Origin of the sequence: Pseudoalteromonas neustonica (assembly GCF_001653135.1) — a bacterium.
GTDB lineage: Bacteria > Pseudomonadota > Gammaproteobacteria > Enterobacterales > Alteromonadaceae > Pseudoalteromonas > Pseudoalteromonas neustonica.
The window spans coordinates 1-57,671 of the sequence record NZ_BDDS01000003.1 but is presented as its reverse complement, the minus strand read 5'-3'; the positions used below and the strand labels follow the sequence as shown (position 1 = coordinate 57,671).

Sequence of the window (57,671 nt, the reverse complement as noted above, 5' to 3'; positions counted from 1 at the left end):
TTCATGCAAAAACAGTGGTTGAACTCATGCAACAAGTGGGGTGCTCTGAGGTTGATCAACAGCGCGTGTATGAAGCGGTGGCTAAAAAGCAAATCAAACGTAATCCTGATAGCCAATTAGTGGAAGATATTGCCAGTCTGGTGTTTATTGAGCACTACATGTTGGCATTTGCACAAACAAAGCCAGATTACGACGAGCAAAAATGGATAGGTATTTTGCAGCGTACATGGCAAAAAATGTCTATAGAAGCACATGAATTTGTACTCGGGGGGCATGTGATTTTACCTCAACCTTTAGTGCCATTGATTGAAAAAGCATTGTCAGGAAAATAATATTCTTATGAGTGAAAAAGCAACTTAGTCTTCGCTAAGTTGCTTTTTTTCAGTATGTAGTTTGGCTACAGTTAGTTTATTAACAGCCAGCGGTAGGGTCAATTCCATATTTTCCAGTGTTTCTTTAATTTGATTTTTCAGTTCAATAGTTGTCTGTTTTTGTAGAGCGTTTAATACTTGCGTTGTTTGCAGGTTTACTTGTTCATTTAATTGAGCTTCATTTGGACTTAATAGCATTAGTGTAAGTAGTAGCGTATTCATTTTCACCTCCTTATTTAAACTACCGCTAAGATAAGGAAATTTGATGACAGCAGCGTGTGGCTTATATTGCTGCTTTGTTAAACTTTAATGGTGTTTTGATGAACGTCCTAAAGCTGCACTAAACAGATCAAAGTGCCTTCAGTTGCACGCACGTAAGCATAATGGAGAGATTCTTTTTGACAGGGTGGACAAAGTGGTTCAGCCCCAGCTAATACTGCTTTATCATAGCTTTCACTTAAATTATTACATGTAAAACGCAGCTCAAACCCCAATGCGGGCTGCTTTGGGTGCGCGCGAATATAGCCTTGTTTAAAATGAGCTTGCGCATAGGGGTGATTAGCAAATGCTATTTTTACATTGCCGGTATCAAGTTCACCGTACTCAGCGTTATCACTTAATGAAAAAGTAATAAAACCAAACGCTTGATAATAAAAATCTAATGTTTCTTCCACGTTATCAACATAGATAACGTTAGTCATAAATTGCATATTATTCCTAAAATCACCTTCATACATTAAACATAGCCTATTGACGCTATTTTAATAAATTATTTGAGCGCAAATAAAAAATTAGAATTAATACTCAAATTGCTATTGAAAATGATAATGAGTTGCATTAGGATCTGCGTCAAATTGACAGGGGATTGACATGAAATTAAAATTTTTATCTATAGCAATAAGCACAATACTTCTAAGTGGGTGTGGCGGCTCAGGTTCTGAGTCAAACTCCGCACCACAATTTTCTCAGGCGACGTATTCTTCATCATTAAATGAAGATTCAAACGTGACATTAACGGTAAATGGAACAGACGTAGACAATGATCAACTTAGTTACTCTTTAGCGAATGCTGCGAGTAATGGTAGCGTGAATGTTAATACCAGCACCGGCGAGGTGACGTATTTACCGGATAGCAACTTTAACGGCGCTGACTCGTTTCAAGTGATGGTGTCTGATGGCAAAGGCTCTGCAACAACAACAGTATCAATCGACGTGTTAGCAGTGAATGATACCCCTGTTATTAGTATAGATAAAGTTCAGGTTAGTGGCGGCGAGACAAAAGTTGGAACGGTAACCGCTACAGATATCGATGCAGATACACTTAAATATACAATTTCAAAACAAGCCGTTAATGGTGAGCTTACGCTTAATTCAGACACGGGTGAAATTACCTATACGCCGACTGCTTTGACCAATGCAGTTGATAACTTTGAACTAACTGTTGATGATGGAAACGGTGGTATTGTAAGTAAAACACTCGAAATATCGGCTAATTTATCGACTAATTCAGATCGTGCTTATTATTATTACGCGTCAGAACAATCACATTTAAAGCGCTCAGAGCAGCTTACTACTACGTTACAAAATGACATTAATATTGGTGAAGTAAACTCAGCTTTGGCAATAGGGTACGCAGAAGCTGGTTTAGAGAACGAGGCAGAGCGTTTAATTACACAAGACAGCATTATTCGTGATGAAATACGCGCTTTAGCACTTGTTAATGTTGCTAATCAATACACTTTATTAGGTAAACTTGAAAGAGCGAATGAGCTTAGATTAGAGGCAAGTAACTTATACTCTGCCTATATTGCGACCAAAGGCATTTCTGCATTTACAGCAGACGACCAAGACTTTTTCTACTCTTTAGCTGAGTCATACCTAAACGCGGGTGAGCCAACACTTGCACTACAAAGCTATAATATTCTAGATATTTTATTAAGCTCAGCCCTTGATGAAGAACAGACTACTCAAGCGCTGCGATTATTTTTTGGATTTAGAGATACGGTTGAAGATGTAATAAATATTTGGCTTGAAACCCGTACTGAGCAAGATTTTCAGTATGCTAAAAATATGGCGGATAGACTATATACATTTGCCAATAAAATAGGTTACAGCTATGTGTCGAACGACAGAAATGGCAATGAAGGGGAAAAATATTACAGTATACGCCTTGTAGCATTAACTAATGTTGTAGAAAACTACATAACATTAAATGAAATAAATGACGCAAAAAATGCAATAGCGGACGCATTAGCCTTAAATGGCGTTGTTGATTACGATAATACATACCTTCGAGAAGCAGATGAATATGCGCAAGTTACCCTTACCGAGTACCCTTTTGGACTAGTAGACTACGCCAAGCATTTGGTGACACTTTATCCCGAAATAGATATTGAAACAGTACTATTAAGTAAGTTTGACAAAGATAGTTTTCACTATAATTGGGCTAAAGAAGATGCAGAGGAAGCACGTTTATTTGCATATGTGCGCAGCATTGAAGATGCAGATGAAAGTTTAGCGCTAATTCTTGCACAAAAAGATGAGAGTGATTTAAGAAATTTATTTACAACAATTACGTCTTTTAATAGTTCTAACCCTGGTGGTTCTGCAATTTTGATTGAGCAAGGACGTTACGCCGATGCAGCAAAATACATCGCAGAGGGTTTAAGCGTTTTAAGTTCTGAAAAATATTTAGCGCAAAATATAGCAAAACAACCATTTGTTACTGGTGTCACGGGGTGTCAGCTTATACTGAATCAGCTATCAACAATAATCAACTTTACGGATGAGCAAAAGTACATCGATCAAGCCGTATCAACCTTAACGGTGTGCCGCGAAATTTCATTGCAAAAATATGGGCAAGTCAGTGGTACAGATGTAACCGCTAACCACATTGTTGATTCAAGTATTGATTTGATTAAATACCATTATTTATTAGGACAAGCTGAACTAGTAAGCCCACTAGTTGAAAAAGCACAAAGCTTTATTACAGCATACGATGACAGTCAAATTACGCAAAAATTAAGAGACACAGGTAAACTAGCTGCTGCTTTTGCCTACGGCGGTGACTTTGCTACAGCGCTGACTCATTACACTGAATATGTAGAACTAATTAAAGAAATAGAGTCGTTGGTAAGCAGTGAATATCAGTTTTCAGTGACACAAGACTATTTTGAAGCAACCACTACAAAAGATGATTACCGCTTTGAATCCTACTATAGGTTATTGCTTAGACAAGCTGGGAGAATTGATAATTATCAGCAGCTTCGTGAAGAGTCGGCAACTTTATGGGCAGATTTAGTGAAATGGAATATCACTCGTTTAGATGAAGCCTCACTACAAACGCAGTTACAATATTATCCACAGTTTGCTGAGCAATACTTGGCAATTGGGCAATTTGATAGTGCAATTGAGCTAAAAGACAAAGATTCACTTGGGGTGGTTGAGCACGACTCTATTTTGACTTCTGTGATTGAATCCCTAAGCCAGTTTGATGCGTTTACGGGGGATAACATTGCCACCGTAGATACAGATAACGATGGTAAAGCAAACTTCTTCTTACCGTATGCAAGTGAGCAAATGATTGAAGAGTCTACAATTGAACTTGATTTAGATAGTGATAACGATGGTGTTGATGATCTAACTGATGCTTACCCATTAGATAAGACACGTCAGTAATGAGTTTTATAAACTTTACTCTAGGTGTTGTTAGCCTTGCGCTAACGACGCCTATTTATGCACAGCAAAGCGCAAGTGATGAGAAAGAGATTACCGATAGTCGTTATGAAACATGCGATGGTCAAGATTCTCATTGTGTTAAAAATATTGAAGTTATAGAGGTTAAGGGAGAAAAGTTAAATCCTATCTCCATGGGGAGTCAGGGTGTATATACGTTAGATCGTAAGTTAATTAAAGATTATCGTTTTGGCAATGGTAATTTAAATGATCTTTTAGGTGTTTTACCCGGCGTGCAATATGGAGAGTCTGCTTACACGGCTGAACAAGTAAGCAATATTAAACCCGCTGAAGTGTCTATTTCAGGCGCTAATGGTCGTGCTACTGCTTACCTCATTGATGGTGTTTCGAATAATTCAAACTTAAACAATGTAGCAGGGAACACCGATAGAAATTTACTCCAAGATGTTGCAGGTCATAGCCAAGAAGTGTTTTTGAACCTTGACCTAATTGAAAGTATAGAGGTTTACGATAGTAATATTCCTGCCAAATACGGCAATTTTAACGGTGGTTTAGTACAAGCACAAACTCGTAAAGCGCTTGATAAGTTATCGTTTGGGGTAAGCTATCGGCAAACGGCTGATGACTGGGTCGAGTATCATAATTATTACTCACCTGATTTTGATGGCTCAGACATCTTAGACAATGCGGTGTTTCAAAAACGCGATTTTAGTACTTATATTTCAGCACCAGTTACCGATAAGCTCGGTGTTGTGGCACAGTTTCAATACCTAGAATCGCAAGAAAGCTTAGAGCAATTAGGTGCGTTAAGCTTGCAAGAACAAATTAACCACAATGGTTTTATTAAATTTGATTATGCCTTAACTGCAAATGATGATATTTCACTGAGCTATTTATTCGCGCCTTATAAGGGAAATTACTTTGATGTTAATGCGCGTAATAGCGATTATACCATTGAAGGTGGGGGCACAAATGCGGCACTTACTTGGCAAGCAGATAGAAGCTGGGGCTATATTAACTCTCAATTAAGCTGGCGCAGCAGTGAAAACTCAAAAAACGCGAATTCAGCATGGTACACCTGGTTAAATACCGCAGGTAAAAGTTGGGGTGAATATGATGGGTCTATAAACAGTCTGGAAGGTGGCTTTGGCGATATCAAGAAAACTCAACAAACACTTAGCGCTAAACAGGATTTTGAAATCCCTTTAGCAAAAGTATTGGACGGTGATTATAGGCTTTCAATAGGTTATTCACTAGAGCAGCAAACATCTGTATTTGATCGTTTAGAAGATGCCATAGTGTATAACGGGTCAATTATTTCCCCGATGGTTGATTGTGCAGGGTATCAGCTTGATTGCGTAGAAACACAGCTTTACAGATCTATCGCTGATCTAGAAAAAGAGCTAGGACGTCCACTTGATCTGCAAAACAATGACGATTTTTTACTGTATCAAAGTAATATTCAACAAACAGGGCAATATTTTCAAAGTCGCCAAGTAACGCCAAAAGCTAAAGCAGAAGCGCAAGTAAATGTGTTTTCAGCCTATCTTGAGAATCAACTTGAGTGGCAAAACTACTCATTAACATTGGGCTTTAGGTACGATTACAATGACTTTTTTACTAATCATAATTTAGCACCTCGTCTACGCGGCACTGTTTCGCTGTTTGAAGGAGATGGCAAAATTGTACTTGGTGCAAATCGCTATTACGCAAGTGATGCAATTAATTATAAATTAAATGAAGCGATGCTCCCAACCCACAGTGAAGTGAGGGCTATTTATCAGCATCGGCCTCAGCAATGGCAAGCTTCACTTACGAACAGTGGTTATCGCTATGTTTATAATGATTTAGAAACCCCGTTTAGTGATGAACTCACAGCCGCTTATCGACATCAACTGTTCGGTGGAACGCTCGAGTTAAAGTGGCTGTATCGTGATCAACAAGACAGTATAAATCGCGTTAGAGGAACCAATGACCTAGGTGAGGCAATATTATATGGGGCTAACTCAGGCAGTAGCGAGTATCAACGTTATAGCCTTTCGTGGATGGCAACATACGATAATCAACATATTGAGTTTAATGTATCACATGCAAGTAATACCACAAGCGCTGATCAATTCGATGGCGAAACGCGCACTTATATTAACAGCAACGATTATTTCCTAAATTTTTCGTATGACGATAATGAACTGGTTTATTTAAGATCTGATAATTATGAATTGAGTAGTCGAAGTGTGAACGATACTTATCATTTAATTACTCGTCATGATATGGAGCTTGAAAAACAAGATTTTAACCGTCCAATAATCGCTAATTTAAGTTGGGGTGGCGATTTTGGTAATTGGCAGCTGTCTGCCTATGCGCGCTTTAATGGTGCGCAGGATGTGGTTTACGCAACAGGCACCACAAAATCAGTCAATGAAGCTACCTCCATCTGCGATGGCTGTGCACCAAACAGAAAAGAATACCCCGTGTATCGAATAGAAAAACGGCCAAGTTTTTGGTTACTCAGCGGTAGCGTTAAATACTCGTTAGTAGTAGCACGTGATTACACGATGACTTTAAGTTTTGAAGGTGAAAATATTTTAAACAAACGCACGCATCAAGTTAGCCCTTATACAACAGGTGTCGAACTTGGACGACGCTTTTGGTTAGGCATTAATTTAGATTATTAAGAGGAAACTATTATGACATCACTACTTGTATTAACCCTTACGGCTACGCAGCTGTGCTATAACGCAGACGCTGACACGCACGCGATTAAAATCGAGCGGTTTATTTCTGAACCTGCAGCGCTACTGTCGGCAAGAAAAAAACGCGAAGATATGTGTATTGATATAAATGAATTACACATTGATGAAGTAAAAAAGCTTGTTGCAGCTGATGGTAAAACCTTCTCATTAGAAAAAAATAAGTAATGTTTAAACCCGCTTATTTATTTTTAGTTGTGTTAATAAGCGGGGCATTTAATTTAAGTGCTCAGCCTATTAACTTTGAATCTCTACGTGAGCAATACCTTCAACCTAGCGATAAGTGGCCAAAGCCTTTTTTAGACCCTGGTATTGCGCATCATGAGATTGGTTTATTACCAGCGATCATATTTCCTGAATCAAACCCTTTTTCAGTGGTTAAAATGCGACTAGGGGAAGCGCTATTTCACGATCCTATTTTATCTTCATCTAAGCATATAGCCTGTGCGAGTTGTCACGATAGAGATTTAGGTTGGGCAGATGGTCGTGAAGTGTCGTTTGGTCATAGTCGTCGTTTTGGTAAACGTAATGCGCCCAGTATTGAAAATGCAGCGCTTTGGGAAACCTTATTTTGGGATGGCAGAGCAAACTCATTAGAGCAACAAGCGTTAATGCCAATACAAGATAGCAACGAAATGAATTTTCGGCTGTTTGAGTTAGGGCTAAGGTTAAATATTAACGCGTACTATAAAAGTAAGTTCAATGAGGTGTTTGGCAAAAACATAATTGAAGTGAGTGATGTCGCAAAAGCGTTGGCGACTTTTCAACGGACTATTCGTTCACGTAATGCAGACTTTGATTATTTTATGCATGCAATTACGCAAGAGGACCCCAAAAAGAAGGACTTTTACGCTAAAAAATTAAGCGATCAAGCGTTGTGGGGGATGCACTTATTTAGAACCAAAGCGCGATGTATGAACTGTCATTCTGGCGCACTTTTTTCAGATAACAAATTTCACAATATCGGTCTTACTTACTATAAAAGGGAGTACGAAGACCTTGGATTATTTAACATCACCGGTATGCCTGATGATGTAGGTAAATTTAAAACGCCTAGTCTTCGTGGGGTGATGAACACTAAACCTTGGATGCACAATGGTTTATTTGCAAGCATGGAAGGTATTATCAATATTTATAATGCAGGAGGCGTACGGATCCCTAAGGACAAAAATGATGTGTTTTTCCCTGAAACATCACCCATTTTGCAGCCTTTATTACTGACCACAGAAGAAATGAAAGCGCTAGAGGCGTTTTTAAATGCCATTACAGCTCACCCAGCAAGAGGCCCGCATTTTTCATTCTTATCGCGATCAAAATGAAATGGTAAGTAAAAATTATAGTGAGCCATAAAAAAAACCTTGTAGAGACGCACTCTACAAGGTTTAATTTTACAGCTTACAGCTTACAGCTTACAGCTTACAGCTTACAGCTTACAGCTTACAGCTTACTATTTATTGCGGTTTTCTTTACTAAACGCGCGGATCTTACGTTTTTGCGAAAGCGTTACTTTATTAGTACGTCCTGCAAATGGGTTTTCGCCTTCTCTAAATTCAATTTTGATTGGCGTGCCCATAATTTTTAGTGCTTTACGGTAGTAGTTCATCAGGTAGCGTTTATAGCTATCAGGTAAATCATGTACTTGGTTACCGTGGATCACAATACGTGGCGGATTATAACCACCTGCATGGGCATATTTAAGCTTCACACGACGACCACGAACAAGCGGTGGCTGGTGATCGGCTTGTGCCATATCCATGATACGACGTAGCATAGCGGTGCTGATACGTTTAGTTGCTGAGGCATAAGCTTCGTCAATTGACTCAAATAAATGGCCAACCCCCGTACCATGCAAAGCAGAGATAAAGTGTAAGCGTGCGAAGTCAATAAAGCCTAAACGACGATCAAGCTCAGATTTGATACGGTCTTTGACGTAGTCATCCAGACCATCCCATTTATTCACGGCAATAACCAGTGAACGACCAGAGTTTAAAGCAAAGCCAAGTAAGCTTAAATCTTGATCAGAAATACCGTCACGCGCATCAACAACCAATAACACGACGTTACAATCTTCGATTGCTTGTAGTGTTTTGATCACTGAGAACTTTTCAACGACATCACTTACTTTTTTACGTTTACGAACACCAGCGGTATCGATTAATACGTACTCTTTTTCATTACGCGTCATTGGAATGTAAATAGAGTCGCGTGTTGTGCCTGGCATATCATAAACAATAACCCGCTCTTCACCCAATATACGGTTAGTTAGCGTTGACTTACCAACATTAGGGCGACCAATGATAGCCAATTTCACTGGCTTATCAGCAAACGCTTCTTGCTCAATCTCTTCGCCATCTTCAGCGTATAAATCTACAAGTTCTTCGTCATCACCAGTGCCATCATCATTTAATGCTGATAACTCAGCGATCACGGGCTGCAAAGTTTGCTCAAGTAACAAAGTGATACCGCGGCCATGTGCTGCAGCAATATGGTGTACTTCGCCTAACGATAATTGATAAAACTCAGCGCAGTTTGAATCGGCATCAATACCATCGGTTTTGTTGGCAACAACAAAGCTTTTCTTCTCTTGTTTGCGTAAATGGTTTGCAATGGCTTGATCAGCCACCGTCATACCTACGCGCGCATCAACTAAGAATAATACGATGTCAGCTTCTTCAATCGCGAGTAGCGATTGATCAGCCATCTCGATTTCAATGCCTTTTTCTGAGCCATCGATACCACCCGTGTCTACCACGATAAATTCATAGCCATCGTAATTAGCTTGGCCATATTTTCTATCTCGTGTAAGGCCCGGGAAATCGGCAACGAGTGCGTCACGAGTACGTGTTAAACGGTTAAATAATGTGGATTTGCCCACATTGGGTCGCCCGACTAGAGCGATCACGGGAAGCATAAACTACCTCTTAAAAAAACAACAAAGGCTTCGCAGTGCGAAGCCTTAAAAAAATACATTTAGTATTAGTAAGTTAGTTCGGAATTTTTACCGCACTTACTTCACCATCTCGGGTGTATAAAATCAGTTTGTCGTCCGCAACAACTGGCTCAACAAAGAAACCTGAACTGTCGAAGTCTTCACGCGATACAAGCTCGCCTGACTCTTTATTTAGCCAATGTAAGTAACCTTCTTGGTCGCCTAATGCTAAATAATTTCCTGCTACCGCAGGCCCTGTTAAATACCAACCACGAAGGGCCGGTTGACTCCAGCGTTCAATGCCAGAGCTTTTATCAAGTGCATATACAACGCCGTCACTATCTACTACATAGATAGTTTGTCCATCCATAGACATCTCACGGTAACTACTGTACTCGCGTTTCCATACAACGTTACCTGAGCGAATATCAACAGCGGCTAAATTACCATTATAGGCAATAGCATACGCGTAAGGTCCGCTGATCAGTGGTTGCGTGTCAACATCAACTAGGCGTTCAAACTCTGATGAGCCTTTTGCTGTTGCTATTTCAGAACTCCATGCTGAGTAACCGCTTTCAGAAATAAATACACTTAGTTTGCCTGTTTCAAGGCCAACTAATACACCACCGTTAGCAACGGTTGGTGAGCTTTGCCCACGTAATGTTAGTGCTGGTACTTCTTGCTCATGACTCCAGCGCTCTTCGCCAGTATCAGGGTGTAGGGCAAGTAATTTACCAGAACCTAAATTAACAAAAATAAGGCCATCGCCTGCCGCTGGTTTAGATAATACTTCACCAGGGACTGTTTTACGCCAAACAATTTCACCTGTTTCACGGTCAAGCGCTGTTAAATAGCCGTGCTCAGAGCCGATAAATATTTTGCCATAAGCTTGTAAAATACCACCAGAGAGTTTTGCACTGACGTCACTTTCCCATGGCCAAAATGTTGTATTTTCACGTACGTCAGTTTGCCAAATAGTATCACCATTAACCAGTGATAGAGCTTCGACTTCACCTTCACGGTTTGCTACAAAAACACGATCATTGTAAACGGCTGGCGTAAGACGAGAAAAATAATGTTCTACACCATCGCCAATACTTTCTTGCCACACTACGTCGGTTTCAAATTGATTAACGATTTCAGGTAATATGAGTTCTTCTTCGTCATCGCTAGATGAGCAACCCATTAGGGTAGCCATACATAAAGCGATACTTGCTGCTGTTAATTTTTTCATGGTAACCCCTTATGCCGCTGGGCTAGTTACTGCCAAGTCATCAAGTTTGATTTGCAATAATGGGTTATTCTCAAGGCCACCTGCATCTGCGGCACTTTGATACGCCGTACGAGCTTGCTCTTGTTTACCTTGAGCTGTGTAAACATCACCTTGTAACTCAGCCACTGCAGCTGCAAATGCAGGCGATAGCGTGGTATTTAATGTTGTTAATGCTTGGTCATATTGCTGTTGTGCAATTTGAACTCGTGCTAAACGTGTCGTCGCAGTTGCTTTTAAGTCGCTATTAGCAACGTTGCTGATAATCCAGTTTAATTTTTCGCTGGCAACATCTAATTTATCTTGTTCAACGGCTTCTTTTGCAGCAACAAAAGCGGCAAGTACGCTGTAGTTAGTATCTTTATTATCAGCGATAAACTGATCAGCAGCACCAAGAACTTCGCCACCTTCAACTAGTTGAGTGTAGGCATCTGATGCGGATTCAGCCGTGGTTAGTTGATTCTGGTTATAGGCTTTCCAGCCATACAAACCACCTAAACCAACAATTACGCCAAGCGCAAGTGATAGGCCATTTTCACGGAAAAAGCGCTTAATTGCTTCAGCTTGTTGTTCTTCTGTTGAATAAATATCCATTCTTACCTCTTATACTATTTAGCTTTGCACAAGCTCAGCTAACAGCGTTTTAATTTGTTCTAATTCTAATGTGACTTGCTCTTTACGTTCTCGTAAATATTTAACAGTCACAACGCCTTGTTCTAATTCGTCATCGCCAATGATCAGTGCAACCACTGCATCACTTTTATCGGCACGTTTTAATTGCTTTTTAAAGTTACCACCACCTGCGTGAACCATAACTCGCAGGCCAGGTACTTCAGCACGTAATTTAGCCGCAATAAGTGGCGCTTGAATACTTGCTTTATCGCCCATTGCCGCCAAATATACATCAGCATTACGGCGAATGTCACCAACACATTCTAAAGCTTGTAACAATAGTACTAAACGCTCAAGTCCCATAGCAAAGCCCACAGCAGGAGTGGCTTTACCGCCAAGCTGTTCAACTAAACCATCGTAACGCCCACCGGCACATACAGTACCTTGTGCACCTAGGCTGTCTGTTACCCACTCAAAAACAGTGCGGTTATAGTAATCAAGGCCGCGTACGAGCTTTTCATTAACCGTGTATATGACGCCAGCTGCGTCTAAACGTTCACATAAATTTTCAAAATGTGCTTTTGATTCAGCATCTAAGTGCTCAGACAGTTTAGGCGCATCAGTTAAGATGGCTTGTACGTCTGGGTTTTTACTATCAAGTACACGCAAAGGGTTTGAATGCATACGACGTTTTGAGTCTTCATCGAGTACATCAATATGTTGCTCTAAATAAGCAACTAATGCATCACGGTAATCAGCGCGCGCTTCATTCGAACCTAAAGAATTAAGCTCTAAACGAACGTGTTCATTAATACCAAATGCTTGCCATAATTGTGCAGTTAGTAATATCACTTCTGCATCAATATCAGCACTGGCAATACCAAACGTTTCTAAACCAAACTGATGAAATTGACGATAACGGCCTTTTTGCGGACGCTCATGACGAAACATTGGGCCCATATACCAAAGGCGTTGCTCTTGGTTATACAGTAAACCGTTTTGGTTACCTGCACGAACACACACTGCAGTACCTTCAGGGCGCAAGGTTAGTAAGTCGCCATTACGATCTGCAAAGGTATACATTTCTTTTTCTACAATATCGGTTACTTCACCAATAGAGCGCTTAAAAAGATCGGTTGATTCTACAATTGGAAAACGAATTTCTTGATAACCGAACGATGCTACCGTCTCGCGTAAAATGTTTTCTACTTTCTGCCAAACTTGTGTATCGCCTGGCAGACAATCGTTCATACCGCGAACTGCCTGAATTTGTTTTGCCACTGATAAATCCTAAAAACTGTTTTTGTGTAATAAATAAAAGACTACACAACAAGAATGCTAAAAATTGACCCGCCATTATAGCTGGCATGCGTGCGGCAAACCACCCAGTTTGCCGACTATATTGACTTTATTCGACGATTTTTATGTCAATTGGGGTCTGTTTTTCTTTTTCGGCGATAAAGTCACGTACATAACCTTCGAGCTGATCAACAATATTGTTGTTATCAATGCGGGCTTTTTGGCGCTCACCATTGATATAAAGGCCTGAACGGCGGTTTGCACCGGCTAAACCAATGTCACTGACAAGTGCTTCACCTGGGCCATTTACTACGCAACCAATGACCGACACCGACACCGGCTCGATGATATCTTCCAAGCGTTCTTCAAGTGCATTCATGGTGCTAACCACATCAAACTCTTGGCGAGAACAGCTTGGGCACGCAATAAAATTAATCCCACGAGAACGAATTCGTAATGATTTTAGAATATCAAAACCGACTTTGATTTCTTGCACAGGATCAGCCGCCAAGGAGACACGTAAAGTATCGCCAATGCCCTCGGCAAGTAACATACCTAAGCCAACTGCAGACTTAACTGAGCCAGAACGCATGCCGCCAGCTTCTGTAATGCCAAGATGTAAAGGTTGGTCAATTTCTTTCGCGAGCAGGCGGTATGCGCCAACCGCTAAAAATACGTCAGAGGCCTTTACTGATATTTTAAATTGGTCGAAATCGAGGCGGCGCAAAATATTCACATGGCGCATGGCTGATTCAAGCAAAGCCTCTGGTGTAGGCTCGCCATATTTTTCTTGCAAATCGCGCTCTAACGAGCCGCCATTAACACCAATACGAATGGGAATATTGTGCTCACGAGCAGAGTCAACGACCGCACGAATACGTTCTTCGCTGCCGATATTGCCCGGATTAATACGCAGGCAATCTACACCATATTTCGCTACTTTGAGCGCAATACGGTAGTCAAAATGAATGTCTGCGACAAGCGGGATAGTTACTTGCTCTTTTATACTTCTAAATGCGTCGGCCGCATCCATGGTTGGCACAGATACGCGCACAATATCTGCGCCCGCATCTTGAATTGCCTGAATTTGTGCAACGGTTGCATCAACATCCATAGTATCGGTGTTGGTCATTGACTGCACGGCAATCGGGGCACCATCACCGATAGGTACATTACCTACATTTATACGCGTTGACTTTCTGCGTTTGATTGGAGATTCTGAAAACATAGCGACTACTCTGCTAGTGGTAAATTAAATTTGGCTAAACGGTTTTGTGGAAAATGTGATATATCAATAGCATCACCGTCTAATGTGATATCAATAACTTGGTGTTTGCCCAAGACGACAGAAAAAGGTGGTTTTCCTGATACCGTCATCACATAACCTGCTTTTTTCACACCAAAGGCGACTTTATCGCCTTCACCGTCGTGTATTTCTACCCAACTCTCTTGATTAAAGCGCATAACAATTGTGCTTAAAGCATTTTCTTTATCAGCTGTCGCTGTTTGCGTCGCTTTGCTACTTGGAAACGATACTTGTGATGCCGAAAGCCTCATTTGTTCTATTTTAGTGCGTTTTTCGTCATCTGGTAAAACGCTGTCCTCATTAGCGTCATCGGCTGTAAAATCAGCATTGGTAATATCACGTTCTTTAAGTTCAGTTGTGTTTTTTGGTACTTGGTTTTCTTCATCACTACCGAGTGTATTATTTAATAATGGTGTAACCACTGACTCTTTGATGGGAGTGGCATTTTGCCACCACCAAAGTGCAGAAGAACCAATAACAATGGCTAAAATTGCATAGCTAACCAGCATTAGACGGCTATCGTTTGCTTCTTTTTCTGTGCGTTTTGAAAAACTTTGCATATTGCTTTTTTTAAGCACTTCGGGTTGTTCAGGGAACAAATTCATCACTGCTGTTTTATCTAAATTAAATTCACGGCAGTAGCTTTTTGCATACCCTTTAGTAAAGGTTGCAGGGCCAAGAAGAAGATGGTCGTCGTTTTCCAAGTGCTGCAATTGCAATACGGATAATTTTAATTTATTTGCTAGCTCTTCACGGCTAACATTGGCCTGCTCTCGGGCATTTTTTAAAGTCTGACCAAGAGTGATCGGCGTTGATTCAGTATTTTCATCATTCATAAAGCGTATGATTCAGGATCCACTAGTAACAGTCTATGCCCAGGTTTAAGTGCTACATCCGGGCTTAATTTATTCCATCGCATTAACTGATCAATTAATAAACGACGCTCAGTGGCAATACTGTATAAGGTATCACCAGTGTTAATTTTGTAATAAATATTGGGGTCATTGAGGTAAATATTAGTCCCATTGGCCACCCGATCAGATTCTCTTAGACCATTCCATTGGAGTAACTTTTGTAGTTTAACATTGTATCGTACAGAAATGCTAAATAGGTTTTCACCATCTTGTAGAACATGGTAAGGAGTTGTTAGTTGAGGGACGCGAGAGTTGAGCATAGGTGCTTGATTGTATTGCTCAGTGCCAGAGAAGCGTACTTCAGGTTGATTGCTATAACGTTCATTTTGCCCTGTAAATACAGCTTCATTACGCTGCGGTTGATAAAATACCACCTTTTCATCTTCACTCAATTCACTTGAAAACTGAACTTGGTTGGTTGGTGCAGCTTGGCTTGAGTTGTTGTTCGTGTTGTTGTTGTTGTTGTTGTTGTTGTTGTTGTTGTTGTTGTTGTTGTTGTTGTTGTTACTGGGTGCGCCAAAAGAAACAATTTTAATGCCATCTTGAGGGGGCGTTTCTTTTTTTGTAACAGGCTTGGTATCGACACTTACAACAGCAGGGACATTTTTATTTACTACTGGCTGTGTTATTTGTTGATTAGCGGCTAAATGCACCGTTGGCACTGCTAATGTTGGCTCAGGTGCTTTCTCAACAATCACGTCTGGTATTATTACAGAACTAGCTGTGTGTTCTATTGGCGTATCAGGTGTCTCATTTTTGTCTGGTGTTAAGGCTAATGCAGACATGACAGCAGCGGCATCATTATTTTTTTGTACTTGTTTAACAACCTGCGTTGGTGGCGTCACTATTGCAGGCTGCTCTTCGGTTACATTGGTTTCTATAATCGCCAATGCTGCTAGTACAGCACCTGTATCAACTGGAGGGCTGCTAATATTGACCGGTTGCTTGGTAATTGTTTCAGTAGACTGCAGCTCAACTTCCGTAACAGGCTCGGCCTTTGTGGGCTCTGCAGGCACAGTTAATAAAGCAGAATTTAAGTCATTAGAACTTGCTCGTACAACGTCATTTTTTTGCGTTGTTACAGAGTCAATACTTGTTGGCTTATTGATTGCCTGCGCCGCTGTGGTTTTTGGCGGCGCTTTTTTCTTTTTTACAATGCGCATTTTTGGCGCTGAGTTAAAAGTGCCACTTGGGCTATTTTCTTTTAACTCGTCTAATTTTGCTTGCCGATATTGTAAGCGCAATATTTCAAATTCACTGCGTTTGATTCGTTGTTCACGAATAAGCACCGCTTCATTTGTTGTAGGGTAGGTTTGCAGTATCGTTGCGGCAGTGGTTTCAGCTTTTTCGATATGTCCCATACGTTGTTCTATCAAATAACTTAAAAACAACGATCGAGACGATATTTGCCCTGAATTTTCATAACGTTCAAGGAGTGCTTGTGCTTTATGTAAGTCACTTTTGGCATAATATAAAGCAGCTAAACTAATGAGTGACGATGCACGCATTGAACTATGTTTTATCGCTGATATGAAATACTTCTCGGCATTATCAAAATCGTCAAATTCGATTGCACATAATGCTAAGTTTTCATAACTTTCAGCAACCCGAATATAGCTCGGGATCGAAATTGCTTTAAGTAATTGCTCTGTGGCGCGGTCATATTCATCAATGCCACACAAAAATACACCATAGTTATTACGTGTATTCGGATCATCAGGGTTTATTTCAAGTGCTTTTTGGTAGGATTTATCAGCAAGTATATTCTCACCGACTTGCTGGTAGTAATAAGCAAATGAATAGTGTACTTCGGGTAAGTTTGGCGCGAAAGATGCGGCTCGCTCGAGGTTATACTTTGCTTGTGAATTATTACCAGTATTTAAATATTGAAGAGCAAGAGCGATACGCGTGCGTGCTGCACCGACATTGTTGATTTTATTTTCGACAACGGGTTTGTCATTGCCATCATAACTATTCTCAGTCACACAGCCTGTTAGAGCAAGTACGCTGACAGTTAAAGCAAGTAAGGATCGCATTTCCTAATCTCTTTATTATTATCCATATATTGTGCCTATCTTACCTAAAAGCACTCGTGTTGCATCAATTATTTACTCAACACAGGTGCTTTTGGTTTTTTAGATAAGTTAAGCTTGGTGAATATTCACCGAAATAGCATTATCGTCACGCATTTTCTTTTTCGCTAAACGTTTAGTACGGTCAACAACATCACCCACTAATTGGCCGCAGGCTGCATCAATGTCGTCACCACGAGTACGACGAACAATACAGGTAATACCCGCTGCTTGTAACACTTTTGAAAAGCGATCAATACGGCTATTACTTGAGCGTGTATATTCGTTACCCGGGAATGGGTTAAACGGAATAAGGTTCACTTTAGACGGGGTGCCTTTTAGCGTTTTAACTAACTCATGAGCCTGATCTGTGCTGTCATTAATACCGTTTAGCATTACATACTCAATGGTTACGTCTTTATTAGCTTTAGACCCATCAATGTAACGACGACATGCAGCTAAAAACTCTTCAATCGGGTATTTTTTATTGATTGGCACTAAAATATCACGCAACGCGTTATCAGGCGCATGCAGAGAAATTGCCAATGCAACGTCGATTTTTTCTTTTAATAAATCAAGTGCAGGTACAACACCAGACGTACTTAACGTAACGCGGCGCTTAGATAAACCAAAGCCCCAATCGTCCATCATTAATTCCATTGCTGGCACAACGTTTTTAAGATTAAGTAATGGCTCACCCATACCCATCATTACGACGTTAGTGACAGGGCGTTTTTCACTATGACCATCAAGGCCAATATCTTTAGCAACGCGCCAAACTTGGCCAATGATCTCAGATACTTTTAAGTTACGGTTAAAGCCTTGTTGTGCAGTAGAGCAGAATGTACATTCAAGCGCACAACCTACCTGTGAAGATACACATAAAGTTGCGCGTTCTTTTTCAGGGATCCAAACAGCTTCAACTTCTTGGCCGCCTTCAAGTATGAGCGCATACTTAATCGTGCCGTCACTGGCTTGCTGGCGTACAGTGATCTCAGGTGCAACAATTTCGCATTCAGCTTTAAGTTTTTCTTTTAGCTTTTTGTTTACGTTGCTCATGTCGTCAAAGTTATCAACGCCAAAATGATAAATCCATTTCATCACCTGGTCACTACGAAACGGTTTTTCACCGAACGATGCAAATAGTTCGCGCATTGCTTCTCGGTTTAAATCTAATAAATTAATCTTTTTTTGCTCGGTGGTCATGAAACAACCTTAATCAGTGACGGTGGTGATAAAAATTTACAAGGGCGAATTGTACACAATTCACACACTTTAATCATTAAGTAAAACATCATAAATAGAGTGTTTAATACTTTACATAATGACTAAAAAAGGGCTCGAAAGCCCTTTTCATACTTTGCATCACAGGGTTAGCTGTGAAACTCGAATTAACGAGTACGTGGGCAAAGCTCTTCGTCAGCGAAGAAATACGCGATTTCGCGAGCAGCAGATTCAACAGCATCAGAACCGTGAACAGCATTTTCGTCGATGCTATCAGCGTAGTCTGCACGTAAAGTGCCAGCTAGTGCTTCAGCAGGGTTAGTAGCACCCATGATTTCGCGATTTTTAAGAACAGCGTTTTCGCCTTCAAGAACTGTAACCATTACTGGACCAGATGTCATGAAAGATACTAAAGCACCAAAGAAAGGGCGCTCGCTGTGCTCTGCGTAGAAACCTTCAGCTTTCTCTTGTGAAAGGTGAACCATTTTAGCTGCAACGATTTTAAGGCCAGCAGATTCGAAACGGTTGTAGATAGCGCCAATGTGGTTTTTTGCAACTGCATCAGGTTTTACGATTGAGAAAGTACGCTCTAAAGCCATCTTTATGCTCCAATAATTTTAAGTAAAAGTGTGAATATTAACGGGCGCGAATTATACGCGCTTTAGGAGGTAATGCCTAGTATTATTAAAAACGAGCAAAATGACAATTAGACCGTTTCAGAGAATAGGAGGAAAATGATTTTAGTTTTCTAGGTTGATTTTGATGACGTTTTGTTAATTATTGTTACCTTTTGTGTTGCTTTGTTAATTTTAAGGTGAGTTGTTGCTGGGGGTGAAAATGTACTGTAAGTTTAGCCGCTCTATAGGATTTTTTTCTTACACAAAGGAGATAATAAAAATGAAAAAGTTATTAGTGATTGCGCTGTTAGCCAGCTTTATTACAGCGTGTGGTTCAGACAACGAGGCTGCATTAGAATGCCCGCCTACAGCGATTGCAATTGATATAAATGACATTGAATTAGCGGTTAATAATGGCCAGTACCAAGCGAATACTTTAATTTCTTACGACAAAATCAACGTATCATTTGAAGCCTCAGGCACCAATGTTTACAGTGCCGGTAACGAATTCGATGAAAACAAAACGTATGCTGAAAATTGCGTAACCTTGCCTGTTGTTATCCCGGCTAATAATAAATTAACCAAGCTTAATGTTTATTCGTCCGCTGACTTTAGTGCTGACTTAACAGCTGGCAGCAGTTTAAACGATGTGTTTAGTGTCATTGAATTTAATATTGAGAATAGTCAAGAAGCGGTTACAGTTACAAAAGTGCAAGAGTTACTGCCCGTTATGATGCAAAGGTACTTTAATTTTACACTAAATACAGCGCCTGAATTTGAAAGCAGCCATGTGTTTTATATCGAAATTAGCTTAGACAACGGTAAGCAGTTTTTACTAGAGACCCCTGAGGTTTTACTTTCTAACTAACTGGCACACCTCACGGTATGGTTAACATCTCAGCTGTAAAGGCTCACTTGCTATTGCAGCTGAGATAATTTAAAAAAGAATAAGACGGGTTTGATTGATTCTGATCAACATAAAGCTACCTTAAACGCCATACACTCTCGCGCTTCATTTAATCTCAATTTTCATGCAACTGATTTGCACTCAGTTCGATGTATGGAGCGCGCATGCCGTCAGCTATTTCTACCCCTAATTCATCTACCCCAGATCTTTTTGTGCCTGAGTTGCTATCGCCAGCAGGCAGTTTAAAAAATATGCGTTACGCATTCGCCTACGGTGCAGATGCCGTGTATGCGGGGCAGCCTCGTTACAGTTTACGGGTGCGAAATAATGAATTTGATCTCGATACCCTTAAAATAGGCATTAACGAAGCTCACGCACAAGGTAAAAAGTTTTATGTGGTATCAAACATCGCGCCGCACAACGCTAAAGTTAACTCTTACCTGCGTGATATTGAACCTGTGATAGCTATGAAACCGGATGCGTTGATCATGTCAGATCCTGGTTTAATCATGCTAGTTCGTGAAAAATGGCCAGATATGCCTATTCATTTATCAGTGCAAGCCAACGCAGTTAATTACGCGAGCGTTAAGTTTTGGGCAAAGCAGGGCATAGAGCGCGTCATTTTATCTCGCGAGTTATCGCTGGAAGAAATTGCTGAAATACGCGGACTATGCCCAGAAACCGAGCTTGAAGTATTTGTGCACGGCGCACTCTGTATGGCCTACTCTGGGCGCTGCTTGCTCTCAGGTTACATAAATAAACGCGACCCTAACCAAGGCACCTGCACCAATGCATGTCGTTGGGAGTACGACGTAAAACCTGGCACTGAAAACGAAACCGGTGAAATGGTGCACAAAATAGACCCCAAAGCAGTAATACCAACACTGGGTGAAGGCGCACCAAGCAATGATGTATTTATGCTTGAAGAACAAGGCCGCCCTGGTGAATATATGCCCGCGTTTGAAGACGAGCACGGCACTTACATCATGAATTCAAAAGATTTACGCGCTGTACAATACGTTGAGCAATTAACAAAAATGGGCGTGCACAGCTTAAAAATAGAAGGGCGTACTAAGTCATTTTATTACGTAGCCCGCACTGCGCAGGTATATCGTAAAGCAATTGATGACGCCGTTGCAGGTAAACCGTTTGATGCTGATTTATTTAAAACTCTTGAGAGCCTCGCACATCGGGGTTACACCGAAGGCTTTTTAAAGCGCCACGCTCACCAAGACTACCAAAACTACGAATACGGCCATTCAGTGTCAGACAAACAACAGTTTGTTGGCGAAGTGCTTGGTCGAGATGAGCACGGGTTAGTGCAGATTGATGTGAAGAATAAGTTTTGCGTGGGCCACTCACTGGAGCTAATGACCCCGCTGGGTAACTTTAACTTTACACTGCAAGCGATGCAGAACAAAAAAGGTGAGAATATTACTGACGCCAAAGGCTCTGGCCACATCGTTAGTATCCTATTACCTGAAAGCATAAACTTAGAACATGCTATTTTGATGCGTAACTTGGATGAAAACCAAGATACCCGTAATCCGTTTAAAAAAGCCGTGGTTTAACCACGGCAATACGATTTAACTCTTTGTATTAATTCACCTCTTTCTGTAAAAAAATGTATCAATCTATTAAAGCTAATCCCTACTTTTACGATCCCTTATTTCTCGGTTAACAATTTACCTTTAAGCTCATACATGATTCTTTTGTTGATCTGAACGTGTTTGGAAAGTTCAAACACAATCGAGATTTAAGAACTTACCACCTTACCACTTTTTAATTTTGTTATTACCAATTATTTGGTTTTATCTCCTATCTATTGACCCTGGTTTTGCTGGCTACTTTTATTTATATTTATCAGTACTTTATTGGTTTTTGTTCTCCGCTTTTTTTACTTGTAGCTTTTTTAATTATGAAAACACTATAGTTTTATTATTACCTATTTAAATTATTGATATACAAATTGGTTGACAATATGCTTGCTGGGTAATACTGTTTTCATACGTTGATTGGTAAGTTTTTACGAGTGATGTATTTTACCTCTCAGCAAATTTTCAGAGTTTTACTACTATTAGGGAAACTCCAGAGGTTCAATAAAGCGAAGCTGTGTCACTGATACTTAGCTGATAAATAGCGTTGAAATAAACGCTCAATAATTTAGGAGTTATTCATGTCTAAACCAACAATTGGTTTCATTGGGCTAGGCCTTATGGGCGGCAATATGGTCGAGAACTTACAAAATAAAGGCTACGAGCTGGTTGTAATGGACCTTAATAAAGAGTCTGTTGCTAAATGTGTTGAGCGTGGCGCGAAAACGGTGGCCACAGCAAAAGAGCTTGCAGCCGCAGCTGACATTGTCATGCTGTGTTTAACAACATCAACAATTGTTGAAAAAGTCGTATACGCAGAAGATGGTTTGCTTGCCGGTTTTAAAGCCGGCTCAGTCCTTATTGATTTTGGTACATCAATTCCATCATCAACAAAGAAAATTGGTGCAGATCTCGCTGAAAAAGGCGTTGGTATGATTGATGCGCCATTGGGCCGTACGCCAGCACACGCTAAAGACGGGTTGTTGAATATTATGGCCGCAGGTGATTTAGAAACATTCAATAAAGTGAAGCCTGTGTTAGCAGAGCAAGGCGAGAACGTGTTTCATTTAGGTGAACTTGGTGCTGGTCACACAACAAAATTAATTAATAATTTTATGGGGATGACAACAGTGTGTGCAATGTCGCAAGCATTTGCAGTGGCGGATCGTGCAGGTGTTGATCGTCAACAATTGTTTGACATTATGTCAACGGGCCCTTCTAACTCGCCGTTTATGCAATTTTGCAAAAATTACGCTGTAGATAATGTAAGTGATTTAGGTTTTTCAATCGCAAATGCTAATAAAGACTTGGGTTACTTCCTGCAAATGGTGTCTGACCTTGGTACTGAATCGAAAATTGCAGAAGGTTCATCAGCTAATTTACAAGCAGCGTTTGATGCAGGCATGGGGCAAGGCAACGTACCTGAAATTTTTGATTACTTTAAAACACTAGATAAATAATTCTGGTTAATTTTAGGTGCTAGGCAAGATGTTTAGCACCTTTACACACACATATAAACACTGGGAAAGCGAGTTATCTTAATCGGGTAACAGTATAACCCAGTCAAACGAGTTAACTATGCGATTGATCAATCTAACTATAATAAAATTTAGCCTAGTTATCCTTGGTTGTATTTCAACAGCAGCAACAGCCAAAGACTACTTTATTGATAACCAACAAGCCTACAAGGATATTGCGCAGCAATTAAAAGCGGGCGATAACGTTATTTTAAAAAATGGTACGTGGACAGACTTCGAAATATTGCTCCAAGGTCAGGGTACAGAGCAGTCCCCCATTCAGTTGACTGCACAAACCAAAGGTAAGGTTTTTTTAACTGGTCAGTCTAACCTTCGCCTTGCTGGGGAATACCTGCATGCCAGCGGTTTGGTATTTAAAAATGGCTTCACCCCCACTTCTGCAGTTATTGAGTTTCGCCGCAATAAAAATGAGCTAGCTCGTCATTCACGAGTTTCAGAAGTTGTAATCGATAACTATAACAATCCCGATAAGCGAGAATCAGATTATTGGGTTGCATTGTATGGCCAACATAATCGCTTTGATCATAACCATTTAGTGGGTAAACGCAATAAAGGCGTAACGGTTGCTGTACGTTTGAATAATAAACAAAGCCAAGAAAACTACCATCAGATAGACCATAACTACTTTGGTTATCGCCCGACGTTTGGTTCAAACGGAGGGGAAACGTTGCGCATTGGTACAAGCCATTACTCTTTGACGGACTCATTCACGCTTGTTGAGAAGAACTATTTTGAGCAAACGAATGGTGAAGTAGAAATTATTTCGATTAAATCAGGTAAAAACATTGTCCGTAACAATGTGTTTTTTGAAGCCCGGGGTACATTGACCATGCGCCATGGTAATGGGAACTTAATTGAAGAAAATATCTTTTTTGGTAATGGTGTAGATCATACCGGTGGGATTCGGGTTATCAATAAAGATCAAATAATCCGTAATAATTACCTTGAAGGATTAACTGGCTTTCGTTTTGGCAGTGGCTTTACTGTGATGAACGGCGTGCCTAATTCATCGATTAATCGATATCACCAAGTAGAAAACGCACAAATAGAAAACAATACGTTTGTTAACGTGCGGCATATTCAGCTAGCGGCAGGCAGTGATGCTGAGCGCAGTGCAGTGCCAATTAATAGTGTAATGAAAAACAACCTCATTATTAATGAAAATAACCAGCAACCTTTTACCGCGTTTGACGACGTAAGTGGCATTAAATTTACTGGTAATCTTGCCAATACTGAGGTGCTTAGTGATGTAGCGTACGGTGTAAAGCGACAAGCCATATCACTTAAGCGAAATAAAGCTGGGTTACTTCTGCCAAACACAAATAAGTTTAACGCAGGTGCAAAAGCTAATTTAACTGTATTGGCTAAAGACCAAACGGGTGTTACTTGGTATGAAAAAGTGCCCGCTATTATCGCTTTTGACTCAGGTAAAACACGTAGAGTTAAAGGCTCTGCAAACGCATTACTGAACGCGATTGAAGCGGCTGAGTCTGGCGATGTGTTAGAACTGACTGGCGGGCAATACGATGTATCTAAGCTTGTTGCGATTGATAAAGTACTCACTATTAAAGCACACAAAAAAGGCAAGACAACACTGACATTTGAGCGCTCAACATTATTTGAAATTCATGATGGTGGCAGCTTAAAGCTTGATGGATTAATTATTTCAGGCAAAAGCAGCCCAGACTCCGCTGGCAACAGTGTAGTGAGGACGAAAAAGTGGGGCATGGTTAATAATTATCGCTTAATGATGATGAATAGCCAGATAACAGACCTTGATATAAACCATACCTTTGACTTTTTTAAAACCGGTAAAGGTGCGCTTGCTGATGAAATAACATTCACGAATAACACATTTAATAAAGTGTCTGGCGATATCCTACGCTTAGACAGTGAAATTGAAGATCTAGGTATCTATAACGCGGATTATGTAACGCTTGTTGATAATCGCTTTAGCAATATCAATGGCAGTTTAATTAAGCTTTATCGTGGTGGCACTGATGAAAGCACGTTTGGTCCCCACTTGAGCATGACAGGTAACACCTTAACAAATGTAGGCCTTGGCAAACGCAATAAAAGCAATGCGAGTGTTTACCTCCATGGTGTGCAAGTTACGAATATAGATAACAATACCTTTGTTAAATCAGCACCTATTATTATTGAGCATACAGTGGGTGAGCCAAACACGATGATCATTAACAATACCTTCGATAGTACTGAACAGCCAAGTGTTACTGAGCTTAGAGTTGCAGGGCCGCACACGGCCACATTAATAAACAATAAAGTAATTAAGAATTAGTGGGGTGTTGTTGATGTCATTATCGAGCTTACAAACAAAATTAAAAGCGGGTGCTATGTCAGTTGTGCTTGCTGTCGCTTCATTTAGTTCTTTGGCTGCGCATCCTAATTTAGTGATCACGCAAAGCGATGTTGTCAAAATGCGTGGCGCACTTGATAGTCAAGGCTACTTTAGTGAACGCTATCACAGTTTAAAGGCGCAGGTTGATAAAGAAATTGCATTTCCAATTGTGGTGCCCGTGCCTAAAGATGGTGGCGGTGGTTACACTCATGAGCGCCATAAAAAGAATTATCAATTAATGTATCGTGCTGGGATTATTTATCAGCTTAGCCAACAACAAAAATACGCAAATTATGTTCGCGATATGTTACTTGAGTACGCAACACTTTATCCTAGCTTAGATGTACACCCGAAACGTAAAGTGAAATCACAAAACCCAGGGAAATTGTTTTGGCAAAGCCTAAATGAGGCAATGTGGTTAGTTTATACTATCCAAGCATACGATTTGGTTCATGATGCGCTGACAGATCAGCAAACTAATATCATTGAGCAACAGTTACTTCGTCCTGTTGCCTTATTCTTATCGCAAGGGCAACCAACAACATTCAATAAAGTGCACAACCATGGTACGTGGGCAACTGCTGGCGTAGGCATGGCGGGTTACGTTATGAACGAACCCGAATGGGTTGAAAAAGCGTTATATGACCTAGATAAGTCAGGTAAAGGAGGGTTTTTAAAGCAGCTAGATATGCTGTTCTCTCCACAAGGTTACTATAACGAAGGGCCTTATTACCAACGTTTTGCCTTATTACCCTTTGTTACTTTTGCACAAGCGATTGCACACAATGAGCCACAACGAAAAATTGCTGAGCACCGTGATGGCGTGTTGTTAAAAGCAATAGATACCACCATTCAATTGAGCTACAACGGCTTATTTTTTCCTATTAATGATGCTATTAAAAGTAAAGGTATTGATACCATTGAGCTTGTACATGGTGTTACGGTTGCCTACAGCCTAACTAATGATACTGGCTACTTAGATATTGCAAAGCAGCAAGGGCAAATCATTCTATCAGGTGATGGCCTAAAAGTAGCACAGGCGCTTGATAAAGGTTTAGCAACACCTTACACGTTTAAATCAGTGGCATTTGGTGACGGCAGTGATGGTAAAGAAGGCGCATTAGTTATTATGCGTAGCCAACTTGATGGCGACCAAGCACTGTTATTTAAGCCTGCAGCACAAGGTTTAGGGCATGGCCATTTCGATAAATTAACATGGCAGTTTTATGATAAAGGCGAAGAGATTGTCTCTGACTACGGTGCCGCGCGGTTTTTAAATGTGGAAGCTAAGTTTGGTGGCCGGTACCTGCCAGAGAATAATAGTTACGCTAAACAAACGGTTGCTCACAATACCGTGGTGGTTGATGAAACGAGCCACTTCAATGGTGACGTAGAAGTAGGCAATAAAAATGCGCCAACACTTAACTTTTTTGAAACGTCAAAATACGGCACAGTATCAAGTGGTGAAATTAGCACCGCTTATAAAGGTGTTGAGCTTGAACGCACATTAGCCCTAGTGAATCTAAAAGAGTTGAACAGTACAGTCGCTCTAGATTTATTTAGTGTAGTGGCAGATAAAGCGCATCAACTTGATTTACCGCTTCATTATAAAGGACAGCTTATTGATACCAACTTTAAGCTCAAAGCCAATACTAAACAGTTATCGGCGCTGGGTGACAAAAATGGTTATCAGCATCTTTGGTTAAAAGCAGGATCAACACCAAAGCAAGGATTAGCAAAGGTATCTTGGCTGAACGACAATGGCCGCTTTTACACATCAACATCACTTGTTAATGGTGATGAATCCTTCTTATTCACTCAGATTGGTGCGACTGATCCTAACTTCAACTTACGCAATGAGCACGGTTTTATCCGCCGCGTATCAGGTACTAAGCAACATCAGTTTATTTCAGTACTTGAACCGCATGGTGAATATAACCCCAGTAAAGAATATACCTTAATGGCCCAAAGCAGAGTGACAAACATAAAGCACTCACAGCAGGGTGAGATGGTATTTGTTGAGTTAGAAATAGCTAAAAAGCACTATTTGATCGCGATTAATAATGCGACGCTTGCGAGTAAAAAATCATTTAAATATCAACATCAATCATATTCATTAAACGGCCGTTTAGGCGTTTATTTAATGAACAACATTTAGGAGTATTTGCTATGAGTAAGCAAAGCAATCACTTTACATTTGCTAACGAAGCAGAAATTGAAGACTTAGGTAATGGCTTAAAGCGCCAAATGTTGGGTTATAACGAAGAGCTGATGGCGGTCAAGATTTGGTTTGCAGAGGGGGCAATTGGTTATAACCATGCACACCGTCATTCTCAAGTGACTTATGTTGTAGAAGGGGAGTTTCACTTTAATATTGACGGTGTAACTAAAATTTTAAAAACGGGCGATAGCTGTTTCATTCCTCCGTATGCTGATCACGGCGCAACGTGCCCGACGGGGGGAATTTTAATTGATACATTCAGCCCTGCGCGCGAAGATTTTTTAGAGGATAAATAACATGAAACTTCAAGGTTTGCGCTGGTGGGTCATTGCATTAATTGCGTTGGCAACCATTATAAACTACATCGACCGTCAAGCCTTAAGTGTGCTGTGGCCTGATATAGTAGAAGAATTATTCCCCAACGAATCTGCACTTGAGCGTAAGCAAATTTATGCCAACATTTCTATCGTGTTTGTATTTGCTTATGCGTTTGGCCAAGCTATTTTTGGTAAAATATTTGATTGGGTTGGTACGCGTTTTGGCTTTGTTCTGTCGATAGGTGTGTGGTCATTTGCCACCATTGCACATGCATTTGCACAGGGCGTTCTTAGCTTGAGTGTTTTTCGCGCCATTTTAGGTGTAGCAGAAGCGGGCAACTGGCCGGGCGCCGCAAAAGGGAATGCAGAATGGTTTCCAACCAAAGAGCGGGCATTAGCACAAGGTATATTTAATTCAGGTGCAGCGATTGGCGGTATTATAGCGATCCCCCTTATTGCCTATCTAACGGTGTATTTTAGCTGGCAAATGGTGTTTGTCGCTGTGGGTATTATGGGCTTTTTGTGGTTAGTGCCTTGGTTAGTGTTAGTTAAAGCACCACCTGGATCACACCCGTGGCTTAGTGAAGAAGAAAAGCACTACATTTTATCTGGCCAGCGTCGTGAAGTGAATGATGAAGGACAAGAAGAGGAAGAATATAACCCTTCGACTAAAGAGCTGTTAAGCAGAAAGGAAAGTTGGGGGGTGATCATCGCATCAGCGGCAATTGACCCTATTTGGTGGTTATTTGTGTTCTGGATCCCAATCTATTTAAACGAAGTGTATGGCATGGATGTTAAATCTATTGGTATTTACGGTTGGGTGCCTTATGTGGGAGCCATGTTTGGCGCGTGGTTTGGCGGTTTGTTAGCGCAAAATCGTTTAAAAGCTGGTTGGAGTACAGATAAAACTCGTAAGCTAACGATCACCTTAGGCTGTTTGATCATGTTGCCTGCATTGCTTGCAATGGCGAACCCTGGCGAGCCTGTTGTCGCAGTTCTAATCATGGCCGTTATTCTATTCGGTTTTCAAACAGCGATAGGTAATGTACAGACTCTACCAAGTGATCTACTTGGCAAAAAAGCCGTCGGATCCTTGTCTGGTTTTTCAGGCATGGCGGCAAAACTCGGCGCTGTTGGCCTCACCTCTTTAGTTCCTTATTTAACCGCTGGCGGAAATTATACGCCTGCGTTTGTTATTGGTGCCTCTTTGGCTATTACTGCAATGTTGGCCGTCTGGATTTTGATTCCAAAAATTGAGCCTTTAAAAGCACCCAAGTAACAGCGTGTTTAGCGGCAGAGCAACCAAAATCCTGCCGCTTACTTACAACAAGGGTAAGTTAATAAATGAAAAAAATATTCTTTTTAGGCGAGTGTATGCTCGAGCTTAGAGCGATTGATGAGAGTACGCTCAACCAATCATTCGCAGGTGATGTATATAATTCTGCCGTGTACCTTAAGCGCTGCTTTAACAGTATTAACTCGGCAATTGTGACCGCATTGGGCACCGATGCAATCAGTCAAAAAATGCGCCACTGCTTTGTGCAAGAACAACTAGGTACACAATTAGTGTTTGCTCATTCAGATAAAGTGCCCGGTGTGTATTACATCGAAACAGATGATCAAGGAGAACGCAGCTTTACTTATTGGCGTAATGATTCAGCGGCAAGAACGGTGATCGATTTTTATAATCCCACAGTTATTGATGAGCTTGCGTCAGGCGACATGCTTTTTTTCTCAGGAATATCGCTTGCTGTTATAGAGCCCGATACTCGCGCTATTTTTTGGCAATCCATTCATACTTTAAAAGCTGCCGGTGTGAAGGTTGTTTTTGATCCTAATTATAGAGCGAGATTATGGCAGTCTGTTGAAGAAACTAAGCAGCAGTATGCGCTTGCTTTTCAGTGTGCAGATATCACGCTACCGGGCGTAGAAGATTTACACGCTTTGTATGGGGTGGATTCGGTTGAAGATGTCCTTGCGCACCTTAGTGATTATGACATCAACGAAGTGGTTATAAAAAATGGCCCCGAATCAGTATTAACCATGGTTGATGGCCAATTACAACGCCACACAATTACACCGGTAGATAATGTTGTTGATACAACGTCAGCAGGCGATGCGTTTAATGGTGTTTACCTAGGAGCTCGGTTATCTGGGCTGCCAGTGTGTGAAGCGGTTAGTAAAGCCGCAAAAGCTGCTGCGGTCGTAATCCAACAGCCGGGCGCAATTACCGCAAAAGCGGTTTTCAATCAGGCTATGGCTGATTCGTAATATGTAACTTAAACAAAAAGGCCCCAATGTAATGCCTGAGTCTTTTTGTCTCAACACATAATAACTATTAAGAGAGATACAACTATGACTCGTTTTACTGAACTCATGTCAGGACAAACACTGCTACCTTTAATTCAAGCCGACAGTGTTGATCAAGGGGTGAATATAGCCAAAGCAATGGCGGCGGCAGGACTAGGTTTAGTGGAAGTCGTGTTACGCACGGATGCATCGTTAGCGACAATAAGGGCTATCAAGGAAGCCGTACCTTCATTAAAAGTGGGCGCAGGTACAGTCATCAATGCTGAAATTTTACAGCAGGCACTTGATGCGGGTGTTGATTTTATTGTTACTCCGGCGGTTTCACCTTTACTACTTGAATCATTAAAACAATGCTCAGTGCCCGTCGTGCCTGGTGTGTCTAACACCGCTGATATTTTACTTGCATTAGAAGCAGGTTTTACTGAGCAAAAGTTATTTCCTGCTTCATTATCAGGGGGCGCACCATTTTTGAAAGCAGTGTCAACCGTATTTCAAAGCGTTACATTTTGCCCAACAGGTGGGGTCAATGCGCAAAATAAATATGAGTACCTTGCTTTAGACAATGTAATTGCCGTCGGAGGTACTTGGGTTGCGCCTAAAGAGTGGGTTGAACAAGAAAACTGGCAGGCGATTACCGATGCCTGTGTTGAGGCAAACAAAGTATAAGGGATAGATAATGGGATCTTTACTAGCCAAAGTTAACCCCGGCGTAATTGTTGGAAATAATGTTACACAAGTATATGCGCATGCCAGAGAGCACCAATATGCGTTACCTGCGGTTAATGTTATTGGTACATCATCTATTAATGCAACCTTGAATGCAGCAAAAAAAGCGCAGTCGCCTGTTATTATTCAACTGTCGAACGGTGGCGCGCAATTTTTTTGTGGCAAAGGTCTTGCCTTACCTGAGCAACAAAGTGCAGTGCTTGGTGCTGTAAGTGCGGCTAAGTATGTTCATAGTGTCGCTGAGCATTATGGCGTGCCGGTTATGTTGCATACGGATCATGCTGCGAAAAAGTTACTGCCGTGGATTGATGGCTTGTTAGATGAAGGCGAACGTTATTTTCAGCAAACAGGGCAGCCTCTTTTTAGCTCACATATGATCGATCTTTCTGAAGAGCCATTAGAAGAAAATATAGCAATTTGTGAGCGTTATTTAGCGCGTATGGCAAAAATGGGCATGACCTTGGAAATTGAACTAGGGTGTACTGGGGGCGAAGAAGATGGCGTGGATAATAGCCACCTTGATAGCGCATCCCTTTATACGCAACCTAAAGAAGTAGCATACGCCTATGAAAGGTTAAGTAAAGTCAGTGCTAACTTCATTATTGCAGCCTCGTTTGGCAACGTTCACGGCGTTTATAAACCGGGCAACGTTGTTTTAACCCCCCGTATTTTAAAAGACTCACAAGCCTATGTTTCGCAAAAGTTTAACCTGCCCCACAATAGCTTAAATTTTGTATTTCATGGTGGTAGTGGTTCAGAGCAAGAAAAAATAACAGAGTCATTAACGTATGGCGTTGTAAAAATGAACATTGACACCGATACGCAATGGGCGTGTTGGGACGGCGTACTTAATTATTATCAAAACAATAAAAATTACTTACATAGTCAAATAGGTAACCCAGATGGCAACGATAAGCCGAATAAAAAATACTATGATCCGCGAGTGTGGTTAAGCCATTCAGAGCAAAACATGACGATGAGATTATTACAGTGTTTTACCGACCTTAATTGCGTTAATAGGTACTCATAATGAAACGACTAATCCCAGTTTTAAAAAATGATGGTGTGGAAACAGATTTAATTATGTTGATCCGCACTATTTTAGCGACCAGTAAAGAGATTGCATTTCGTGTAGGCCAAGGAGAACTTGCAGGGGTGTTAGGCTCTACGCTAGATGAAAATATCCAAGGTGAAGTACAAAAAAAGCTCGATGTGATTGCCAATCAGTTACTCAAAGATATGTTACTTGAGGAAGATTCGGTTGCTGCTATTGCCTCCGAAGAAGAAGATCATGCTGTGCCAGGTAATCCCGATGGTCACTATATTGTTGCTTTTGACCCGCTCGATGGTTCTTCAAATATTGATGTAAATGGTCAAATTGGCACTATTTTTACCATTTATGCGAAGCGTGATGATGTGCCCCATGACAGTGATGAACAGTTTGTTCAAGCAGGTATAAAACAGCTGTGCGCAGGCTATGTGCTTTATGGCCCTTCCACTTTGTTAGTGATGAGCACAGGTGGCCCAACACGCTGTTATACGCTGGATTTAACTCATGGCGGCTTTTTGCTAACAACCCCTGAAATGACTGTTGCGCACGAAAGTAAAGAGTTTGCTGTGAATATGGCTAACTACCGCTATTGGCATGAAACTATTCAGACTTATTTCGATAACGTACTGTATGCGAGCCAAGCGTTTGAAAAAAGCTCAATGCGCTGGAGTGCCGCTATGGTAGGGGATATTCACCGTATTTTATCAAGAGGCGGCACATTTCTGTATCCAGAGGACAAACGTGCGGGTAATGACAATGGCAAAATAAGGCTACTTTATGAAGCCAATCCGCTGTCGATGTTGATTGAAAACGCAGGAGGACAAGCCAGTTCTCGTGGTCAGCGAATTTTAACCATAGAGCCACACAGTCTTCACCAGCGAGTAGCGGTTGTCATGGGGTCATCTTCTGCTGTGGCATTTTTTAATCGGACTGTTTATGAGTCATAACAAAACAGTGGTGTATTTTGAGGCGATGCGTTATGACAGGTGTTAATCAGATACAGCAAACCTCAGTGTAAGTTTAACGAGATCTTCTTTACTGGCATGAATACGACCAATGATAAACGGGTGTCAGTTTTGGTGCGCAACTCGGTGCTCATATTTGGCAAGCTGCCCGTTATGAATTGATTATTTGGTTAACCAATTTGTTTTTTTTGAATTTTACTACTGCTACATTAGTCTTAAAGGTAAATTAATTCAGCAATAGAATTAATCCTGTAATTATTTAAATTGCTATTTATCAATGCCTTACTTTTATATCTGCACGGTGACTTATTGGTAATGTAAATTGGTCGACTTTTTTATTAAATGTTATTACCAAAAGGGTTGATCTTTTTTTGTTCAAGTGTAATTATTTGGTTAACCTTTTGTGAAAGCGAACGGCCAATGACAACAAATATAAACCAAAGCATTCGAACACACAGGAAACACTATGAAGCATAAATTATCTAGCGTTACATTAGCGATACTTTCAGCTACAGCATTGAATGTTGCATCAGCGCAAGAAGCAAAGCAGCAATCTGTGGATGAACTTGAAGTAATTGAAGTGTCAGGTATCAGGCAGTCGCTTACTAATGCATTAGCACAAAAACGTTCAGCCGCAAGCCTTGTAGAAGTGATAGAAGCCGTAGATATTGGTAAGTTACCGGATCAAAATTTAGCTGAAGTATTAGAAAATGTAACCGGTGTACAGATCACGCGTCAAGCAGGTGTCGGTACGGGGGTACAAATTCGTGGTACGAATGCGAATCGTACAGAAATTAATGGTGTTTCTACAGTGGGTTCCGGCTCTGGTAGAACAGGTATCAGTTTTGAAGATGTGTCGGCATCGATGATCTCTGGTGTTGAAGTGATTAAATCACCAGAAGCTAAAACAATAGAAGGATCTGTAGGAGGCACAATTAACCTTCGTACAATCCGCCCATTGCAACTTAATGATACGTTAGCAGCTTTTCGCGTACAAGCTGAAGACAGTAGCCTCTCCACTGATAGCATTAAACCAAGAATATCGGGTTCTTGGGGTGACAATTGGCAACTAGATTCTGGTGGCGAATTTGGCGCTGTATTTAGCGCAAGTTATGCAGAGCAAGACGTAACAGCATTTCGTCCTCGAGCTGATCGCGATAACTCCGTCGCAGCGGGGAGTGATGCAGCAAGTGCCCAGTCTTTTGACTTTTTACCTATTCAATTCTTGATTCAGGATTATGATAATTACGAGTCAGAAACGGTTAACTTTGCTGGTACGCTAGAATGGGCACCTAATGAGAACACCAAGTTCTTTTTTGATGCCGTGATGAACGACCAAGACAGACGTCAAGAAAGCTCACGGGTTCAAGCCTCTGGTGTGAGTGACCTTCGTAATGTTGCAGCTCCTAGCGAATTTGAAACGGTTGATTTTGGCGTATTAGACGGCCAAGATTTAGGAAGTATTCAAGCGGCGTTAAAAGGTGTTATCCCTGTTGAAGACGGGGGAGCAGATCCTAATTTACGCTTTTCAAGTGATACAAATGCACGTCAAACTGATAGCCAAATATTTCGATTGGGTGGGCAATGGCAGGGTGATAAGTTATTTGTGAGTATGGAAGCGTCATCGTCACGCTCTGATTCAAATACACCAAGCTTCAATACAACATTGAACTTCATTAACCCTAATGTAGCAACCAATGACTCGAACGAAAATGGCACCCCTTTTGAATATGACTTGAGCGGGGGAGCGCTTGCATTTGGTATTGCCCAAGGTGAAGCAAATGCGCCAACCAGTGCACAGTTACTAGACCCTGCAAATGTTGTATTACGCGATGTAAACCAAGGGCGTGATACGACAGAAAATAAAGAAGATGCGATCAGAGCTGATTTTAATTATTACTTTGACAGCATGATCACGTCGGTCGATTTTGGGTACCGTTATAACAGATCAAGCAGCACCTCAGATCAAGTACGTAATAATGTGGGCTTGCGTAAAATGGCAGATAGCCCATCAGGTGATTTATTTGCAGAGTTGCTGGTGGCCGGGCCTGATAATTTTAACAAAGCAGACGGGCGAACACTCTTTATAAAAGACTTTTTATTAGTTAACCCTGAGCTTGCCGGCTCAAACCCAGACTATGTACTTGAAGTATTAAATGATGCGATTACAGCAAATAATGCGCTTACAGGTTCTGATCGTGCGCCTACATCTCAGGTGAGTGCATTTTTTGACATTGAAGAAACAACGCATGCATTGTACGCACAAGCAAATTTCGAATATGAAATGTTTCGAGGTAATGTTGGCGTACGATATTTACAAACGGACATTACGTCAACGGGTAACTCAGTAACAACCGACGATGATGGGAATCAAGTCGTTTCACAAGTCGTGTCTGAAGCGGATTATAATTTTGTATTACCACGTATAAACATCAGCGCAGACGTGTCTGAAGATGTGTTAGTTCGTTTGGGTTGGTCTAAAGATATTCGTCGCCCTGATTATGACGACTTATCTACGTCCGTGTCATACAGCACAAGTCCTAATTCAGCGGTTGCTATTGGTAACCCAGGCTTAGGGCCAGAAGAGGTAACATCGTTTGATATTTCAACCGAGTGGTACTTTGCTCCTTCAGCGTTAGTAAGCGTGGGTTATTTTCATAAAAAGCGCAAAGACCTGCATGTCACAAAGCAAGTTGACCCCTATGAAGACCCAACCACGGGATTTCGTGATGTTGTAGGACCAACCTGTGAAGCCGGTGGCACATTTAACCCCATTGCTGATATTAATGTCTTTGGGCCAGAGCCCGGAGTTGGTTTGTGTGTGCCTACTCAAACGACAGTTAATGATGCTGATACACGCACCCAACAAGGTATTGAGTTGGCATTTCAATATGACTTATCTGAATTCGAAAGCGACTTAGGCTGGGCATCAGGCTTTGGCGTGATGGCTAACTATACGTATCAAAAATCATCAGGAGGTGAAGCAATTGATAATGCAACGAGCCGTGCAAACGCCGTATTTGCATTAACAACGGGCATTGAGAACATTGATGTCTCTGCCAAACAGCCGCTTTTAGATCTTTCTGAAAACGCATATAACTTTACCTTGTACTATGAAAAATATGGTTTTTCAGCGCGTGCAAGATACACGTGGCGAGAAGGTTACCGCTCAGAAGACTTTGGCAGTACATCTAGTTACCCATGGGGCTTCCCAGTTGTTCAAGAGGACCGTGGTCAGTTAAACGCAAGTGTTAATTATGATGTAACCGAGCAATTTAGTGTTGGTATAGAAGCCGTGAACTTAACGAAGTCAGATGTGAGTCAGTCTTGTGTTAACGAAGGATCATTACTGTGTTATCAAGGCTTAACAGATCGTCGTATTACTTTTGGTGCAAGTTACCGTTTTTAATAAGTTAATTGTGTGAGTACCAATTGGTAATTGGTATAAAAGCAAGCCACTAGGCTTGCTTTTTTTTTGCATTATTTTTAGGTGTACCCAACGCTTAAAACATTTGTGTGCGTACATTTAATAAAATGTATATTGGCTGTTTAGCCTATTTGAAAGCCGTTTTATTAAATAATCATAGCAGAAGGCGGGGTCGTTAAAAAATAAGACAACACACATAGCAAAGGCACAGTTATGTGCCTTTTAGGGAATAGAAAAGTAAGATTTATTGAGTTAAATGAGAGATAGAATACAAGCCACGCGTTTCACTTGTTTTACGTTTTATTTCTTCAAGGGCCTTTTTCTCGCTTGCGGCAAAGAGTGAATTAATTAAACGGTTAAAGTGGTTGTGCATGGCTTTACGGGCTGCCGATGAGTCATGGCTGGCGATAGCATCATAAATACATGTGTGCTCTTGTAAACGCTGCTCGTCGCTTTGTGAACACACATCGTCATAGGCCGCGATGATTTGTGGCTCGCTGCGTCTTAACTTCCATAAGTTTTGAATTGACATGAAAATTGCGTTGTTACGGGTCGACTTAGCAATGATCTCATGAAAGCGTTGATCAGCTTCAATCGCCATTTCTGGCACTTGCATATCATCTAAACTTTGCTTTAAATCGGCCAGTTCGTGATCTTGAATTGTTGCCGCTGCTAAGGCCGCAGCTTCAGCTTCAATGAGTGCTCTGGCCTGTGTTAGTTCAAATGCACTAATGGGCTTATCGCTAGCCTCTACTTTATTAGTGTCTGTAACAAATACACCCGAGCCGGTCTTAACTTCAACACGGCCTCTGACTTCAAGCGCAATAATAGCCTCTCGAATTGTAGGCCTACTTACTTGATGAGTTTCTGCTAATTCACGTTCTGCAGGTAAACGGCTTCCAACATGATAGACACCTTGATCTATTGCGGCTTCTAACTTATCAACAACGTTCCAAAAACGTCTACGCCTTTTCATTTTATATTCCCCAAGTTTAGTAAACGGTAGATGCACAGCTTTGATGTGGATAATAATTAAGCCGAACCGAGTAGGCTAAATCACTCCACAAATTGGTAAAAAAGTTGGTAAAAAAATTAATCTAATTGGTAAATTACATTTCTTAGTTTAGCTTGTCAATTTGCTTTTGTTTTAAATTTAGCTGCAAACAGACGATTGAAACTGCTTTATTTAAATTATTCAGCGCTGAAGAGGAGATGTTGTCATCCGAGAATATTTTTTCATCAATATAATTAGTGGGTTAAATGTATTTATGAACGTTTTCTGTTGGCATGGTATTGCTAGTCGTTAAATCAGTGATGGAAAAATAAACAGCCAAAAATGCGAGGGCTAACTTTATATAACTCGGTATAAATAAAGGGCTCCCAGTGTATTCGTTGAGTAAAATTAAAAGAACAAGTATGCATTCTATAGGGTTGGGATTTGCGCTAGAAAATATGATATTTCCTTATGAGCGCTATTGAGTATCATTTATTATTAATTTAATCGCTCAATACAATTAACCTAAGGCAATTAACTACCCGTTAAATGCTTATTCATGGCGTACGTATTATCAAGCTGTTGCTCTATAAAGCAATAGCTGCCTGAATGAAATAAGCCCTGTAACCTCAAACTTTTTTATTGTAGATGCAGGTACTGTGCTTTTTTTTAGCTAACGCCTCGCGTGACATTTTTGCTTTTTTGCGACGCTCTTTTAAATGCTCAGCAAAAGCCAGCTACACATCACCTTCGCTTAATAATAAATAATTAATGATAGAACCTCGCGAACTTGATTGGACATTACTGTGTCCATTTTTGGGTTGTAAAGTTAATGGTTGAATGCGAATTAACTAATATGATTTTTATTGATTGAGATCAACAAGGAAACCCAGCATAAAATGCATAATTTGCGGCTGCAAATTTATGCTAGAAGTACTAGAGGCTACAGAATGGCTTTATTAATTAACAACAAATGCATTAACTGCGACATGTGCGATCCAGAATGCCCTAACGAGGCCATTTACATGGGCGCTAAAATTTACCAAATAGACCCTGCAAAATGCACCGAATGCGTAGGCCACTACGACAAACCTACGTGCGTGAGTGTATGCCCAATTGACTGCATAAAGCCCGATCCTAATCACCGTGAAAGTATAGATGAGCTGGCAGAGAAATATGTGAGGTTAACGGGGTAGTTTATCGGTTGGTTTTTATGCTTAATGGGTTACGAAGCGAAAGTGGCGATACTGTCGCAATAATCAAACTGCTCGCATATTGCGTATTATTATCCGAATTTAGGCCGATAAATATCCCTTCATATATTTTTAATTAAGTCTCAATAATTCGCGCTCTTTACGGTATGATAACTCAATAATTTGTATTGATATTCTGGTCTGAGATAGCTATGGAAACCGCACCTAAAAAAACCGCCACAAAGCCCGCTACTAAAAAAGTTGCTAAAAAAACCACAAAACAAGCACAAGTCGGGTTTGAAGAATCGCTTTGGGATGCCGCCAATAAACTACGTGGCAGTGTTGAATCAGCCGAATATAAACACATTGTTTTAAGCTTAATCTTTCTTAAATTTATTAGTGATAAGTTTGAAGTACGTCAAAAAGCCATTATTGCCGAGTATGGTGATGAATACATCGATATGGTTGACTTTTACGCGATGGATAACGTGTTTTACCTACCAGAAGACGCTCGCTGGTCATACATTCAAGCCAACGCCAAGCAAGGCGATATCGCTGTAAAAATAGATACCGCCCTGCACGGCGTTGAAAAAAACAATAAATCACTCGCGGGCGCATTGCCCGATAACTACTTTTCACGCTTAGGGCTTGATGCAAGTAAGCTCTCAGCGTTAATCGATACCATTAATAATATCGACACCATCGCCAACCAAAACGAAAAAACAGAAGAAGACTTAGTTGGCCGTGTGTACGAATACTTTTTAGGTAAATTTGCCGCCTCTGAAGGCAAAGGCGGGGGCGAGTTCTATACGCCTAAGTCAATCGTTACACTCATTGCTGATATGATTGAACCATTCGAAGGTAAAATTTACGATCCCTGTTGTGGCTCGGGCGGTATGTTTGTGCAATCGCTTAAGTTTATTAATAGCCATAACGGTAACCAAAAAAATGTGTCTATTTATGGGCAAGAGTACACCAACACCACCTATAAATTGGCTAAAATGAACCTCGCCGTGCGTGGTATCTCGGGCAATTTGGGTGATGTAGCAGGCGATACCTTTTTTAAAGATCAACACCCTGACCTAAAAGCCGATTACATTATGGCAAACCCACCGTTTAACCAAAAACAGTGGCGCGCCGATAACGAACTAGTCGACGATGCCCGCTGGGCAGGCTACCCAACACCGCCTACCGGTAATGCCAACTATGCGTGGATCATGCACATGATCTCAAAACTCAGCGAACATGGCACCGCAGGCTTTGTACTGGCTAATGGCTCAATGAGTTCAAACACCAGTGGCGAGGGGGATATTCGCCAAAAAATAATCGAAAATGATTTAGTCGATTGTATGATAGCCCTACCAGGGCAGTTGTTTTACACCACGCAAATTCCGGTGTGTTTATGGTTTATAAGTAAAGACAAACGCGGTAATAACGAAAAATGCCTACTAAAGCGCCGCGATCGCCAAGGCGAAACGCTATTTATAGACGCCCGCGAAATGGGCACTATGGTTAACCGCACCTTAAAAGAACTCACCAACGACGACATAGCTAAAATTACCCAAACCTACCATATTTGGCGCGGCGAAGAGCTAACCACTGAAACTGCGAAGCCAGAAAGCGCAGATAAAGAGCAAAGCGCACAAAAAGAGCAAAGCGCAAACAAAGAGCAAGAATACGAAGATGTTGCCGGTTATTGTAAATCAGCCACCCTTGCCGATATAAAAGCCAACGACTACGTACTTACACCAGGGCGCTATGTAGGCGCGGCCGATATTATCGACGACGGTATCCCGTTCGAAACTAAAATGAGCGAACTTAGCCAAACCCTTTATAGCCAAATGAATCAAGCCGATGAACTTGATAACGCCATTCGTAAAAATTTGCAGGCCTTAGGCTATGGTGAAGAGCGTGATGGAGCAAAACGTAATGACTCATAGTGAAGAACAGCCATCGACTCAAAACGAGCTCTTATTAGTTGATATTCGCCGCATTGTTGAGCAAGCCCGTGGGCAAGTTAAACAAACTGTTAATACCGCCATGCTACAAGCGTATTGGCAAATAGGGCGCTTAATTGTAGAAGATGAGCAAGGCGGTGAAACACGCGCAGCCTACGGCAAAGCAACATTAAAACGTTTATCGCAGCAACTCAGCACAGACTATGGCAGAGGATTTGACATAACCAACCTGCGTAATATGCGCCGCTTTTATCTCGCCTTTGAAAAACGAGACGCAGTGCGTCTCGAATTAAGCTGGACGCATTATCGCGTGCTATTACGGGTTGATAGTTCAAGTGCGCGCAACTGGTATCGAGATGAAGCCATTTTACAAAATTGGTCGGCGCGTGCGTTAGAGCGCCAAATTGGTACGCTTTACTACGAGCGTTTACTCTCAAGTAAAAACAAACAACCCGTAGAGCAAGGTATTATAAATAACCTACAACCGTTCTTATTAGGGCTTGGTAAAGCGATCCTTAAAATCGTGGAAACGCAGAATTATGGAGAGCGATGCAATGGAAAATAAACATCCTTTATTGCATGAAATAGAACAAGGTGAAAGCAAAAGTTTAGAATTTAAAGTGCAATTACCAACCAGTAAAGAGTGGGTTAAAAGCATTATCTCGTTTGCCAACTCTGCGGGTGGAAAGTTGGTTATAGGCGTTTCTGATAATAGAACGCTTATAGGTTTGCAACATTTTGACCTATTTGAATTAATGGATAAAATTAGTTCAACAATGCATGAGCTGGTTGCGCCTACGCTATTACCTAATATATATATAGAGAATATTAACGGGGTTGAGTTATTAGTAATAGAAGTGCAGCGCGGAGCATTACTCCCTTATTATTTAAAGAGTAAAGGCAAAGAGCTGGGTTGTTATCAACGTATTGGTGCCACTAATCGCCTAGTCAGTCAGGCGCAAGTGATAGAGCTTGAACGCCAGCGTAACCATATTAGCTTTGACTCACTTATTAATTACGAAGTGGATTTATCAACCCTTGATTTAACGCCACTTCAACAGCGTTTTGCAGCGCATGGTAAACCATTAACGCCAGAAAAGTTATTAAGTTTAAAGCTGGTCAAAAACGATAATAATACGCTTTACCCCACACATGGCTTGTTAATCTTATTAGGCTTTTATGAGCATGTAGAAATAAAATGTAGCCGATTTAAAGGCACCACTATGTCTATCTTTTTAGATAAAAAAGAGTACACGGGTGATCTTTTTCAGCAAATAGAAAACGCAGAATTATTTATAAAAAACCATCTTCATTTACGCGCAGAGGTACTGGGGCTGCAACGCACCGATACCTTTGAAATCCCATTTCCAGCAATTCGAGAAGCATTACTCAATGCGGTAATGCATCGAGATTACAGCAATTTTGGACGAGATATAAAAATAGGTATTTACGATGATATTGTAAATATTGTATCGCCAGGCGGTTTACCAAATGGATTAACTATGCTTGATGCGTTAAAAGGTCGCTCTGAAATTCGCAATACGGTAATTGCAAGAGTATTTAAGGAGCTGGACTTAGTTGAGCAGTGGGGCAGCGGTATACAAAGAATAAAAGAGTATTGCACCAAGGCGAACATCGGTTTACCAGTGTTTTCTGAGTCAGGTGATTTTACCGATTGGGAGTTTCCAAGAAAAATACAAAGTAGTAATGAAGTATCAGTAGCGAGTGATGGAATAAATGATGGAATAAATGATGGAATAAATGATGGAATAAATGATGGAATAAATGATGGAATAAATGATGGAATAAATGATGGAATAAATGATGGAATAAATGATGGAATAAATCATAGTTCGGTTGTTCCTAAAAATATTCAGCCATTGTTAACGTGTATTAAGCACTCGCCTTCATTGTCTACAAAAGTATTCGCTAAACGGCTTAATGTGGGCACGGCGACGGTTGAACGTCATATTAAATGGTTAAAAGACCATAAGGTAATAAAACGGATTGGTTCAAACAAAGACGGATATTGGCAGGTGTTAAACAATGAAAAATCATAAATATAAACAACTCGCATTTAGCCAAACCCTTTATAGCCAAATGAGCCAAAGCGATGCGCTAGACAATGCTATTCGACAAAACTTAGAGGCACTGGGTTATGGAAAATAGTAACGCATTAGATAACCCCGCCATATTAATAGAAATTAAACAGGTTATCGAGCAAGCGCGTAAACAGGTTAAACAAACCGTTAATCACGCTATGGTGAACGCCTATTGGCAAATTGGACGGTTAATTGTTGAACAAGAGCAGCAAGGAGCAACACGAGCTGAATATGGAAAAACACAACTTGCGTTGCTCTCAACACAATTAACCGCACAATTTGGTAAGGGATATTCAAGTCGAAACTTACGCAATATGCGCAGTTTTTATTTAGCCTTTTCAAAATGGCAGACAGTGTCTGCCAAATTGAGTTGGTCGCATTATTCAACGCTTATCCGCATTGAAAATGAAAATGCCCGCTTATGGTATATGCATGAGGCCAGTCAACAAAACTGGAGTGTACGCGCGTTAGAACGCCAAATTGGTACGCTTTACTACGAGCGTTTACTCTCAAGTAAAAACAAACAACCCGTAGAGCAAGAAGCCCAACAAAACACACAAGTATTGGCAGAGTCCGCAAAAGACTACCTGCGCGATCCCTACATTTTAGATTTTTTAAACCTGCAAGACAAAAGCTATCAAGAGAACGACCTAGAGCAAGGCATTATAAATAACCTACAACAGTTTTTATTAGAGCTAGGTAAAGGCTTTGCTTTTGTAGAGCGCCAAAAACGCATTCGTTTTGATGATGAAGACTTTTATATCGACCTCGTTTTTTATAATTTTAAACTCAAGTGTTTTTTATTGCTCGACTTAAAAATTGGCAAACTCAAACACCAAGATATAGGCCAAATGGACACCTATATTCGCTTGTACGATGACTTACACACCAGCAGCGACGATAATCCTACTATTGGCCTTGTTTTATGCAGTGAAAAAAGCGAAGCCGTTGTAAAATACTCTGTACTGAGCGACCAAAAACAGCTGTTTGCTGCAAAATATTTAGCGCATCTACCGAGCGAAGAAGAATTACGCATAGAACTCCAAAAAGAGCGCGAACGTGTGCAAGCGCAATTGCTTAATCAGCAAGTTAAAGGCCAAGATGATGAATAAACAAATGGGGTGTGAAGTTTGTAGCCAAATCGGCGAAGCGCAAGCGCTTGATAAAACTATTCGTGAAAATGCGGAGGCGTTGGGATATGGATGCTAATTTACTTAGCTTGCCAAAACACTGGGAGATAAAAACTCTTGTTGAACTCACAGTTCAGAAGAATGTTTCTTACGGGATAGTGCAACCCGGTAAGCATGAAAATGACGGCATACCAATTATTAGAGTTAATAACTTTACTTCTTCTGGACTTGATGTTTCAAATGTAATGAAAGTTGCACCTAAACTTGCTAATAAATCACTTAAAACAAGCCTGAAAAAAAATGATTTATTGTTGACTTTAGTCGGTTCAACAGGGCTTACCTACATTGTGCCTAAAGAGTACGAAGGTTGGAATGTTGCTAGAGCTGTTGCTGTGATAAGAGGTGATAACACAGTAAGTGCTGGTTGGATAAAAATCTGTTTAGATTCCACTTTTACAAAATACTTTTTGGACTCACGAGCAAATACTACAGTCCAAAAAACTTTAAATCTATCAGATGTAAAACAGGTACCTATTCCCATACCGCTCGCGCATGAGAGAGCATTCATTGAGAAAAATATTGGCAACCTAAACGAAAAAATAGAACTCAATCAAAAAACCAACCAAACCTTAGAGCAAATGGCGCAGGCGTTATTTAAAAGCTGGTTTGTTGACTTTGATCCGGTGTTCGACAACCTACTTGCGAGCGTTGATTTTAAGTTAGAAAACCTTGAAACTAGTCTGCCTGGCGAGTTAATACTAAAAGCACAGCGCCGCTTAGCGGCACTGAACAGCTTAGAAAATGCGGCCGAATGCAAAGCGTCACTCAGTGCGCTTGCTCACGAGCTACAAGCACAGCTATCAACAAAAGAAGCAACACAAGCAGCAGTGCAAGTTTCAGAAAAAGCCGCTGAAACACCCGTTAAAGCAAACTTTAACGCCAACCCTCACATATTAGCGCAACACGCCAATACCCACGCCCACTTCCCCAATGAATTCGAACACAACGAACAACTAGGCTGGATACCAAAGGGGTGGGAAGTACTTCCTCTAGAGTCATTAATTATATTAATTGGTGGAGGCACACCTAAAACGAGTGTTGAAGAGTATTGGAACGGTGACATTCCTTGGTTTTCGGTAGTTGATGCACCTCAAGATAGCGATGTATTTGTTGTTGATACGGAAAAGCATGTTACGCAGTTAGGTGTAGATAAATCATCCACAAAAATACTTCGCGTCGGTACTACCATCATAAGCGCACGAGGAACCGTTGGGAAATGTGCATTTGTAGGTACACCTATGGCTATGAATCAGTCCTGTTATGGTATTAATGGCATTAATAATATATCGGATGAATTTATATACTACCTTACGAGGCACCAAGTTTCTGACCTACAGAAAAGAGGTCATGGATCAGTTTTTAATACTATAACTCGTGAAACGTTTAAATCTATTTTACTACCATTCTCAGGTGATAAACTGACTAAAGAATTTGGTAAAGCTGTAACCTCATTATTTGATAAAATATTAATGAACAATCGGCAAAACGCAGAGCTTATTAAACTCCGCGACACTTTACTACCCAAACTCATCTCTGGCGAATTACAAATACCTGATGTAGCCACCGATGAATAAATAGTAGATTAATAAACTTAGCTGAGCGTTTAAAGGCCACAAAAACAACAATAAGGATGTTTGATGAAATTTACTGAAGCCAAATTAGAACACGCGGTGGTTGAGCTATTAGGTGAGCAAGGCTACCCGCATTTATTGGGCGGGCAGCTCACCCGCAATAATAGTGACGTTTTAATTAAAGACGACCTCCGTGCTTTTTTAACCAAACGCTACGCTAACAATAATATGACCACCGGTGAAGTAGACTCAATTATTGCAAAGCTTGAAAAGCTGCCAGCCAGTGATTTATATGAGAGTAATAAAACCTTTTGTAAGTGGCTCAGTGATGGCTTTTTACTTAAACGGGAAGTACTTAAACGAGAAGTACTGAGTCGCGAGCGTGGCATGGTGGCAGGTAGTGCGGCGCAAAAGGATTTGTATATTCAGCTGCTTGACTACGACAACGTTGAGCAAGGTATTAAAAGCAGCCTAATAGCAGGCAGTGCTATGGCTGCTTTGGATAATATGGCTCTCGATAATGTAAATGAAGCCAGCGTTACTTACCTGCAAGACGACAACATTTACCGCTTTGTTACCCAGTTAGAAATAGAAAGCCCCACAAGCTACGACAATATTGAACTGCGCATTCCCGATGGCATTTTATATGTGAATGGCTTGCCGCTGGTGGTGTTTGAATTTAAAAGTGCGATACGCGAGCAAGCCCCTATATTTGAAGCGTATGAGCAGTTAACGGTGCGCTACAGACGCGCTATTCCGCAGTTATTTGTATTTAATACCTTGTGCGTTATAAGTGATGGCGTAAACAATAAAATGGGTAACTTATTTGCGCCTTATCAGTTTTTTTACTCGTGGGGCAAAGTAACGGGGCAAGAGCTAACCGCGCAAGAGGGTATTAACTCGTTACATACCTTATTGCAGGGCTTGTTTGATAAAGCGCGCTTGCGCGATGTAATGCGCAACTTTGTGTTTTTTCCTGATTCTAGTAATAAAAACGCGGGCAAAAAAGAGATAAAAATAGTACCGCGTTACCCGCAATATTATGCGGCTAATAAATTGTTCGAAAATATAAAACGGCATTTAAAGCCACAAGGTGATGGTAAAGGTGGTACGTACTTTGGCGCAACGGGGTGTGGTAAAAGTTACACCATGCAATTTTTAACACGCTTATTAATGAAAAGCGTTGAACTTAAAAGCCCCACCATTATTTTAATTACCGACCGCACCGATTTAGACGATCAACTCTCCCAGCAGTTTGGTAATGCTAAAACCTACATTGGCGACGACACAGTTAAAACAGTCACCAGCCGTACTCACTTACGAGAGTTACTAGCTGGGCGTAACAGTGGCGGTGTATTTTTAACTACTATTCATAAGTTCACCGAAGACACTCAGTTATTAACTGATCGCACTAACGTTATTTGTATTTCTGATGAGGCGCATCGCAGCCAAGTTAATCTTGATCAAAAAATTACTATTACCGACAAAGGCCCTAATGCCGGAGTGAGAAAAACCTTTGGTTTTGCTAAATACCTGCACGACTCACTGCCCAATGCCACCTATGTTGGTTTTACCGGCACGCCAGTCGACGCGACTTTAGATGTGTTTGGTGAAGTGGTTGACTCGTACACTATGACTGAGTCGGTTAAAGATGAAATAACCGTGCGCATAGTTTACGAAGGCCGCGCGGCTAAGGTGTGTTTAAACAACAGTAAGCTGGCCGAAATTGAAGCCTATTACAAAGAATGCGCCGATGCTGGCAGTAACGAGCTGCAAATAGAAGACAGTAAAAAAGCCACCGCCAACATGAATAGCATTCTAGGTGACCCAGACCGTATTAAAGTGTTAGCAAAAGATTTTGTACAGCACTACGAAAAACGTGTTGAAGAATGCTCAACAGTTGCAGGTAAGGCAATGTTTGTGTGCAGCTCGCGTGGCATTGCTTATCAGTTGTATCAAGAATTAGAAGAATTACGCCCAGATTGGTTTGATGTAGTCGACTCTTTAAACGAGCAGGATAACGCGCAAAATTTATCGGATACCGAGCGAAAGCGTGCTATTAGCGAAGGCCGTATTGCAGCCCCTTCTGAAAAAGTAAAAATGGTGATGACCCGTGGTAAAGACGACGTCGCACGCTTGTATAATTTACTCGGCAGTAAAGACGAGCGTAAAGAGCTTGATAAGCAATTTAAAAACAAACATTCAAACTTTAAAATAGCCATAGTGGTAGACATGTGGCTAACCGGTTTTGACGTGCCATTTTTAGATACCATGTACATAGATAAACCACTACAAAAGCACAGCTTAATACAAACTATTTCGCGCGTTAACCGCCAGTTTGAAGGCAAAGATAAAGGCTTGGTAGTCGATTACATTGGTATTAAATCTGAAATGAATAAAGCGTTAGCGCAGTATTCAAAAACAGACGAAACCAACTTTGAAGACATTACCGCGTCGGTTATAGAAGTAAAAAACCACCTAGCATTACTTGCCGAGTTATTTCATAAATTTGACAGCAGCCCTTACTTTACAGGCGAAGCAGTTACGCAGCTAAATAGTTTAAACCACGCAGCCGAGTTTGCGCTTATTACCGAAAAGCGCCGAAAACGCTTTATGGATTTAGTTAAGCGTTTAAAAGCCGCTTACGATGTATGTTGTGGTAGTGAAAAAATTAACGAAAACGAGCGTAACCACATTCACTTTTACCTCGCTATTCGCTCTATTATTTACAAGCTAACCAAAGGCGAAGCGCCCGATACCGCGCAAATGAACGCCAAAGTACGCGAAATGATAGCCGAAGCCCTACAAAGCGACGGCGTAGAAGAAGTATTTAAACTCGGTAATGAAGACGGCGGCGAAATCGACATTTTTAATGACGACTACATCGCCAAAATAGAAAAAATAAAACTCCCCAATACCAAAATTAAAATACTGCAACAAATGTTAGCCAAAGCCATTGGCGAGCTTAAAAGAGTAAACCAAACCCAAGGCATCGACTTTACTAAACGCTTTGAATCGCTAGTTCAACGCTACAACGAGCGAAAAGAAGATGACGTACTGGTAAGCAGCGTACTAGATGACTTTTCAGAAAGCATGGTTGATATGATTTACAGCGTACGCGACGAAATGAACGCCGGCGACGAGCTAGGCATTGATATTGAAGAAAAAGGCTTTTACGATGCATTAAAAGCACTTGCCGTTAAATACGACTTTGACTACCCCGAAGATAAGCTCATTGAGCTTGCCCAAGCGGTAAAAGTAATCGTAGACGACAAGGTGAAATTTGTAGATTGGAACCACCGCGAAGACATTAAATCATCCCTAAGAGTAGAGCTTATTTTAATACTGGCTAAATTTAAGTACCCACCAATCAGCCGCGATGAAGTGTACAAAGAAATATTTGAGCAAGCGCAGAGCGTGAAAGCGAATAAAGAGGGGGAAAACAGTCGATGATTCGTTTGTTTTGCTGACTGAGTTTGCAAGATTTCGGTTGAGTGCTTTTTATTTACTTTAATAAAATAACGGCCTAAGAAGGTTTACATGACAATAATAAACTGGGGTCTACTTGGCCCTGATAAACTTGAATCTGAACGACGTACTCGCACCTTGGGTCTTGCAGTTGCTGTACGTGCATTTAATGACTTGGCAGTACCTAATTTAGGTGGGGTAAAATTTAGTAAAAATGTTTTTTTAGCCTGTTTGGGCATTCATGTGGCTGAAAAAGTAAGATTAGAAGGTAAGCAGGTAAGTAACATACAAGTTGCAAATGCAATTGAAGCGCTCGGCTGTATTTTGTCGTTTGAAAAAAATAATTGGCAGTCTGATGAAAGGTTAAGGGGAAACTCCAAGTTAGCAGGTGCAAAAGATTTATCATATAAAGTAGTTGGCGCTAACAATTATTATGTAACACAGCCTATGCGTATGGCTACTGTGCAATTATTACCAGGGCTTGGGTTAGTTGAATCACAAGGAGAGCGATTTAATAGCTATAGTTTGAACGACAATGGATTGAAGTTAGTTATTGCCGGCTGCGCTGATTTTAAATGTCATAACAGTAGTATTGTTAATTTTTTAGTTAAGTGGGTGCTAGGTAATCATAGAAGCCCTAGAGTAAGTGGTTTAATAAAGGCGCTAGCGCCTATTTATAGTTTAGCGGCAGACGCTAAAGCCATTTTAAAAGATCGTTTGGTTTCTGGTAATGATGAGTCTGCACTTCGAAGAAGAAATGCATTAACGTGGGTTAGTAATATAAATACAAACCCATGTATAAATTGGCGAAAACCATCAGAATTAACAGACTTACATTTTAAAGACATAAAAAGCGGAGCTTACTTTTTCATACTCAGAGATAGTGTGATGATGTTATTAGACGCTATTGAAACCGCAGTTGCTAATGAAAAGTCGGGGAGTTTAGATTTACGTAAAGGCACTCCTTTAGATTTGCAAAACGCATTAACCAGAGTGAAGTCGGCAGCAACTAGTTTTGTTAATTTAAGCCATGATCCTACGCCTGATAAATTAGCGCTGAGTTTTGCACGTGAATGCTTACAAAGTCAGGATGAATTAATTATTTTAAGTGTTGTTGAAAGAGATAATTTAGTACTTAAAGTAAGAGATAAAGCTGTTATTAAAGGATCTGCTTTTGGTGGCGAGCAGCAAGAAGCTAACGACGCTGGCGAAACAGAAAGCTTGTTTCCAAAAGGCGTTTCATTTCGTTTTTGGAACTTGTATTTACTGAATATTGACTTCGATGGGCAGCTTGATATGTGGCTAAATAAAAAGGAGAAAGCAGATGAGTAATCCATTACCACTTTCTTTATCGGCTTATTTTGTGCCACCGACAGATTGTATTGGTGAATTTGGCTTGTTGACTGGATATTCGGCAGATACTCACTTTTTTAATGATGCACTTGATAAGTTTACGCAAACAATTAAATCACAAAGAGCCTATGAAGGAAGTGGTTATTTAGCCATGATGTTAGACCCAAACCATCACCAGATATCTGCGGTTGACTGCCCTGGGTTGGTTCATTTAGCAGCTAAATCTAATACAGAAAAAAAGTTTAGATTGTTACATGCAAAAGTAGCGTTATTACTATTTAAAAATAAGCTAACAGAGCAAAAAATTATTAGGGTTATTGTGTCTACGGGGAATTGGACACGCCAAACAATAGAAGACAGTTTAGATATGGTTTGGTCGATTGATTATGAAGTAGCCTATAGTGATAATCATCAAGTGCAAACTGATATTGCCAAGGTGAATGATTTTATCAATCACACTTTAACTTTTTTTAATATCGATATATTAAATAGCGTAAGAATAGAAAATAAAGCAACAGCAACAGCAATAGCAACAGCGACAGCGTTAAGGTTTAAACACTATCAACATGTTTTAGGTGAAATTAAGCCAGTAAAAAATGTACAACCTCGCTTTTTTGATAATACAAAGCAAGCACTCATTACACAGTTACCACATTTAATAAAAACACATAGTAATAATACAAAGTGCAATTATTTAGCCCTTGGTTCTGGTTTTTATGAAGGTGGAGATAATAAGAGCAAAGTGCCAAAAGTGATTTCTGAGATTGAAAAAGTATTACAGCAGGCTGGTCTCTTAACTAAAACAGCTGAAAAAGATATTTATGTCAACCCTGATAATTGTCAACTAGTCGCTCAAACTTTAGATATATTAAATACAAATGATTGGTCAGTTAGGTCTGCTTACGATGCTGTTTATCAAAGTAAAAATTATCGAAGATCATTGCATGCAAAGTTTATATTTTCAGCCAAAAATGGAAGTGACGATATCTGCAAAAGATCATGGTTGTATTTAGGGTCAGGAAATTTAACAACGCCTGGCTTTTTAAGTAAAGCAAGTTTGCATGGCGGCAACCTAGAAGCGGGAGTTGTGTTTTCTCCAAAAGAATTGAGTTGGTATGGCGAAGATGACTCAGCTAATTGTATTAGTGATAAATTGCCTATTAATTGGGATGAAGAAACTATTATTACAGATGCTACGCAGTTGTGCTCAGGGAAAGGGATGCCAGAACTCGACGGTGAATTTGTAGCTGCACCGATAAGTTATTTTACTATTTGTAGCTTAACTAAGACAGGTTGCTTATTACGACCTAATACTGATGATACAAAAAGCTATCAAGTTTGGTACGCTGAAAATTACGCGTGTGAGTGTAAAGGTGAAAATATAATTTGGCCCGATAATACTCCGAGGCAAGTGAAAGTTACGTGGAATATCAAAGATGAGACGCACAGCATTTATATACCTGTATTCGATGAGTTTGGACGAATGGCAGCAACCGCTTTGCCTGAGTTAGAGATAGATGACGCATGGAACTTGCTAGGCGCATTCCCTACTTTGCCCGCAGAGGACGGTTTCGATGGCGAGGTGCTAGATGAAAGTCATTCAGTGGCATTAAATTGTCAGCAAGAGGCATCAGGTTCTAATTATTATATAAATAAAATGATGTTATTGATTGAACATGTAGCACAAAAACAAACAGAACTAGATCCATTCAACTGGGAACAGTGGTGTTATCGTTTAGAGCAAATATTTTGTCAAATGAGTAAGTCAGCAGCAATCTTTTACTTTAAAGAAATTAATATTAATCCATTGTCCCCTTTATGGGCAGCCCCTTTTAGACCTCTTTTTGCAGAAGACTCAAGTACTGAGCAAGGTCGTTTATATGAGTCATTATTAAGAAAAATTGAACATAGTTTGGAATTGAATCAGTTAATAACGCTTGGAGGCAAAGGTGAGTAATTTTTTAGGTTGGGAAAAGGTTGCTAAAATAATAAAAGATACTCTCGCATTCAATGAGCGTCTGAACTCAACCCAAAAAGAAAGTGTAAATGCGATATTAAATAGGATAGCTAACACAGGAGTAATTATTGCTGATGAAGTTGGCATGGGTAAAACACGAATAGCAGTTGAGCTTATCCATGCTGTTAAACAAGCAGGTGGTCGTACAGCCATTATTGTGCCCACAACATTAGGATTCCAATGGCAAAAAGAGCTTAATGATCGCGAAGCAGATTTAGCGCCACAGCACACAGTAAATAGTCTCTGGCGTTTTATGTCTGCTTGGGCTGATGGTGATAAGCAAGAGCATTGGGATAAACAGTCGGTTATTTTATTATCTCAAAATTTTGCGAATTGGCGCATTGGTGGTAATTCTCATTCAAGTCGTTGGGCACTGCTACCAGAAGTGTATGCACAGTGGCGAAAAGCTAAAAATAACAGGTTACCTAATGGTTACAATAGCCATGAAGACCTAAAATATATGGATGCTGAATATTGCGCACGTAGAATAGTTGAACAAACATATTACTTATCGAATAGTGATCCTAGAAAGAAAATTTTATATTGCATCATTGAAAACTTTGAATGGGGTGTAAATTCATTTGGCGGGGATAATTTTTCTGCTGGAAGTGAATACCGAAATTTGTTGGAAAAAACGGTAGGTTTAGGACTCGGTTCATTTGACTTAGTTGTTATAGATGAAGCACATAAAAGTCGAGGTGAAAGCAGTAGCTTAAGCCGAATTTTGAATGAAATTATTATTCAAAATGATAATGGTCGCCGGTTAGCTATGACGGCTACACCTGTTGAGTTAAATGTTGAGCAATGGCAACAAATGCTCAATAGAATAGAGTTATCCGAATCTGATCAGCAGCCTATTTTAAAGAGTGTTGATAACTATGCTAAAGCTGTCGCTAAACTCAAGTTATATTGGAAGGTTGATGAGCAATCTCGGTTGAGTTTTCAGCGGGCCGCTAGAGCGTTTGAGAATTCGTTGAAACCTTATTTATTAAGAAGAGATAAGCGACAAGACCCAACAATTCAACAATTTCACTCTGTTTCAAATTTACCAATTAATGCATATAGGAAGCATACCCAGGTAGAAATTAAAGTAGAAGAACTATCAGAGCAGTGGAAGCAAATAGTGTGCTCTGTTGAAGGGCTATCTGCTGCTTCAATTATGCAAGATGCGACTTCAAAAAGAGCACGACTTACACTAGCTAATGGTCACGGGATTGCTGCAATTATAGATAACTCAGCTTATTCATCTCATGAAGATGAAGATGACGAGCTAGAAAATGATTTGAACAATGATGATAGTAAAAAGCTTCAACGGGCTCACTGGTGGAAAAAACAGATTACTGAGGTATATGCAAGTGGAGATGAATCGTTATATCAACATCCTGCATTATTAAAAGTTATTTCAGAAATTGAAAATAATTTAATGTTGGGTCAAAAAGCATTAGTGTTTGGTAAGTTGACCAAGCCTATGAGGATATTAGTTAATTTATTAAATGCAAGAGAAATGCTACGCAGGCTAGATAAAAAAGAGTTTTGGCCTCAAACTAAAGTTCATATCAGTGATAAAGAAAATGATGACTCTGAAGTGCATGCGGCCAAATTTGCGTCAAAGCAACTTGGTTTAAATTGGAGTATTGATGAAATAAATGATCGTTTAAAACGTCAATATGAAAAGCATGCTAATCAAGTTGATCAAACTAAACAACACCTGATTGAAAATATTGAACACTCAATCTCTTTATTGGATACACGTTGTGAACAGCTCTTCAAAGCATTTAAAAAATCTGTTGAACAAGCCTGCTCAGAGGAACATGCTGTTCTTACCTTTATGACGCGTGCTATTTATGAGCTATCAGATTCAAGCGATTTTAATTTAACATCTGAAGAGGTTGCTCAGGGTTTTATTGATCTAATGGGTGCAGTCACAGCAGAGAATGAAGGTGATGCCGATGGTGATGGTCAATTAGATGAAAAAGAAGCAAGCAAGCTTTGGCCCTGTATAGAAGCAAGGGTAAAAGAAGAGTATGAACATGTTAGAGGTGGCATGGCGCGCTTAATGTATGGGAATACATCAGCGGCAAGTCGTCGCATGTTACAGCTGGGTTTTAATCGTAAGAACAGTTTTCCTTATGTGTTAGTTGCACAGTCAGTAGTTGGAAGAGAAGGGTTAAATTTACATCAAGCTTGTCGGTTCGTATATTTATTACACCCAGAGTGGAATCCTGGCGTTGTTGAGCAACAAATAGGTCGTGTTGATAGGCTCGGATCTCGTTGGGAGAAAGAGTTTTATGAGCAACAAGACCAAGGGGGAGAGCTTCCGTTTATTGAAATTAAGCAGGTTATATTTAAGGGAACTTATGACGAATATAATTGGCAGGTATTGCATGCACGCTGGGATCAACTTCGCTCACAATTACATGGAGTTGTCATCCCTATAAGTGAACGAGATGATGCGTTTTCACATTATTATGATGAATTATGCTCAGCTGCACCGGATTTTACTCCTTGATATAAAAGTTTATTAATGAATTCACATCGTCATTTATTTATTCTCGAGCTTGTGCCAATGGGGCCAAGCTCTATCTCGACACAACAATTACAACAGCAGTTAATTGAACGTGGCTTTGACCTTTCAACCCGCATGCTCCAACGTGACCTGCAATCACTTTACGATCAAGGTTGCTTCGGTCTTGAAAAAGACACGCGGAGTAAACCGTATGGCTGGTCTATCAATGCGCAGTGGCGCGGTGTTAACGAAAAAGTAATGAGCAGCGAAGTGGCTGAACATTATTTGTTGTTGGAGCAGTTATTACCGCAATCTGTCCCCAGTGATGTTAAGCAGTCAGTGCATATTAAAGCAGAGCAGGCGCTTAAGCGTTTTAATGGCCATGTGCCCAACTGGCTTGCAACCCTGCTAAAACCTCCTTTAAAAGTGAATGTTGATACTCAGTTAGTTGCGCAAATTGAACATGCAATTAAGCATAAGCGTGCTGTTAGTGCTGAGTTATATAGGGTGCTTTACGATGAGGCGCATTGGTTAAAATTTGCTGAATTAAGCTTTTATAACTTAGTTGAGCAAGGCGGCGTTTTAATGGCGCAGTTTATGGTGGGGTCGCTTCACGATAAATGCTATCAAATGCCGATTTATCGCATTCGCAATGTTCATATCCTGCAAAAAACACGACGTGAGCCAAGCATTGAGCAACTAAAGTCATTACGTAGCGCGATTAATAAAGGTATGAAGCAAGAGGCTATTGAGTTAGTTGTGGCAGTACCCAGCCACTCGGCAGTTAATCAAGGTTTTATTGAACTTGGTGAGCTGACTGACAAACAATATATTGACGATAAAAATGTATTACTCACCTATCAAACGATTGATACAGAACAACTCACCAATGAGCTATTTAAATGTGCTCATTGGCTTGAAGTTATAAAACCTGAGCAAATCAGGAAAAGAATCATCACAAAACTTAAAGCGGCTGCTAGTAACTATCAATAACTCTAATTAGTTGGATGCGTCAATTTTTGACGCACCGGTTTGTTATGCTCCTTTAAAAGTTAAGGAGTAGTTATGTTTCAATTAATTGAGCAGCAAGATGGTTTATCTATTGGTGTATTTGGCATTGGAGGTTGTGGCTGTAATACGTTAAATAGTATTTATGAGCAGCGCGAGAGTAAACAAGCAAAGTTATTTAGTGTTAATACCGATAAAGTAGTGCTCGAACATACCCAAAGTGATGATGCCGTGCTGATTGGCGCTGAACTGACACATGGTTATGGTGCTGGCGCCGATCCTGAGGTTGGTTTACAAGCGGCGCAAGAAAGCAAAGATCAACTGTTAACATTAATAAATAGCTGCGATATTTTATTGTGCGCAACAGGGCTAGGTGGTGGTACTGGTACCGGCGCCAGTCCTTATATCGCAGAGCTTGCTCGTGAACAAAATAAGCCTGTGATATTTGTTGCAACACTGCCTTTTAGCAGTGAAGGGCAGTTTAGATCACATGTTGCACAAACCGGGTTGAACGCCTTAAAAGAGCATGCAAATGCAGTGATCACTTTACCTAATGATCAGCTGATTCAGGTGTTAGGGGATGACGTTGATTTATTTGATGCATTTAAACACAGCAACCAAATATTACACTCACTTATCAAATCATTGATTGATATGCTGTGCTATCAAGGTTTGATTAACGTTGATTTAAATGACTTTGCGAAAATTATGGATTGCAAAGGTGATGCTGTTTTAGGTGTGGGTAAATGTGATCTTGAGGATGAATTCCCTAACGCACTTGATGACGCGCTCAATAATCCGTTAGTGAACCAAGTGGATATGTCATCCAGTTCGGGTGTTATTGTGCAAGTAAACTGTAAAGACGAGATCTCATTAGGAAGTTATAATCTCATTACCGACACGGTTCGCCAACAAGTAAGCCCTAATGCGCTAGTGATCTGTGGTGTATCTAAAATTGAGAGCTTAGCAACTAATTATGAGCTGTTGATCATCGCAACCGGTGCAAGCGCTAAGATGATTGTTGAACCTTTCAATAATGCGCCTAGTAGCGAAGTCGAACAGTCGCCAGCTGCAAGAGTTAAACCTCAAGCTTCTGATATTTTTGACATACCAGCGTTTATACGTAACCAAGCTCCAGCACCATCTGGAAAATAACTATTATTATATAGCTTAAAGTGTTGTTAGTTATTGCTTTCAGAGTCTGAAAACATTTTTCAGTGAGATACCTATGAACGTATATTTAGATGATGAAAGAGAAACACCAGCCGGTTGGTTACGAGCCTATTGGCCTGATGAAGTGATTGCATTTTTGAAGAGCGGAAAAGTAAAACAGCTCAGCCTTGATCATGATTTAGGTAATGATAACAAAGGCACTGGCTATGACGTTTTACTTTGGATTGAGCGGGCAGTGTTTATTGATGGCTTTGTACCACCAACAATAGCCGTTCATTCAGCCAATAGCTCAGCACGAATTAAAATGGAATGCGCAATTGCACAAATTAATTTACTGGCTAGGCATTAATACTGAATGAGACTAAAAATGAGTCACGTTCTAAAGTGATCGCCACTGAGCGAAAAGTATCGGATATTTTTGATACCCCTGCTTTTAGAAGAAATCAATCTGCACCACCTAGTAAAGCCCTTTATAGGTTTTGTAATCAAAGACAAAGTTGTATAGCAATATGTAAGCACTACTCTAATATTTGCACATAGGTTGGATCTTAAGAAACTTGAAGTTGAACTCTGTTAATGATCAAATAGTTACGCCAATAAAAAAATGACTAAAAACAGAGTTCACATGCAGATTAACCAAGTTTCAAATCAATTAAAAGCCC

The 57,671-nt window shown here is 40.5% G+C and carries 43 protein-coding genes (1 of these 43 running past the window's edge); 31 read left to right on the top strand and 12 right to left on the bottom strand.

What is annotated here, in order from left to right:
- Positions 1 to 332: the 3' portion of a DUF4202 domain-containing protein gene (locus tag A7967_RS06095; protein WP_082379007.1), read on the top strand. 262 nt of this gene lie to the left of the window's left edge; the window shows 332 of its 594 coding nt (coding positions 263–594); its start codon lies beyond the left edge, outside the window; its stop codon occupies positions 330 to 332.
- A 24-nt stretch (positions 333 to 356) separates the two neighbouring features.
- Here the strand turns inward: A7967_RS06095 and A7967_RS06090 are convergent, their stop codons facing one another.
- Together A7967_RS06090 and A7967_RS06085 are read right to left on the bottom strand one after the other, a co-directional pair.
- Positions 357 to 593 (bottom strand): hypothetical protein, encoded by a 237-nt coding sequence (locus tag A7967_RS06090; RefSeq protein WP_054204070.1) that lies wholly within the window; start codon positions 591 to 593, stop codon positions 357 to 359.
- A 107-nt stretch (positions 594 to 700) separates the two neighbouring features.
- On the bottom strand, positions 701 to 1,081 hold the full coding sequence (locus tag A7967_RS06085) for a VOC family protein (RefSeq protein WP_054204185.1): 381 nt from the start codon (positions 1,079 to 1,081) through the stop codon (positions 701 to 703).
- A 160-nt stretch (positions 1,082 to 1,241) separates the two neighbouring features.
- Between A7967_RS06085 and A7967_RS06080 the strand changes: the two genes are divergently transcribed.
- From A7967_RS06080 to A7967_RS06065, 4 genes are read left to right on the top strand one after another with little or no spacing between them, the layout of a single operon-like run.
- Positions 1,242 to 4,049 carry a cadherin-like domain-containing protein gene (locus tag A7967_RS06080; protein WP_064435519.1) on the top strand — a complete coding sequence of 936 codons (2,808 nt, stop codon included), beginning with the start codon at positions 1,242 to 1,244 and terminating at the stop codon, positions 4,047 to 4,049.
- The gene (locus A7967_RS06075) at positions 4,049 to 6,742 is read left to right on the top strand and encodes a TonB-dependent receptor plug domain-containing protein (RefSeq protein WP_064435518.1); all 2,694 of its coding nucleotides are present in this window, start codon (positions 4,049 to 4,051) and stop codon (positions 6,740 to 6,742) included. Before A7967_RS06080 ends, A7967_RS06075 begins: the two co-directional genes overlap by 1 nt.
- A gap of 12 nt (positions 6,743 to 6,754) precedes the next feature.
- Complete coding sequence (locus tag A7967_RS06070) at positions 6,755 to 6,985, top strand: hypothetical protein (protein WP_054204073.1); 231 nt, start codon at positions 6,755 to 6,757, stop codon at positions 6,983 to 6,985.
- On the top strand, positions 6,985 to 8,136 hold the full coding sequence (locus tag A7967_RS06065; protein WP_064435517.1) for a cytochrome-c peroxidase: 1,152 nt from the start codon (positions 6,985 to 6,987) through the stop codon (positions 8,134 to 8,136). The genes A7967_RS06070 and A7967_RS06065 overlap by 1 nt, the downstream gene beginning before the upstream one ends.
- A 128-nt stretch (positions 8,137 to 8,264) precedes the next feature.
- Here the strand turns inward: A7967_RS06065 and der are convergent, their stop codons facing one another.
- The 9 genes from der to ndk form a co-directional block, all read right to left on the bottom strand.
- On the bottom strand, positions 8,265 to 9,728 hold the full coding sequence (gene der, locus A7967_RS06060; RefSeq protein ID WP_054204076.1) for a ribosome biogenesis GTPase Der: 1,464 nt from the start codon (positions 9,726 to 9,728) through the stop codon (positions 8,265 to 8,267).
- A 73-nt stretch (positions 9,729 to 9,801) separates the two neighbouring features.
- On the bottom strand, positions 9,802 to 10,980 hold the full coding sequence (gene bamB / locus A7967_RS06055) for an outer membrane protein assembly factor BamB (RefSeq protein WP_064435516.1): 1,179 nt from the start codon (positions 10,978 to 10,980) through the stop codon (positions 9,802 to 9,804).
- 9 nt (positions 10,981 to 10,989) lie between these two features.
- Positions 10,990 to 11,610: a YfgM family protein gene (locus tag A7967_RS06050; RefSeq protein ID WP_054204078.1), complete on the bottom strand. Its 621-nt coding sequence runs from the start codon at positions 11,608 to 11,610 to the stop codon at positions 10,990 to 10,992.
- A gap of 18 nt (positions 11,611 to 11,628) precedes the next feature.
- Positions 11,629 to 12,909: a histidine--tRNA ligase gene (hisS, locus tag A7967_RS06045; RefSeq protein WP_054204079.1), complete on the bottom strand. Its 1,281-nt coding sequence runs from the start codon at positions 12,907 to 12,909 to the stop codon at positions 11,629 to 11,631.
- A 127-nt stretch (positions 12,910 to 13,036) separates the two neighbouring features.
- On the bottom strand, positions 13,037 to 14,155 hold the full coding sequence (gene ispG / locus A7967_RS06040; protein WP_054204080.1) for a flavodoxin-dependent (E)-4-hydroxy-3-methylbut-2-enyl-diphosphate synthase: 1,119 nt from the start codon (positions 14,153 to 14,155) through the stop codon (positions 13,037 to 13,039).
- A gap of 5 nt (positions 14,156 to 14,160) precedes the next feature.
- Entirely contained in the window at positions 14,161 to 15,069 is a 909-nt protein-coding gene (locus A7967_RS06035; protein WP_064435515.1) for a RodZ domain-containing protein, read from the bottom strand.
- Complete coding sequence (gene pilW, locus A7967_RS06030) at positions 15,066 to 17,183, bottom strand: type IV pilus biogenesis/stability protein PilW (RefSeq protein WP_064435514.1); 2,118 nt, start codon at positions 17,181 to 17,183, stop codon at positions 15,066 to 15,068. Before pilW ends, A7967_RS06035 begins: the two co-directional genes overlap by 4 nt.
- A gap of 108 nt (positions 17,184 to 17,291) precedes the next feature.
- Positions 17,292 to 18,425, bottom strand: a complete 1,134-nt coding sequence (gene rlmN / locus A7967_RS06025) for a dual-specificity RNA methyltransferase RlmN (protein ID WP_054204083.1) — start codon at positions 18,423 to 18,425, stop codon at positions 17,292 to 17,294.
- Positions 18,426 to 18,610: 185 nt separating this feature from the next.
- The gene (gene ndk / locus A7967_RS06020; RefSeq protein ID WP_054204084.1) at positions 18,611 to 19,042 is read right to left on the bottom strand and encodes a nucleoside-diphosphate kinase; all 432 of its coding nucleotides are present in this window, start codon (positions 19,040 to 19,042) and stop codon (positions 18,611 to 18,613) included.
- Positions 19,043 to 19,340: 298 nt separating this feature from the next.
- On the opposite strand from ndk, the gene A7967_RS06015 reads away from it, so the two are divergent.
- The 12 genes from A7967_RS06015 to A7967_RS05960 all read left to right on the top strand — a co-directional run bounded on the left by A7967_RS06015 (position 19,341) and on the right by A7967_RS05960 (position 36,458).
- Positions 19,341 to 19,928, top strand: a complete 588-nt coding sequence (locus A7967_RS06015) for a putative periplasmic lipoprotein (RefSeq protein WP_054204085.1) — start codon at positions 19,341 to 19,343, stop codon at positions 19,926 to 19,928.
- Between the two features lie 215 nt (positions 19,929 to 20,143).
- Positions 20,144 to 21,538 carry a prephenate-dependent tRNA uridine(34) hydroxylase TrhP gene (gene trhP, locus A7967_RS06010; protein ID WP_054204186.1) on the top strand — a complete coding sequence of 465 codons (1,395 nt, stop codon included), beginning with the start codon at positions 20,144 to 20,146 and terminating at the stop codon, positions 21,536 to 21,538.
- A gap of 605 nt (positions 21,539 to 22,143) precedes the next feature.
- The gene (locus A7967_RS06005; protein WP_054204086.1) at positions 22,144 to 23,022 is read left to right on the top strand and encodes an NAD(P)-dependent oxidoreductase; all 879 of its coding nucleotides are present in this window, start codon (positions 22,144 to 22,146) and stop codon (positions 23,020 to 23,022) included.
- Positions 23,023 to 23,140: 118 nt separating this feature from the next.
- Complete coding sequence (locus tag A7967_RS06000) at positions 23,141 to 25,399, top strand: polysaccharide lyase 6 family protein (RefSeq protein WP_054204087.1); 2,259 nt, start codon at positions 23,141 to 23,143, stop codon at positions 25,397 to 25,399.
- Positions 25,400 to 25,454: 55 nt separating this feature from the next.
- Positions 25,455 to 27,617, top strand: a complete 2,163-nt coding sequence (locus tag A7967_RS05995; RefSeq protein WP_419761251.1) for a heparinase II/III domain-containing protein — start codon at positions 25,455 to 25,457, stop codon at positions 27,615 to 27,617.
- An 11-nt stretch (positions 27,618 to 27,628) separates the two neighbouring features.
- On the top strand, positions 27,629 to 27,976 hold the full coding sequence (locus A7967_RS05990) for a cupin domain-containing protein (protein WP_054204089.1): 348 nt from the start codon (positions 27,629 to 27,631) through the stop codon (positions 27,974 to 27,976).
- Position 27,977: 1 nt separating this feature from the next.
- Positions 27,978 to 29,276, top strand: a complete 1,299-nt coding sequence (locus tag A7967_RS05985) for an MFS transporter (RefSeq protein WP_054204090.1) — start codon at positions 27,978 to 27,980, stop codon at positions 29,274 to 29,276.
- A 65-nt stretch (positions 29,277 to 29,341) separates the two neighbouring features.
- Positions 29,342 to 30,268 (top strand): sugar kinase, encoded by a 927-nt coding sequence (locus A7967_RS05980; protein WP_064435513.1) that lies wholly within the window; start codon positions 29,342 to 29,344, stop codon positions 30,266 to 30,268.
- A gap of 84 nt (positions 30,269 to 30,352) precedes the next feature.
- On the top strand, positions 30,353 to 30,973 hold the full coding sequence (gene eda, locus A7967_RS05975) for a bifunctional 4-hydroxy-2-oxoglutarate aldolase/2-dehydro-3-deoxy-phosphogluconate aldolase (protein ID WP_064435512.1): 621 nt from the start codon (positions 30,353 to 30,355) through the stop codon (positions 30,971 to 30,973).
- A gap of 10 nt (positions 30,974 to 30,983) precedes the next feature.
- Entirely contained in the window at positions 30,984 to 32,063 is a 1,080-nt protein-coding gene (gene fbaA / locus A7967_RS05970) for a class II fructose-bisphosphate aldolase (RefSeq protein ID WP_054204093.1), read from the top strand.
- Entirely contained in the window at positions 32,063 to 33,031 is a 969-nt protein-coding gene (locus tag A7967_RS05965) for a class 1 fructose-bisphosphatase (protein ID WP_064435511.1), read from the top strand. The genes fbaA and A7967_RS05965 overlap by 1 nt, the downstream gene beginning before the upstream one ends.
- A gap of 484 nt (positions 33,032 to 33,515) precedes the next feature.
- The gene (locus A7967_RS05960) at positions 33,516 to 36,458 is read left to right on the top strand and encodes a TonB-dependent receptor (protein ID WP_064435510.1); all 2,943 of its coding nucleotides are present in this window, start codon (positions 33,516 to 33,518) and stop codon (positions 36,456 to 36,458) included.
- A 262-nt stretch (positions 36,459 to 36,720) separates the two neighbouring features.
- Here the strand turns inward: A7967_RS05960 and A7967_RS05955 are convergent, their stop codons facing one another.
- Positions 36,721 to 37,452: a FadR/GntR family transcriptional regulator gene (locus tag A7967_RS05955; protein WP_054204096.1), complete on the bottom strand. Its 732-nt coding sequence runs from the start codon at positions 37,450 to 37,452 to the stop codon at positions 36,721 to 36,723.
- A 968-nt stretch (positions 37,453 to 38,420) separates the two neighbouring features.
- On the opposite strand from A7967_RS05955, the gene A7967_RS05950 reads away from it, so the two are divergent.
- The 14 genes from A7967_RS05950 (at position 38,421) to A7967_RS05890 (ending at position 57,358) form a co-directional block, all read left to right on the top strand.
- Positions 38,421 to 38,666, top strand: coding sequence for a YfhL family 4Fe-4S dicluster ferredoxin (locus A7967_RS05950; RefSeq protein ID WP_064435580.1), 246 nt, complete (start codon positions 38,421 to 38,423; stop codon positions 38,664 to 38,666).
- 209 nt (positions 38,667 to 38,875) lie between these two features.
- On the top strand, positions 38,876 to 40,603 hold the full coding sequence (locus tag A7967_RS05945; RefSeq protein WP_064435509.1) for a type I restriction-modification system subunit M: 1,728 nt from the start codon (positions 38,876 to 38,878) through the stop codon (positions 40,601 to 40,603).
- Positions 40,578 to 41,186, top strand: a complete 609-nt coding sequence (locus A7967_RS05940) for a DUF1016 N-terminal domain-containing protein (RefSeq protein WP_244507093.1) — start codon at positions 40,578 to 40,580, stop codon at positions 41,184 to 41,186. The genes A7967_RS05945 and A7967_RS05940 overlap by 26 nt, the downstream gene beginning before the upstream one ends.
- Positions 41,176 to 42,681 (top strand): ATP-binding protein, encoded by a 1,506-nt coding sequence (locus tag A7967_RS05935; protein ID WP_064435508.1) that lies wholly within the window; start codon positions 41,176 to 41,178, stop codon positions 42,679 to 42,681. The genes A7967_RS05940 and A7967_RS05935 overlap by 11 nt, the downstream gene beginning before the upstream one ends.
- Complete coding sequence (locus tag A7967_RS23545) at positions 42,668 to 42,790, top strand: hypothetical protein (RefSeq protein WP_280138096.1); 123 nt, start codon at positions 42,668 to 42,670, stop codon at positions 42,788 to 42,790. Before A7967_RS05935 ends, A7967_RS23545 begins: the two co-directional genes overlap by 14 nt.
- Complete coding sequence (locus A7967_RS05930) at positions 42,780 to 43,835, top strand: PDDEXK nuclease domain-containing protein (protein ID WP_064435507.1); 1,056 nt, start codon at positions 42,780 to 42,782, stop codon at positions 43,833 to 43,835. Before A7967_RS23545 ends, A7967_RS05930 begins: the two co-directional genes overlap by 11 nt.
- 86 nt (positions 43,836 to 43,921) lie before the next feature.
- The gene (locus A7967_RS23175) at positions 43,922 to 45,487 is read left to right on the top strand and encodes a restriction endonuclease subunit S (protein ID WP_064435506.1); all 1,566 of its coding nucleotides are present in this window, start codon (positions 43,922 to 43,924) and stop codon (positions 45,485 to 45,487) included.
- A gap of 63 nt (positions 45,488 to 45,550) precedes the next feature.
- Positions 45,551 to 48,937: a type I restriction endonuclease subunit R gene (locus A7967_RS05920; RefSeq protein WP_064435505.1), complete on the top strand. Its 3,387-nt coding sequence runs from the start codon at positions 45,551 to 45,553 to the stop codon at positions 48,935 to 48,937.
- Positions 48,938 to 49,024: 87 nt separating this feature from the next.
- Complete coding sequence (locus tag A7967_RS05915; protein ID WP_054452316.1) at positions 49,025 to 50,284, top strand: hypothetical protein; 1,260 nt, start codon at positions 49,025 to 49,027, stop codon at positions 50,282 to 50,284.
- Positions 50,277 to 52,262, top strand: coding sequence for a phospholipase D-like domain-containing protein (locus A7967_RS05910; protein ID WP_064435504.1), 1,986 nt, complete (start codon positions 50,277 to 50,279; stop codon positions 52,260 to 52,262). The genes A7967_RS05915 and A7967_RS05910 overlap by 8 nt, the downstream gene beginning before the upstream one ends.
- Positions 52,255 to 54,831: a DEAD/DEAH box helicase gene (locus A7967_RS05905; RefSeq protein ID WP_064435503.1), complete on the top strand. Its 2,577-nt coding sequence runs from the start codon at positions 52,255 to 52,257 to the stop codon at positions 54,829 to 54,831. The genes A7967_RS05910 and A7967_RS05905 overlap by 8 nt, the downstream gene beginning before the upstream one ends.
- Positions 54,832 to 54,846: 15 nt before the next feature.
- Entirely contained in the window at positions 54,847 to 55,821 is a 975-nt protein-coding gene (locus A7967_RS05900) for a helix-turn-helix transcriptional regulator (RefSeq protein ID WP_082916316.1), read from the top strand.
- A gap of 72 nt (positions 55,822 to 55,893) precedes the next feature.
- The gene (locus A7967_RS05895; protein WP_054452310.1) at positions 55,894 to 56,991 is read left to right on the top strand and encodes a cell division protein FtsZ; all 1,098 of its coding nucleotides are present in this window, start codon (positions 55,894 to 55,896) and stop codon (positions 56,989 to 56,991) included.
- A 73-nt stretch (positions 56,992 to 57,064) separates the two neighbouring features.
- On the top strand, positions 57,065 to 57,358 hold the full coding sequence (locus tag A7967_RS05890; RefSeq protein WP_054452308.1) for a cyclic-phosphate processing receiver domain-containing protein: 294 nt from the start codon (positions 57,065 to 57,067) through the stop codon (positions 57,356 to 57,358).
- Positions 57,359 to 57,671 lie beyond the last annotated feature (313 nt).

Coding starts and splice junctions, on each gene's coding strand:
- A7967_RS06090 (WP_054204070.1), bottom strand. CDS start 593: ATGAATACGCTACTACTTACACTAATGCTATTAAGTCCAAATGAAGCT.
- A7967_RS06085 (WP_054204185.1), bottom strand. CDS start 1,081: ATGCAATTTATGACTAACGTTATCTATGTTGATAACGTGGAAGAAACA.
- A7967_RS06080 (WP_064435519.1), top strand. CDS start 1,242: ATGAAATTAAAATTTTTATCTATAGCAATAAGCACAATACTTCTAAGT.
- A7967_RS06075 (WP_064435518.1), top strand. CDS start 4,049: ATGAGTTTTATAAACTTTACTCTAGGTGTTGTTAGCCTTGCGCTAACG.
- A7967_RS06070 (WP_054204073.1), top strand. CDS start 6,755: ATGACATCACTACTTGTATTAACCCTTACGGCTACGCAGCTGTGCTAT.
- A7967_RS06065 (WP_064435517.1), top strand. CDS start 6,985: ATGTTTAAACCCGCTTATTTATTTTTAGTTGTGTTAATAAGCGGGGCA.
- der (WP_054204076.1), bottom strand. CDS start 9,728: ATGCTTCCCGTGATCGCTCTAGTCGGGCGACCCAATGTGGGCAAATCC.
- bamB (WP_064435516.1), bottom strand. CDS start 10,980: ATGAAAAAATTAACAGCAGCAAGTATCGCTTTATGTATGGCTACCCTA.
- A7967_RS06050 (WP_054204078.1), bottom strand. CDS start 11,610: ATGGATATTTATTCAACAGAAGAACAACAAGCTGAAGCAATTAAGCGC.
- ispG (WP_054204080.1), bottom strand. CDS start 14,155: ATGTTTTCAGAATCTCCAATCAAACGCAGAAAGTCAACGCGTATAAAT.
- A7967_RS06035 (WP_064435515.1), bottom strand. CDS start 15,069: ATGAATGATGAAAATACTGAATCAACGCCGATCACTCTTGGTCAGACT.
- pilW (WP_064435514.1), bottom strand. CDS start 17,183: ATGCGATCCTTACTTGCTTTAACTGTCAGCGTACTTGCTCTAACAGGC.
- rlmN (WP_054204083.1), bottom strand. CDS start 18,425: ATGACCACCGAGCAAAAAAAGATTAATTTATTAGATTTAAACCGAGAA.
- ndk (WP_054204084.1), bottom strand. CDS start 19,042: ATGGCTTTAGAGCGTACTTTCTCAATCGTAAAACCTGATGCAGTTGCA.
- A7967_RS06015 (WP_054204085.1), top strand. CDS start 19,341: ATGAAAAAGTTATTAGTGATTGCGCTGTTAGCCAGCTTTATTACAGCG.
- A7967_RS06005 (WP_054204086.1), top strand. CDS start 22,144: ATGTCTAAACCAACAATTGGTTTCATTGGGCTAGGCCTTATGGGCGGC.
- A7967_RS06000 (WP_054204087.1), top strand. CDS start 23,141: ATGCGATTGATCAATCTAACTATAATAAAATTTAGCCTAGTTATCCTT.
- A7967_RS05995 (WP_419761251.1), top strand. CDS start 25,455: ATGTCAGTTGTGCTTGCTGTCGCTTCATTTAGTTCTTTGGCTGCGCAT.
- A7967_RS05990 (WP_054204089.1), top strand. CDS start 27,629: ATGAGTAAGCAAAGCAATCACTTTACATTTGCTAACGAAGCAGAAATT.
- A7967_RS05985 (WP_054204090.1), top strand. CDS start 27,978: ATGAAACTTCAAGGTTTGCGCTGGTGGGTCATTGCATTAATTGCGTTG.
- A7967_RS05980 (WP_064435513.1), top strand. CDS start 29,342: ATGAAAAAAATATTCTTTTTAGGCGAGTGTATGCTCGAGCTTAGAGCG.
- eda (WP_064435512.1), top strand. CDS start 30,353: ATGACTCGTTTTACTGAACTCATGTCAGGACAAACACTGCTACCTTTA.
- fbaA (WP_054204093.1), top strand. CDS start 30,984: ATGGGATCTTTACTAGCCAAAGTTAACCCCGGCGTAATTGTTGGAAAT.
- A7967_RS05965 (WP_064435511.1), top strand. CDS start 32,063: ATGAAACGACTAATCCCAGTTTTAAAAAATGATGGTGTGGAAACAGAT.
- A7967_RS05960 (WP_064435510.1), top strand. CDS start 33,516: ATGAAGCATAAATTATCTAGCGTTACATTAGCGATACTTTCAGCTACA.
- A7967_RS05955 (WP_054204096.1), bottom strand. CDS start 37,452: ATGAAAAGGCGTAGACGTTTTTGGAACGTTGTTGATAAGTTAGAAGCC.
- A7967_RS05950 (WP_064435580.1), top strand. CDS start 38,421: ATGGCTTTATTAATTAACAACAAATGCATTAACTGCGACATGTGCGAT.
- A7967_RS05945 (WP_064435509.1), top strand. CDS start 38,876: ATGGAAACCGCACCTAAAAAAACCGCCACAAAGCCCGCTACTAAAAAA.
- A7967_RS05940 (WP_244507093.1), top strand. CDS start 40,578: ATGGAGCAAAACGTAATGACTCATAGTGAAGAACAGCCATCGACTCAA.
- A7967_RS05935 (WP_064435508.1), top strand. CDS start 41,176: ATGGAAAATAAACATCCTTTATTGCATGAAATAGAACAAGGTGAAAGC.
- A7967_RS23545 (WP_280138096.1), top strand. CDS start 42,668: ATGAAAAATCATAAATATAAACAACTCGCATTTAGCCAAACCCTTTAT.
- A7967_RS05930 (WP_064435507.1), top strand. CDS start 42,780: ATGGAAAATAGTAACGCATTAGATAACCCCGCCATATTAATAGAAATT.
- A7967_RS23175 (WP_064435506.1), top strand. CDS start 43,922: ATGGATGCTAATTTACTTAGCTTGCCAAAACACTGGGAGATAAAAACT.
- A7967_RS05920 (WP_064435505.1), top strand. CDS start 45,551: ATGAAATTTACTGAAGCCAAATTAGAACACGCGGTGGTTGAGCTATTA.
- A7967_RS05915 (WP_054452316.1), top strand. CDS start 49,025: ATGACAATAATAAACTGGGGTCTACTTGGCCCTGATAAACTTGAATCT.
- A7967_RS05910 (WP_064435504.1), top strand. CDS start 50,277: ATGAGTAATCCATTACCACTTTCTTTATCGGCTTATTTTGTGCCACCG.
- A7967_RS05900 (WP_082916316.1), top strand. CDS start 54,847: ATGAATTCACATCGTCATTTATTTATTCTCGAGCTTGTGCCAATGGGG.
- A7967_RS05895 (WP_054452310.1), top strand. CDS start 55,894: ATGTTTCAATTAATTGAGCAGCAAGATGGTTTATCTATTGGTGTATTT.
- A7967_RS05890 (WP_054452308.1), top strand. CDS start 57,065: ATGAACGTATATTTAGATGATGAAAGAGAAACACCAGCCGGTTGGTTA.